This is a genomic window from Serratia sp. YC16, from assembly GCF_009707615.1.
In the GTDB taxonomy this organism is placed as follows: domain Bacteria; phylum Pseudomonadota; class Gammaproteobacteria; order Enterobacterales; family Enterobacteriaceae; genus Serratia; species Serratia surfactantfaciens.
Genome location: NZ_WLYN01000001.1, coordinates 1,021,021 through 1,078,192, shown reverse-complemented (window position 1 = coordinate 1,078,192; position 57,172 = coordinate 1,021,021). Strand labels below are relative to the sequence as shown.

Annotated in this window: 54 protein-coding genes (2 of these 54 running past the window's edge); 34 read left to right on the top strand and 20 right to left on the bottom strand. The window is 60.2% G+C overall.

The window, feature by feature from the left end:
- The 16 genes from GKN89_RS05065 to GKN89_RS04990 all read left to right on the top strand — a co-directional run.
- Positions 1–426, top strand: partial view of a hypothetical protein gene (locus GKN89_RS05065; RefSeq protein WP_154746460.1) — the end only. It extends 444 nt beyond the left edge of the window; the window shows 426 of its 870 coding nt (coding positions 445–870); its start codon lies beyond the left edge, outside the window; its stop codon occupies positions 424–426.
- Between the two features lie 34 nt (positions 427–460).
- Entirely contained in the window at positions 461–6,247 is a 5,787-nt protein-coding gene (locus GKN89_RS05060; RefSeq protein ID WP_154746459.1) for a non-ribosomal peptide synthetase, read from the top strand.
- A 1-nt stretch (position 6,248) separates the two neighbouring features.
- On the top strand, positions 6,249–7,076 hold the full coding sequence (locus GKN89_RS05055) for an HAD family hydrolase (protein WP_154746458.1): 828 nt from the start codon (positions 6,249–6,251) through the stop codon (positions 7,074–7,076).
- A 106-nt stretch (positions 7,077–7,182) separates the two neighbouring features.
- On the top strand, positions 7,183–7,416 hold the full coding sequence (locus GKN89_RS05050; protein WP_019453441.1) for a hypothetical protein: 234 nt from the start codon (positions 7,183–7,185) through the stop codon (positions 7,414–7,416).
- Between the two features lie 78 nt (positions 7,417–7,494).
- The gene (locus tag GKN89_RS05045) at positions 7,495–7,893 is read left to right on the top strand and encodes a hypothetical protein (RefSeq protein WP_074053784.1); all 399 of its coding nucleotides are present in this window, start codon (positions 7,495–7,497) and stop codon (positions 7,891–7,893) included.
- Between the two features lie 71 nt (positions 7,894–7,964).
- Positions 7,965–9,464, top strand: a complete 1,500-nt coding sequence (locus tag GKN89_RS05040; RefSeq protein WP_154746457.1) for a PhoPQ-activated protein PqaA family protein — start codon at positions 7,965–7,967, stop codon at positions 9,462–9,464.
- A 657-nt stretch (positions 9,465–10,121) separates the two neighbouring features.
- Entirely contained in the window at positions 10,122–10,661 is a 540-nt protein-coding gene (locus GKN89_RS05035; protein ID WP_071532816.1) for a fimbrial protein, read from the top strand.
- Positions 10,662–10,717: 56 nt separating this feature from the next.
- The gene (locus tag GKN89_RS05030; protein ID WP_025159869.1) at positions 10,718–11,401 is read left to right on the top strand and encodes a molecular chaperone; all 684 of its coding nucleotides are present in this window, start codon (positions 10,718–10,720) and stop codon (positions 11,399–11,401) included.
- Positions 11,402–11,456: 55 nt separating this feature from the next.
- Positions 11,457–14,039 (top strand): fimbria/pilus outer membrane usher protein, encoded by a 2,583-nt coding sequence (locus GKN89_RS05025; protein ID WP_154746456.1) that lies wholly within the window; start codon positions 11,457–11,459, stop codon positions 14,037–14,039.
- A gap of 43 nt (positions 14,040–14,082) precedes the next feature.
- Positions 14,083–15,024, top strand: a complete 942-nt coding sequence (locus GKN89_RS05020; RefSeq protein WP_025159868.1) for a fimbrial protein — start codon at positions 14,083–14,085, stop codon at positions 15,022–15,024.
- A gap of 135 nt (positions 15,025–15,159) precedes the next feature.
- Positions 15,160–15,519, top strand: coding sequence for a hypothetical protein (locus GKN89_RS05015; protein WP_019453448.1), 360 nt, complete (start codon positions 15,160–15,162; stop codon positions 15,517–15,519).
- A gap of 74 nt (positions 15,520–15,593) precedes the next feature.
- Complete coding sequence (locus tag GKN89_RS05010; RefSeq protein ID WP_019453449.1) at positions 15,594–16,889, top strand: HlyD family secretion protein; 1,296 nt, start codon at positions 15,594–15,596, stop codon at positions 16,887–16,889.
- Complete coding sequence (locus GKN89_RS05005; protein ID WP_019453450.1) at positions 16,876–19,008, top strand: peptidase domain-containing ABC transporter; 2,133 nt, start codon at positions 16,876–16,878, stop codon at positions 19,006–19,008. Before GKN89_RS05010 ends, GKN89_RS05005 begins: the two co-directional genes overlap by 14 nt.
- 95 nt (positions 19,009–19,103) lie before the next feature.
- Positions 19,104–19,304 carry a hypothetical protein gene (locus tag GKN89_RS05000; protein ID WP_019453451.1) on the top strand — a complete coding sequence of 67 codons (201 nt, stop codon included), beginning with the start codon at positions 19,104–19,106 and terminating at the stop codon, positions 19,302–19,304.
- Between the two features lie 77 nt (positions 19,305–19,381).
- Complete coding sequence (gspS, locus tag GKN89_RS04995) at positions 19,382–19,780, top strand: type II secretion system pilot lipoprotein GspS (protein ID WP_019453453.1); 399 nt, start codon at positions 19,382–19,384, stop codon at positions 19,778–19,780.
- A gap of 114 nt (positions 19,781–19,894) precedes the next feature.
- Positions 19,895–21,328 (top strand): EmmdR/YeeO family multidrug/toxin efflux MATE transporter, encoded by a 1,434-nt coding sequence (locus GKN89_RS04990; RefSeq protein ID WP_019453454.1) that lies wholly within the window; start codon positions 19,895–19,897, stop codon positions 21,326–21,328.
- A 56-nt stretch (positions 21,329–21,384) separates the two neighbouring features.
- On the opposite strand, the gene GKN89_RS04985 is transcribed toward GKN89_RS04990, so the two are convergent.
- Entirely contained in the window at positions 21,385–21,648 is a 264-nt protein-coding gene (locus GKN89_RS04985; protein ID WP_063918616.1) for a FaeA/PapI family transcriptional regulator, read from the bottom strand.
- Positions 21,649–22,423: 775 nt separating this feature from the next.
- Here GKN89_RS04985 and GKN89_RS04980 point away from each other — a divergent pair.
- The 10 genes from GKN89_RS04980 (at position 22,424) to GKN89_RS04935 (ending at position 30,796) form a co-directional block, all read left to right on the top strand.
- Complete coding sequence (locus GKN89_RS04980; RefSeq protein ID WP_019453456.1) at positions 22,424–22,948, top strand: fimbrial protein; 525 nt, start codon at positions 22,424–22,426, stop codon at positions 22,946–22,948.
- A gap of 84 nt (positions 22,949–23,032) precedes the next feature.
- Positions 23,033–23,578, top strand: coding sequence for a fimbrial protein (locus tag GKN89_RS04975; protein WP_154746455.1), 546 nt, complete (start codon positions 23,033–23,035; stop codon positions 23,576–23,578).
- 56 nt (positions 23,579–23,634) lie between these two features.
- On the top strand, positions 23,635–26,175 hold the full coding sequence (locus GKN89_RS04970) for an outer membrane usher protein (RefSeq protein ID WP_154746454.1): 2,541 nt from the start codon (positions 23,635–23,637) through the stop codon (positions 26,173–26,175).
- 33 nt (positions 26,176–26,208) lie between these two features.
- On the top strand, positions 26,209–26,967 hold the full coding sequence (locus tag GKN89_RS04965; RefSeq protein ID WP_019453459.1) for a fimbria/pilus periplasmic chaperone: 759 nt from the start codon (positions 26,209–26,211) through the stop codon (positions 26,965–26,967).
- Between the two features lie 49 nt (positions 26,968–27,016).
- On the top strand, positions 27,017–27,625 hold the full coding sequence (locus tag GKN89_RS04960; protein WP_050439758.1) for a fimbrial protein: 609 nt from the start codon (positions 27,017–27,019) through the stop codon (positions 27,623–27,625).
- Between the two features lie 9 nt (positions 27,626–27,634).
- Entirely contained in the window at positions 27,635–28,126 is a 492-nt protein-coding gene (locus tag GKN89_RS04955; protein WP_025159864.1) for a fimbrial protein, read from the top strand.
- A 15-nt stretch (positions 28,127–28,141) separates the two neighbouring features.
- On the top strand, positions 28,142–28,633 hold the full coding sequence (locus GKN89_RS04950; RefSeq protein WP_019453462.1) for a fimbrial protein: 492 nt from the start codon (positions 28,142–28,144) through the stop codon (positions 28,631–28,633).
- Complete coding sequence (locus GKN89_RS04945; protein WP_019453463.1) at positions 28,630–29,187, top strand: fimbrial protein; 558 nt, start codon at positions 28,630–28,632, stop codon at positions 29,185–29,187. The genes GKN89_RS04950 and GKN89_RS04945 overlap by 4 nt, the downstream gene beginning before the upstream one ends.
- A gap of 39 nt (positions 29,188–29,226) precedes the next feature.
- Positions 29,227–30,069 carry a hypothetical protein gene (locus tag GKN89_RS04940; RefSeq protein WP_063918613.1) on the top strand — a complete coding sequence of 281 codons (843 nt, stop codon included), beginning with the start codon at positions 29,227–29,229 and terminating at the stop codon, positions 30,067–30,069.
- 121 nt (positions 30,070–30,190) lie between these two features.
- Complete coding sequence (locus GKN89_RS04935; RefSeq protein WP_154746453.1) at positions 30,191–30,796, top strand: helix-turn-helix transcriptional regulator; 606 nt, start codon at positions 30,191–30,193, stop codon at positions 30,794–30,796.
- 14 nt (positions 30,797–30,810) lie between these two features.
- Here GKN89_RS04935 and GKN89_RS04930 read toward each other — a convergent pair whose 3' ends face one another.
- From GKN89_RS04930 to pqqU, 3 genes are all read right to left on the bottom strand, one after another.
- Positions 30,811–30,990 (bottom strand): hypothetical protein, encoded by a 180-nt coding sequence (locus GKN89_RS04930; protein ID WP_019453466.1) that lies wholly within the window; start codon positions 30,988–30,990, stop codon positions 30,811–30,813.
- A 410-nt stretch (positions 30,991–31,400) separates the two neighbouring features.
- A complete protein-coding gene (locus GKN89_RS04925) occupies positions 31,401–33,773 on the bottom strand; it encodes a glucose/quinate/shikimate family membrane-bound PQQ-dependent dehydrogenase (protein WP_019453468.1) in 2,373 nt (790 codons plus the stop codon).
- Positions 33,774–33,920: 147 nt separating this feature from the next.
- Positions 33,921–36,005, bottom strand: a complete 2,085-nt coding sequence (pqqU, locus tag GKN89_RS04920; protein WP_154746665.1) for a TonB-dependent receptor PqqU — start codon at positions 36,003–36,005, stop codon at positions 33,921–33,923.
- Positions 36,006–36,366: 361 nt separating this feature from the next.
- Between pqqU and GKN89_RS04915 the strand changes: the two genes are divergently transcribed.
- Positions 36,367–37,356, top strand: a complete 990-nt coding sequence (locus GKN89_RS04915) for an aldo/keto reductase (RefSeq protein WP_154746452.1) — start codon at positions 36,367–36,369, stop codon at positions 37,354–37,356.
- On the opposite strand, the gene GKN89_RS04910 is transcribed toward GKN89_RS04915, so the two are convergent.
- Positions 37,353–38,246 carry a LysR family transcriptional regulator gene (locus GKN89_RS04910; RefSeq protein ID WP_025159861.1) on the bottom strand — a complete coding sequence of 298 codons (894 nt, stop codon included), beginning with the start codon at positions 38,244–38,246 and terminating at the stop codon, positions 37,353–37,355. The genes GKN89_RS04915 and GKN89_RS04910 overlap by 4 nt on opposite strands.
- A 173-nt stretch (positions 38,247–38,419) precedes the next feature.
- Between GKN89_RS04910 and GKN89_RS04905 the strand changes: the two genes are divergently transcribed.
- The gene (locus GKN89_RS04905) at positions 38,420–38,815 is read left to right on the top strand and encodes a cupin domain-containing protein (protein ID WP_154746451.1); all 396 of its coding nucleotides are present in this window, start codon (positions 38,420–38,422) and stop codon (positions 38,813–38,815) included.
- Positions 38,816–38,821: 6 nt separating this feature from the next.
- Here the strand turns inward: GKN89_RS04905 and GKN89_RS04900 are convergent, their stop codons facing one another.
- The 3 genes from GKN89_RS04900 to gabD form a co-directional block, all read right to left on the bottom strand.
- A complete protein-coding gene (locus GKN89_RS04900) occupies positions 38,822–39,190 on the bottom strand; it encodes a glyoxalase superfamily protein (protein WP_370520173.1) in 369 nt (122 codons plus the stop codon).
- A gap of 22 nt (positions 39,191–39,212) precedes the next feature.
- Positions 39,213–39,626: a GyrI-like domain-containing protein gene (locus GKN89_RS04895; protein WP_154746449.1), complete on the bottom strand. Its 414-nt coding sequence runs from the start codon at positions 39,624–39,626 to the stop codon at positions 39,213–39,215.
- Positions 39,627–39,727: 101 nt separating this feature from the next.
- On the bottom strand, positions 39,728–41,203 hold the full coding sequence (gabD, locus tag GKN89_RS04890) for an NADP-dependent succinate-semialdehyde dehydrogenase (RefSeq protein ID WP_154746448.1): 1,476 nt from the start codon (positions 41,201–41,203) through the stop codon (positions 39,728–39,730).
- A 211-nt stretch (positions 41,204–41,414) separates the two neighbouring features.
- Here gabD and GKN89_RS04885 point away from each other — a divergent pair, with 211 nt between their 5' ends.
- From GKN89_RS04885 to GKN89_RS04860, 6 genes are all read left to right on the top strand, one after another.
- Positions 41,415–41,630, top strand: a complete 216-nt coding sequence (locus GKN89_RS04885) for a glycogen synthesis protein (RefSeq protein WP_049201387.1) — start codon at positions 41,415–41,417, stop codon at positions 41,628–41,630.
- 411 nt (positions 41,631–42,041) lie between these two features.
- Complete coding sequence (locus GKN89_RS04880) at positions 42,042–42,809, top strand: enoyl-CoA hydratase-related protein (RefSeq protein WP_154746447.1); 768 nt, start codon at positions 42,042–42,044, stop codon at positions 42,807–42,809.
- 239 nt (positions 42,810–43,048) lie between these two features.
- The gene (locus tag GKN89_RS04875) at positions 43,049–43,846 is read left to right on the top strand and encodes an alpha/beta hydrolase (RefSeq protein ID WP_154746446.1); all 798 of its coding nucleotides are present in this window, start codon (positions 43,049–43,051) and stop codon (positions 43,844–43,846) included.
- A 1-nt stretch (position 43,847) separates the two neighbouring features.
- Complete coding sequence (locus GKN89_RS04870) at positions 43,848–44,219, top strand: RidA family protein (protein WP_074053807.1); 372 nt, start codon at positions 43,848–43,850, stop codon at positions 44,217–44,219.
- Between the two features lie 58 nt (positions 44,220–44,277).
- Complete coding sequence (locus GKN89_RS04865) at positions 44,278–45,465, top strand: amino acid aminotransferase (protein WP_019453479.1); 1,188 nt, start codon at positions 44,278–44,280, stop codon at positions 45,463–45,465.
- A gap of 20 nt (positions 45,466–45,485) precedes the next feature.
- Positions 45,486–46,883 (top strand): amino acid permease, encoded by a 1,398-nt coding sequence (locus GKN89_RS04860; RefSeq protein ID WP_154746445.1) that lies wholly within the window; start codon positions 45,486–45,488, stop codon positions 46,881–46,883.
- Between the two features lie 38 nt (positions 46,884–46,921).
- Here the strand turns inward: GKN89_RS04860 and paaY are convergent, their stop codons facing one another.
- From paaY to paaB, 12 genes are all read right to left on the bottom strand, one after another.
- Positions 46,922–47,518: a phenylacetic acid degradation protein PaaY gene (gene paaY / locus GKN89_RS04855; RefSeq protein ID WP_019453481.1), complete on the bottom strand. Its 597-nt coding sequence runs from the start codon at positions 47,516–47,518 to the stop codon at positions 46,922–46,924.
- Positions 47,519–47,530: 12 nt separating this feature from the next.
- On the bottom strand, positions 47,531–48,469 hold the full coding sequence (gene paaX, locus GKN89_RS04850; protein ID WP_019453482.1) for a phenylacetic acid degradation operon negative regulatory protein PaaX: 939 nt from the start codon (positions 48,467–48,469) through the stop codon (positions 47,531–47,533).
- Positions 48,470–48,547: 78 nt separating this feature from the next.
- A complete protein-coding gene (paaK, locus tag GKN89_RS04845) occupies positions 48,548–49,855 on the bottom strand; it encodes a phenylacetate--CoA ligase PaaK (protein ID WP_063918604.1) in 1,308 nt (435 codons plus the stop codon).
- Positions 49,856–49,870: 15 nt separating this feature from the next.
- Positions 49,871–51,076 (bottom strand): 3-oxoadipyl-CoA thiolase, encoded by a 1,206-nt coding sequence (gene pcaF, locus GKN89_RS04840; protein WP_019453484.1) that lies wholly within the window; start codon positions 51,074–51,076, stop codon positions 49,871–49,873.
- Positions 51,073–51,513, bottom strand: a complete 441-nt coding sequence (paaI, locus tag GKN89_RS04835) for a hydroxyphenylacetyl-CoA thioesterase PaaI (RefSeq protein WP_154746444.1) — start codon at positions 51,511–51,513, stop codon at positions 51,073–51,075. Before paaI ends, pcaF begins: the two co-directional genes overlap by 4 nt.
- A complete protein-coding gene (locus GKN89_RS04830; protein ID WP_019453486.1) occupies positions 51,510–53,039 on the bottom strand; it encodes a 3-hydroxyacyl-CoA dehydrogenase in 1,530 nt (509 codons plus the stop codon). Before GKN89_RS04830 ends, paaI begins: the two co-directional genes overlap by 4 nt.
- A 2-nt stretch (positions 53,040–53,041) precedes the next feature.
- Entirely contained in the window at positions 53,042–53,833 is a 792-nt protein-coding gene (paaG, locus tag GKN89_RS04825) for a 2-(1,2-epoxy-1,2-dihydrophenyl)acetyl-CoA isomerase PaaG (protein ID WP_019453487.1), read from the bottom strand.
- A 3-nt stretch (positions 53,834–53,836) separates the two neighbouring features.
- Positions 53,837–54,610 carry a 2,3-dehydroadipyl-CoA hydratase PaaF gene (gene paaF, locus GKN89_RS04820; protein WP_019453488.1) on the bottom strand — a complete coding sequence of 258 codons (774 nt, stop codon included), beginning with the start codon at positions 54,608–54,610 and terminating at the stop codon, positions 53,837–53,839.
- An 8-nt stretch (positions 54,611–54,618) separates the two neighbouring features.
- Positions 54,619–55,677, bottom strand: a complete 1,059-nt coding sequence (gene paaE, locus GKN89_RS04815; RefSeq protein WP_019453489.1) for a 1,2-phenylacetyl-CoA epoxidase subunit PaaE — start codon at positions 55,675–55,677, stop codon at positions 54,619–54,621.
- 13 nt (positions 55,678–55,690) lie between these two features.
- Positions 55,691–56,188 (bottom strand): 1,2-phenylacetyl-CoA epoxidase subunit PaaD, encoded by a 498-nt coding sequence (paaD, locus tag GKN89_RS04810; protein ID WP_019453490.1) that lies wholly within the window; start codon positions 56,186–56,188, stop codon positions 55,691–55,693.
- A 9-nt stretch (positions 56,189–56,197) separates the two neighbouring features.
- On the bottom strand, positions 56,198–56,956 hold the full coding sequence (gene paaC / locus GKN89_RS04805; protein WP_063918601.1) for a 1,2-phenylacetyl-CoA epoxidase subunit PaaC: 759 nt from the start codon (positions 56,954–56,956) through the stop codon (positions 56,198–56,200).
- An 8-nt stretch (positions 56,957–56,964) separates the two neighbouring features.
- Positions 56,965–57,172, bottom strand: the 3' portion of a protein-coding gene (gene paaB, locus GKN89_RS04800) for a 1,2-phenylacetyl-CoA epoxidase subunit PaaB (protein ID WP_004935173.1). The gene runs 80 nt beyond the window's last position; only the last 208 of its 288 coding nucleotides appear in the window; its start codon lies beyond the right edge, outside the window; it ends in the stop codon at positions 56,965–56,967.

Sequence of the window (57,172 nt, the reverse complement as noted above, 5' to 3'; positions counted from 1 at the left end):
AAATTTATGGCCTTTCGTTTCGCTGAGGGTGGGTTCGCTCAACAGGCAAACTTTATCAATAATTTAGGGCGGGAAAAGGATCATCACGCATTTGAGTATATTGAAAAGCATCCCCTGTATCATAAAATTCATTATATAAATAAAGGGAGCCTTTACGCCGTGATCGGATGTTCTGGCGAGTGCGCCGAACTATTGGATATTTCCAATCCTTCCAGGGAGTGCTTTTCCTGGGCGATCGGGGTTTGTCGGCACCTGCATAGCCGTTGCAAAGTGATGGTGCCCATCGCTTTTTATAAGTCGGTTTGCGCTCAGGCGGCGGAGGTGATTTCAGAAAAGCGCATCAACATGTTGATCGGCTATTACTCACAAAAGATAAGCGAGCTGATGCCGAAAGACGTTTGGGTATGCCGCATGGATCGCCGTTAAGCAGGGCACGTGTATTTTAAATGGAGTGTTTGTCATGGAAGAGATTCCTGTATCACCCTATTCAAACGTTTTTATCGATGAATATGACCGCCATCCAGAGGGCTGCAACTACAACGTATTGGTGCTGCAGCGTATTGAGGGCGCGCTGGATCCCATCAGATTGCAAGCCGCGCTGAATGCGTTGGTGCAAGATCATGTATTGCTGAACAGCCATATTCATGAACAGGATGGCGAGCTGTATTGGCGTCGCAATGACGCAATCTATCCTCTGCAGCATTACACGGACCGCACGCTGTTGACGCAAGTGATTCGCCAGCCTTTCGATATTTATCGCGGGCCTCTTTATCGTTGGGCGCTCTTCGCCGAGGGAGAAGGGCGCTATACCCTGGCGTTGGTCGGCCACCATCTGGTGATTGACGGCGCGTCTTCCGACGAGTTTTTCTCATTGGTAAGCCAGTACTATCGCCAACAGCGGCTGGCGACGCGCATAGAAGCGGCCGAGATCGCCGTCATTAACCGGCAATTGCACCGGGAGGTGGAACAACTGGCCTCCGCAGGGGCGCTGGCGCACTGGCATGCCGAAGCGGCCAATTTGAGCACGCTTGAGGTGCCGTTTGAGCGAAGCGGCGCCGGGCGCGTGGATGAAGCGGGCGAGTTGCGTTTCCAATTTCCCAAAGCGCAATGGAAAGCGCTGAAACAGGCCTCGGGGATACGGCGAATTAATGACTTTCTGGCGCTGCTGGTGTTGTGGGGGATCTTGATGGCGCGCAGCGGCAATCAGGAAACTGTCTATATCAGCTATCCGGTGTCGATAAAGAAGGGGCAAAAATTTGCGCTCGGTGGGCATGTGAACACCAGCGTGCTCCCCGTTTCTTTACGCGATGGCGCGGGTTTTTCCGATGTTTATCGACGCGCTTTGGCATTTATTACCGCCGCGGCGCCGCAATCGCGCCATCGATTTAATCAGCTGCCCACGCAAGAGGTGGTGCGAGCGTTGGGTATTCGCTCATTGCCGATTTCCTTCGCCCAGACCAACTTGCGCGACGAGGCATTGTCGCTGGCCGATTGCGTCACCTCGCCGCTATTCGAAGCCAACCATGATATGGCCAGTGCGACGCTCTCTCTGGAGTACGAGGATCGGGCCGATGGCGACGCGTTGCAGTTTCGTTTGCGCTTTCGCCAGGGCCTGTTTGACGAGGAAGAGATGCGTGACTGCGCGGCGCATTTTATTCGCCTGATGCAACAGGCGATGAGCGCACCTGATGCCCCTTTAAGCCACATCGCCTGCTATCCCGCCGCCGAGCGGTTGCCGCAGAATGACGAAAGCCCCGTGCAACCGAGGGAAACCCTCAGTGCCCGCTTTGAAGCGATCGCGCAGCGGTATCCGGAAAATATCGCGCTGGAGTATGAGGGGCTGCGCGTCAGTTACCGTGAGTTGAACGGCCTGGCGAATAGCCTGGCGAGAGAAATCGTGCTTCGCTATACGTCGCTGACCGGGGCCGCGCCCCAGGCGGACACGCCGATCGCCCTGTACAGCGAGAAAAGCCTGGAAATGGTCGTGGCGCTGCTGGCGGTGCTGAAAACCGGCGCGGCCTACGTGCCGATCTCTTGCCATTATCCTCAGGCGCGCATTCGGCATATTCTTGAGGAAACCCGCTCGGCGTTGCTCATCGCCGGGCAAACTATGCAGACCTCGGCGCAGGCGTTGGCCGCGATGCTGCCGCATCCCCCGTCCGTGCTGACATTGGGCGACCTGAGCCGCCTGCCGCATGAACGGCATAACCTGCCGGTTATCACCGCCGCCGAACGGCTTGGCGCTGTCATTTATACCTCGGGTTCGACGGGAACGCCGAAAGGCGTGATGCTCGAACAACATGCGATGTGCCAATTGGCGACCGCGTCCGGCATCGCGATTACGCCCGAAGATGTGTTGTTGTTCCTGTCCAGCCCCGCGTTTGACGCGGCGACGTTCGAAGTGTGGGGCGCATTGCTCAACGGCGCCAAACTGGTGGTCATCCGTGATACGGAGGATATCGCCGGGGATGTGCCGCAGCTGGAGGCCTTGTTGCGTCGGCAACAGGTGTCGATTCTCTGGGCGACGCGCAGCCTGTTCGATCACCTTTATCTCAGCAATGCCGACCTGTTTTCCGGGCTGCGCTGTTTGCTGGTGGGCGGAGAGGCGCTGACCGCCACGCTGATGCAGCGCCTGGTGCGGCAAACCAACCGACCACAGCAGGTCATCAACGGCTACGGCCCAACCGAATGCACCACGTTCACCACCCTGTATGCCATCGCGGCGGACGAAACCCGCAGCAGTATTCCCATCGGCAGAGCGATACCGGGGCGCGAGCTTTATGTGCTGGATCGCTGGCTGCAGCCGTTGCCGCCGGGCTTGGCCGGCGAGCTGTATATCGGCGGTTCGGCGCTGGCGCGCGGCTATCTCAATCAGCCGCAACAAACCCAGACGAGTTTCATCGAACTGAATGGCCGGCGCTTGTATAAAACCGGCGATCGGGTGCGTTGGCTGCGCGACGGTAATCTGGAATATCTCGGCAGAAATGATTGCCAGGTGAAAATCCGCGGATTCAGGATTGAACTCAGCGAGATAGAAAGCGCGATCAATGCCCTGGAGGGCGTCGAGAAATGCGTCGTGGTGGATGTCGTCCATCGGGACAGCAAGCGTCTTGCCGCCTACTTGCTGATGACGCGGGGTGTGGCTCTGGATCCTGCCGAGTTCCGCTCACGGCTCGAGCGCGATTTGCCGGATTATATGGTGCCGTCCAGCTATGTCGAGATCGAGGAGATCCCACTGACGGTTAACGGCAAGTTGGATCGCTCGGCCTTGCCCACGCCGCAATTCGCGCAAAACGAGCGTTATGCCGCGCCGGAGAACCCGCTGGAGGCGCTGATTTGCTCGCTGTGGTCGAGCATTCTCGGCGTGGAGACCGTGGGGGTCGACGACGACTTCTTTCGGTTGGGGGGCGATTCGATCCAAAGCATTGTGTTCACCAGCGAATTGAGCAAGTCGGGTTACCACAGCAACTCGCGCGCGGTGTTCGAAACCAGAAATGCGCGGGCCCTGGCCAAGCGCATTCTGCGGCAGCAAGATGCGGTGACGACGCTAGACGAACAAGGCGAGCTGCAGGGCGAATTCGAACTGCAGCCGATTCAGCGTTGGTACAGTGAGCTGGCACCGAAGCGCGACGCCTTCTTCAACCAGACATTTTTGGTGCGGGTACCGTCGATGTCCGCCGAGCAGGTCGCCGATCTGGTGGCCGCGCTGGCGGAGCAGCATGACATGTTGCGCGCGCGTTTTAGCGTCGATGACAACGGCGTCATCGTGTCGCAGCGCTACCTTTCGGCGGCCGATGGCGGCCCTTCATGGGGCTACTATGACCTGGCGCTGTGTCGTCAAAGCCGCGCCGAGCTGCTGCGGCAATGGCAATCGGGGTTTGATCCGGCAGAAGGGCCGATGTGCCGTTTCGTTTATATCTTTGACAGCAGCGCGCCCGGCTATGCCCTGATGTTCTGCGCGTTTCATCATCTGATCGTCGATGTGGTGTCCTGGCGCATCATCGTCAGCGACATGCAGCGGTTGCACCTGGGGGAATCGCTGTCGGCAAAAGGCACCAGCTACCGCCAATGGGGAGAGCGGTTACGGCAATACGCGGCAACGCAGAAAGACCAATGCGCTTACTGGCTGGCGATGATCGCCGGGCAGCCCGATTATGCCCGGCTCGGCAGCGCGGCGCAGCCCCCCGAATTTTGCCGATTCGAGTGCGACGCGGCGTTGACAACGCTGCTGGTGGACACTTGCCATCAGGCCTACAACACCTCGATCCGCGAAGTGCTGTTAGCGGCTCTGGCGCCGGTGCTGCAGGCTTGGCACGGCAGCGCGGACAGTTACCTCACGCTGGAACACCATGGCCGCGATATCAATGACGATAGGGTCCGGCTTGAGGGCACCGTCGGCTGGTTCACCGCCCTGGCGCCGTTGCGCATCACCGCGCACGAGTGCCAAAAAACCACGTTGCGCGCCATCAAGGACACGTTGCGAAAGATGCCCGATCACGGCATCGGTTACTCGGCGCTGAAATACGCTTCAGCGTCGGGCGATGAGGCGCTGGCTTGCCTGCGGCGGCACCGCCTGCCGGCCATTTCATTCAATTATCTCGGGGTGTTCAACGAGCAGGCCGACGACGCGTTATGGGCATTGATCGACCAAACGGCGGATTTGGAAAATGGCGCGATGCCGGTGAGCGGCAACGTATTGGATCTGGTGCTTTATGTTCACGACGATCGGTTGAGCATCGTCATGTCGGGTTTGCTGCCGCATGAAACGCTGTCGCGGATCGGCTCGCACTATGTCGACAGCCTGTCGGCGCTGGTCGAGCACTGTTGCCACGAGGCGAGTAACGGCGTTTGCCTCGCCAGCCCTGGGGACTTCCCCCATGCCGACGTCAGCCTCGCCGAACTGGATCGCTGGCAGCAGAAGCATCGCCTCGCCGCCGTTTTCGAAGCCACGGTGACCCAGCGGGAGCTGATGTATTTCAACCGGCTCAACCGCGAGTATCAGATTGATCAGGCGGTTTATGAAATCTCGGGCCCGTTGCAGCCGGAGGTGCTGAATCAGGCGTGGGCGCTGGCGCTGCAGCGGTTTGAAATGCTGCGTGCCGGGTTTGGCGATCAAACCCGCCGCGGCCGGCCCAACGTCTTCATCTGCGAAACGTTGCAGGCGCCGATCGCGATGGACGATTGGTCGGATGCATCACCGTCCTCTCTGGAAGAAAGGATGGAGGCGCTGTTGACCCGGGAGAGGGAAACGTCGTTTGAACTGGATGCGCCGCCGTTGATTCGCTGGCGCCTCATCAGGCTGAACGCGGATGAGCATTATCTGGTGCAGACCTTTAACCATATTTTGTTTGACGGCTGGTCGCTGGGGGTGTTGTTCGGCCAGTGGTTCAACGATTACCTCGCCCTATTGGCGGGCAGGGTGCCGACGCTGGAGATTAACCGCTTCGAACCTTTTGCCGCCTATGTGCGAACGCACGGCAATGACCCCGAAGCGCGGGCCTTCTGGGCGGACTATCTGCAGGGTGCACCGGTCAATCAACGCTTGCCGTTGGCTGCCGCACCGGCTATCGCGCCGCAGGGGCGCCGGATGCGTCAGCATTGCGATGAATTCTCCAGCGCGCAGATGGCGCGCCTCACCGCATTTTGTCGGCGACAGGGGATCACCGTCAACCAGCTGACGCAGCTGGCCTGGATGCTGGCGCTGGCCGAAGCGTTGGCTTGCGATGACATCGCGATCGGCACGACCATGAGCGAGCGCCCTGCCGACATTGAGCAGGTGCAGACGCTGTTTGGCCTGTGCGTCGCGAGCCCGGTGCTGCGGCTGCAGGCAATCCGTCAACGGCCGATTTATGCACTGCTGGATGACATCGCGGATTCACAAACTTTCAGGCAGAAGTACGCCTTTTCCGAACTGAATCGTTACGACGAGAATTGGGTGCCTACCTCGCCGTTCGGCAGCCTGTTCGTGTTTGAAAACATGCCGAAACCGGCGTTGGATCCGCGGCTGCCGTTTCACTGTCGCGTGATGGACATCGTCAGCGGCAGCAATCACCAAACGGTGCTGTGTCTGTTCCCCGAGGCGGAACGGCTCGCCATTTCACTGTTTTATGATTCCCACGAGATCGCTCGGGAAACCATCGACGAATTAGGCCGACGTTTTCTGATTATCGCGCTCGCAATCGCCAATCTTCCGCCCGACAGCGACATCAGCGCTGAGGACGGGATTATCCAGGCTGAGGAGGCATGATATGTGGCTGGCCATCGACGGCAAAATTAAATACCGGGCGATCGTGAGCGATCTTGACGGCACTTTGCTCGATCCTTCGGGAAATTTATCCGATCTGACGGTGGAAACGCTCAATATTTTACACCGCCGGGGGCTGGAAATCGTCATCGCGACGGGGCGCTGCGATGCCGATGCGCGTGGGATCGTGGACGGGTTGGGGTTCTCGCCGGTGATTGTTTCCTGCAACGGCGCGATGGTCAACATCGAAGGGCAGACGGTGGCGGATAAAAACTATTTTTTGCCGGTGGAGCTGCAAGCGGGGTTGATTGACTTTTTATTCGCCAGCTCGTTCCACGTGACCCTGTTCACCCGGGAGGGGTGGATGATGGCCGAAGAGAACCCGCTTTTTTCTGACTATGTCAAAACGTCGGGCGTCGCCTGCCGCTATGTCGAGCCTGCGGCCATGAAGCGGCAGCAGATATTAAAAGTGCTGGTGCATGGCGATGCGGCGCAGATTGAGGCGCTGTTCGACGAGGTCAGTCTGGCGTTTGGAAAAACGCTGTCCATCTGTAAGTCCTCCACGGAAACGATAGACATCATGGATAAGCATGTTTCCAAGGCCAGAAGCGTGGCCGACTATTTGAATTCCAAACAGATAGCGATGCGCGATTGCCTGTCTTTCGGCGATGCCATGAACGATCTGGATATGCTGCGCTGGGCCGGGACGGGCGTGGTGATGGGCAATGCCATGAGCGAATTGAAACACGCTCTGCCGTTGAATCCGGTTGCGCTGCCCAACAGTCGCAATGGCGTCGCAGATTATCTCTGTCGTGAATTCGGTCTGTTCTGACGTTTTCACCGGGTGCGTTTTATTGGCGGAAAAAAGGAGGTGAACAGACAGTGAGGGTCTCATTTTCTTAAAACGGAACACTTTCGATTAATGCAAAGGAGCAAGTATGAAAGAACTGACTGAAGCAGAAGTCATGGCGGTTTCCGGTGCGGGCATCGCTTCCGACGCCGGCAAAATCCTGGGTACCGGTATTGGTGCCATCGTGGATGCCGGCACCGGTCTTTTCGGTATCCATGCGGATGCGGCAAACGCCGGTGCAAAACTCGGTGAAGGTATTGGCGCCGTCATCGATGCCGGGATTAGCGCGTTCTCGCAGTTGTTCGGCCGCAAATCCTCTTAAGCCTCTAATGAAAAGTGCCCGCAAGGGCACTTTTAAATCAACCGCGAGCGCGGCATAGAGAACGGGGCGGGAGGATGAATGGCGAATAAAATCATGCTGATTATGGTAATCAACCTTTTTGTGGCGGTGGCATTGGCGGTGTTTAACGTCATCTATATCCAAAAGAAGATGGATATCCGCTACCCCAGTGACGCCACTCCCTTTCAGGTCGCGGAGAAAGCGCAGGCCAGAATCGTCTCCATGAGACAGACCTCGGTATTCTTAAACAACAATCCCGTGGTGGCGTTTACGTTGGAAATCAATGCCAGGAGCAGGCAGTTCACCTTGACGGATCATCGCGAGGTGGTGCTCTACGTCGCCATGAGTCGTTATCAGGAAAACAGCATTTACAGCGTGCTGTTGGGAGAAAACGAGAAAGACGTGGCGTTCGAAAAGGACAGCTTCGGCTATCCGATATTATTTCATCGTGCTTCATGAGGCCGCTGATGCCTGTTTGCCGCTTCGCCAGCCTGGAGGGGCGAAGCAACGTCAACCATCGTGAGGGAAACATGTTAAAAATATCCGCTTACATGATCTTGGTTTGGCTGGCGCTGGCTGTCTGTCGGTATGCTGCGGCCAACGAGGAAGACATCTGCTTTGCGGGTGAGTCCCCATCGCTACAGACGGTCATACCTTGCTATAACCAGCAATTGGCCACGCTGCCTCTGTCATTTTCATTAAAAAGCGTGGATAGCGGTCATGACACGGAAATTCGTCATTATCGGCTGATGTCGCAATCCTGGTCGCCGCAAGACGCCATCCGGCCGACGCAATGGTGGCACGACGTGGACATTTATATTCCCAACGGCGCTCTCACCCGCAAAGCGCTGCTGGTGATGGACGATGACTGTGCGTGCAGCGCTGCCGGACCGAAAGCGACAGGCAATCAGAAAGCGGCGTTTTCCGCCGAGGCGTTGGCGGCGCAGAGCAAAACGGTGGTGGTGGTGGTCAATCGGCTGCCTTACCCGTACCTGGAATACCAAAATGAGGGGCGCCGCCGTTCAGGAGAGGAGAGCCGAGCCAGAGGGTGGCGATTGTTCCTGGACGATGCGGATGAATATTTGATGATGCCGCTGCATATCCCGATGACGGCGGCGCTATCGCAAGCCATGACGCTGGCGCAGCGCGAGTTGCACCAATGGGGGATCGACAAATTTATCGTCGCGGGCGTGGCTGACGGAGGAACCGCGGCCATGCTGGCGGCGCGTTCAGATCAACGCATCGATGCTGTGGTTGCCATTTTCCCTGATGGGATCGCGGCGCGGCAAGTGATGAAGCATACCTATCGCACGTATGGCGGGCGTTGGCCTTTGGCGTTCCATCCTTATTATCAACTTGGCATCGATCGGCGCATAGAGACCCCGGCGTTTGACAAGCTGATGCAAATTGAGGATCCCACCGCATACCCCTTGCCGGTTGGGCGCGAGCGGCCGCCGGTGCCGAAGTACCTCATCATCGCCGGCGGCGACGAGCGTTATCCGCCCGACAGCACGCGATTTTATTTGCATAAACTGCCGGGGGAAATCTCGCTGCGAGCCATCGCCGACGGCGATCGCGCGGTAAGCCGGCAGGCCGCCGAACGCGCTGTTCTGGCTCTGGTGAATCGTCGACAGCGTGATATTGCGTTACCGACGATCGAGGTACAGAGCAGCGCCTCAGAGGCTGCATTGCGCACGCTGCGCTTTTCCGAACCGCCGGTCAGGGTGTCGCGTTGGACGGCGCATAACCGCGCGGCCCGCGATTTTCGTTACTCGTGCGGGGTGCGTTTTACTTCGGCGCCGCTGGCGGCAGCGGGGGAGAACCGCGGCGAATTTCGGCTGGTCACCCCTGCGCAGGGATGGGCGGCCACCTTTATCGAAGCCGAGTTCAGCGATGGCTATATCGCGACATCGCCGGTATTTATCACGCCTGACGATCGCTATCCGATCGCCGCGCCGGCAGGCGATGGCCTGGCGTGTGAAACCTTACCGGGCAGAGGGCTCGGCGAGGATTATCGCCATGACGACTAATCACGCTAAAAAATAAGGTGGAGAGGGGCATATTATGCGTTGAGCCTGGAACGTGCGGATATGCCGCTTAATTAGCCCACATCAGAGGGGAACCGTTTTCTATTGCCGGTGCCTTCTGTTTGCATCATTATTGCGCTGATTTTATCGTCAGCGTTTTTCTATTTTATGAAGTGCCGGTAAATGCCCGTTCTCATGGCACCACATCTTCTTATCTTTGCTTTTCTGCTCCCGAAATTTGCTCTGTCGCCGAAGCGTGATCCCCCTTTGCAAGATATCAATTCCGCTGGCATCTGGCCTGCTTGGGATATTTTTACTTTTTATGACGGTACCTATTATTTCGCCTGTTGGCTGAGGTGGAAATGAGTGGATTAGCTTGTGCGATAGCGTGAAGGTCGGGCGAAAATAGTTCTCTGTTCGCTCAGGTGAATGAGTCGAGAAACATCGTTTTTTTGGTTTTTTTAAAATAAAAATAAGAATGATGCTAATTCGATTTGGGGTAATTATCTTTTCTCATTCTTACATTGATTTTATGTATTGCTAAAGAGGGAAAGCCAAGCATAATTAACTGTGAAAGGGGCGGAGCTCCTATTCTCCTTGTCACGGGGTAGCCGTGATGGGGATATTTTGCAGTTTATCCAATCAAAAGGAGAAGTACCCATGATGGAAAAAAAAGTGATTGTGTTGGCATTGGTTGCGGCGACTTTTTCGAGTGCTCTACCGGCCCTGGCGGCAGACGGGCAGGTTAATTTTACCGGGAATATTGTTGATGCCGCATGCAAGGTCACAAATGACTTGAGTAATCCATTAAATGTTGTTCTGGGCGACGTGGCTCGAACGGCATTTGCGGGTGGCAAGGGATCCACGTCCTCGGCGACTAAATTTACGCTGGAAGTGACGGATTGTCCTGATACGGTGAAAAGCGCTACCGTTAAGTTCGACGGTGCGGCCGACAATGGCGACAGCAACGTATTGCAGCTGACCCAGGAAACGGATGTCGCCACGGGCGTTGGCATCCAGCTGTCTGATATTTCTAACAATGTTCTTCCGCTTTACACCGCCTCAACGGCCTATCCACTGGCCTCCGGCAGCGGCGTGAAAAACAACCTTGATTTTACCGCGCGTTATATTTCTACGCTTGCGGATGTGACTGCCGGTAAAGCCAACGGTGTCGCCACCTTCACGCTGAATTACAACTGATAATATTTTCTTGCCCGCTGGTTTCCAGCGGGCCGTATTGCCTCGGAGATAATATTATGCGGTTTAGTCGCTGCAGTGCCCTGGCGGGCTTCGTTTTCTTATTGTTTTTTTCCACGGCTCAGGCCGGTGTGGTTGTCGGCGGAACGCGAGTGATTTTCAACGGCGAAAAAAAAGAGGCGTCAATCAGCGTCGATAACCCGGACAGCGAGCCTTATTTGATTCAGTCCTGGTTGGATAATCAACAGAGCGGCGTCGATAAGATTGCATTTATCATTACGCCGCCTTTATTCCGCCTGGATGGTCACCAGGAGAATATGTTGCGCATCGTGCGTGTTGGCGATGACTTGCCGAAGGATAAAGAGAGCCTGTATTGGATGAATATAAAATCCATTCCTTCGACAGAACATACGGCCAAATCTAACACGTTGCAGATCGCGGTGAAAACGCGCATCAAACTTATTTATCGCCCCGCGGCGTTGCTCAAACAGGTTCCCGAGGATGTGGCTCAACAGTTGACGTGGCAACGCGTCGGCAAGGAATTAAAACTGACCAATCCTACGCCTTATTATATGAACTTTCATTATGTTCGCATCGGTGGGCGTGAAATGAAAGAGGTGACCTATATCGCGCCGATGAGCAGCGAAATGTTTTCAGTGCCGGTTTCCGGCGCATCGTCGGTCAGCTGGAAATTAATTAATGACTATGGCGGCACCGGTAAGGAGCATCAGTCAGGTATTTAACCGCCTGGGGAAGGGCCACAGCAGGAAATAACAAATTCAATAATGGAGCTAATGAATGATAACGCACAAGCGTATGTTAGCGAAGCGGGATGCTTGGCTGAAACGCATAGTCTTATTCACGGCAACCACGGCGGTATGCGGCAATATGGCCAATCCTGCCTTTTCTCGTGACTACTTTAATCCGGCGTTGCTGGAAACGGGGCGTTCGGGCCAACAGCATATCGACCTGTCGGTTTTTGAAAACGGCAACCAGGTGCCCGGCAACTACCGGGTGGATATTTGGGTGAATGACATGCTGATGGAGACGCGTGAAGTTCGTTTTGTCATCAAGCCCGGCGGCGACGATAAAGCGGGTTTGCAGCCTTGCCTGACGAAGGAGGATCTGCAGCGGCTCGGCGTGAAAGTCGAGCGATTTCCCGCGTTGAACCGCGCTGAAGAGTGCGTGAATTTGGCCGCTATTCCGCAGGCCACGGCGCAATTTCAATTTAACCGCCAGCGGTTGATGCTGAGCATTCCCCAGGCGGCGTTGGAAAATCGGATACGCGGCTATGTGCCGCCCGAACTGTGGGACGAAGGGATGCCGGCGATGCTGCTCAACTATGGCTTCACCGGCAGCAACAGCAAGGGGCGCGATCGTTTTACCCAGAGCGCCAGCAGCTACTACCTCAACCTGCGGCCAGGCTTCAATCTGGGCGCCTGGCGGGTGCGAAATTATACCACCTGGAGCTACAACAGCGGCGGCGGAGGGCAGCCGTCTGAAGATCGCTGGGATACTGTCTATACCTACGCCCAGCGCAATATCATCAGGCTGAAGAGTTTGCTGACGCTCGGTGAAAGCAGCAGCCCGTCCGATGTGTTCGACAGCGTGTCGTTTCGCGGTGCGCAGTTGGCGTCCGATGACGATATGTTGCCGGAAAGCCTGCGCGGCTATGCGCCGGTGGTGCGCGGCATCGCACGCAGCAACGCGCAAGTGGTGATTCGCCAAAACGGCTATGTCATCTACCAGAGCTACGTCGCGCCGGGTGCGTTCGAGATTTCCGACATGTATCCGACCGGTGGCAGCGGCGATTTGGACGTGACTATCAAAGAGGCGGACGGCAGCGAACAGCATATGACCGTTCCCTTTGCCAGCTTGCCGGTATTGCAACGCGAAGGACGCCTGAAATACTCGCTGACGTCGGGCCAATACCGCACCTACGATCACAGCGTGGAGAAAAAGATCTTCACGCAGGCCAGCCTGATTTATGGCTTGCCGGCCGGCTTCACGCTCTATGGCGGTGGACAATTCGCCGGCCCGTACCAATCGCTGGCATTGGGAGCAGGTAAAAACCTGGGGGAGTTCGGCGCCCTGTCGGTGGACGTGACTCAGGCCTGGGCAAAACAGGAACACCAAGCGAAAAGCGATGGCCAGTCGTGGCGCGTGCGCTACAGCAAAAACATCGTTGAAACTGGCACCAACTTCGCCATTGCCGGCTATCGCTATTCGACCAGCGGATATTACGGGCTGCAGGAAGTGCTGGATACCTATCGCGGCGGCAACCGCTACGCCCCGATAGATCGCCGCAAGAACCGCGCCGAGATTACACTCAGCCAGAATTTATGGCAGGGGGCCGGTTCGCTGTCACTCAGCGCGGTCAGCGAAGATTACTGGAACTCCGAGCGCAGCATGCAGTCGCTGGGGGCGGGTTACAACAATAGCTGGAATGGCATCAGCTACGGCTTTAACTACAGCTACAACCGCAATTCTCAGGCTATTTACGGTGATTCAAACCGAGGGCAGCGGCGTATTTACGATCGCGACCAGCTGTTTGCCTTCAATATCAGCGTGCCATTGGAGAAATGGCTGAGCAATACCTACGCCACTTACAGCCTCAATACCAGCCAAAAGGGCAACACCAGCCATACGGCGGGGCTCAACGGCACGGCGCTGGCCGGCAATAACCTCAACTGGAGCGTGCAGGAAGGGTATGGCAATCAGGGCCAGGGCAACAGCGGCAATGCGAATCTTGACTGGCGCGCGACTTACGGCGAAGTCGTCGCGGGGTACGCCTACGATCGCAGCCAGCAGCGCGTCAACTATGGGGTGAAAGGCGGGGTGATCGCTCACGAAGACGGCGTCACCTTTGGCCAGCCTTTTGGCGAGACGGCGGCGCTGGTGACGGCGGCCGGCGCCAGCGATGTGGCGGTCGGCAACCAGGTCGGGGTGAAAACCGACTGGCGCGGCTACGCTATCGTTCCTTACGCCACGCCTTATCGCAACAACTCGATTCGTCTTGATGTGGAAAGTTTACCGGATGATGTCGATCTGGCGTTGACCAATCAGTCGGTCATTCCGACCCGCGGTGCGGTGAGCCGGGCGAACTTCAAGGCTAACGTCGGCAACAGGATCTTGATGAGAGTCACGGATCCGCATGGGGTTCCTCTCCCTCTGGGCGCCAGCGTACGCGATGCCGGGCATTCGGCGCAGCCGTTCCTGATTGGCGGCGATGGGTTGGTTTATCTGTCCGGCATGGCGGAGCAAGGCCGGCTCATCGTGCAGTGGGGGAGAAATGCCGAGCATCAATGCCGCATCAGTTATCAACTGCCGGCGGAGAAACCCGCAGCAGGGATCCAAACCCTCAATGGAGTTTGCCAATAAGTCTCGCTCGGTATCCATCATGACTTGTTAAGTGAGAGTGAAAATGAACGTTTTTCTCAGGATATTCCGTTACGGCGCCCTGCTGTGGCTGGCAACGCTAACGACGTTGGCCTATGCCGGCACCTGTAGCACAAATGCAAAAACCATCCGCATGGGGTTGCTGACCCTGGCCGTGGATCCGCGTATTGAAATCGGCGAGCAGTTGGCTGTTCGTACGGAAAACAGCATCAGCGGCACCACGTTTTCTTTTCTTTGTTCGGGCTCGGTCGCCTATCGCTCCATGTCGCCGCTGACGCCGAGTGCGCTGCCCGGCGTGTTTGAAACGGGCATTGACGGCGTAGGGGTGACGATTTCAGACCTGTGGCAGAGCAATAAGAACGTGCCTTTCAATACGGCGATTTCGCCCAATCTGCTGACGCCGTGGATCAACCGCAACGATGTCAGGCTGACGTTCATCAAAACCGGCCCGATAAAAACCGGCGGCGATATGGGGGGGAAGATTATCGCCAGATATTATCTGGACTCGACCTCGGTATTGGATTTGAGCATTTCCGGCATGAAGGTCATTCAGAAAAGTTGCCTGGTTGATTTGAATTATAAAAATCAGACGGTGAATTTAGGCAGCCCAAAACGCAGCGAGTTTAACGGGGTCGGCAGCAGCGCGGTTTCTTCGGAACGCAACTTCTTCGTGGTCTTGCAATGCCAGGAAGACAATATTCCGGTGCAGGTGACGTTTGAAGCGGCGGGAAGTTCTCCGGGCGTAGGCATGATCGATATTGCCGACGGCTCCGATGCGGCAAAGGGCGTTGCTGTAGAAGTCTTGGACGAGAACCGTAATCCGATCGCTTTTTCCCGGCCGATTAACTATCACACCGCTGCAGAAAAAGAGATCAGAATTCCCTTAATGGCGCGATATAAGCAAACGGGAGACATTAGCCCCGGACAGGCCGATGCGGTGATGACATTCACGATTACGCAGAATTAAGGGAGCCTCATCAAAATATAATGTCGTTTTTTCCCGCGACATTATTGGTGGCATCCGGCGCTGCAGGCCGATGCCAATGCAATGACAACACGCATGTATGGCGGTGTTTGTCCGTTTAAATATGGAGATTAACCTATGAAAGAACTGTCTGTTATCGAAATGAATGAAGTGTCAGGCGCCTACTCCTGGGATATGAGCAATGGACTGGCCGGCCTGATTGGCAGCGCCGTCGCGAATGCCGCGGAAGCCGTTTCGTCGGTCGCTTTGGGCGCCTCCGTCGGCAGCATGGCGGGCGCCGTTATCGGCGGTAAGCACGGCGGTGACGGCGGCGGCCTGCTGGGCGTCGGTTCCATTGGCCAGGGCGTCGGCATGGTGGCCGGCGGCATCCTGGGCGGGGTAGCCAGCGGCGTAGCCGCCGCCGTTATCGGCTGGGATACCACCCTGGAATACTCCAAAAAAGGCCTCGATGGGCTGATTAACGGCACCATCAGCTAAATCAATATCGTTGTCCAAGGCCGCAGCGTTTTCGCTGCGGCTGTCTCTCGGTCAGGCATGCGCAGGCTCTTCCTATGAGTGAAAATAAGAGCAGAAATATTTTCCGCCAGGAGGCGGTTAATTATCAACGTCAAAGATGGACCGGCAGAGCGCTGTTAATTTCCGGTGCGTCGAGCTATGTGATTGCCGTTACGTGCTTTATTTTTATTCTTATTTTAGCGGGCGCGCTCTATTTCTGTGAGTATACGCGCAGGGTCGATGTCGAGGGCGAGGTGATCAGCATTCCGCATTCGACCAACGTTTTCTCCTCTCAATATGGCTACGTGAATCGATCTTTTCATCAGGCCGGTGATGTGGTGGAAAAAGACGAACCGCTATACGTCATTGATGTTTCGCGCAGCACGGCCTCAGGCAATGTCAGCCATATCGCCGCCAGTGAAATCAATAAACAGATTGGCAATCTGGATTCGATTATCAGCAAGCTGAATAAAAACAAAGACGCCATGCTGGATAACCTGAGAAAACAGATCAATAGCTATGAGTTAGCGTATAAAGAAACGGAAAAACTTAATCTCAATGCCCGAGACGGCATGGAAAAAATGAGGGAGAGTTTAAAAAACTATGAGCATTACCTGACCAAAGGATTGATTACCAAGGATCAGTTGAACTATCAGCGTTCGCTCTTTCAGCAACAGCAGAGCTCCTATCAGGCGCTCAACAGCCAAAAGATTCAGCAGAATATCCAGCTGTCGCAGTTGCGCAGCGATCTGCTTATTCGCGCCGCCGATTACGACAATCAAATTTCGCAAAGCGAATCGCAACGCAGCGAGTTGCAACGTCAATTGGCGGAATCCAATGCCGGCGACCAGGTGATCATCAAAGCGCCTCTGAAAGGGAAAATCGAGTCGCTGAGCGTGACCGCCGGGCAGGTGGTCGAGAGCGGCAGCAGCCTGGCGCAGATCAAGCCGATTGAAAACATCAAATATTACCTGGTGTTGTGGCTGCCGAATAACAGTTTGCCCTACGTAAAAATCGGCGATGGCATCAACATTCGCTACGAAGCTTTTCCCTCGGACAAATTCGGTCAGTTCCCGGGGCGAATTGAGTCGATCTCCTCTGTTCCGGCTTCGCCGCAGGAGATGTCGGAATACAGCAGCGGCAATAAAAGGGAGAGGAACGCCTACTACAAAGTGTTGGCGTCCATTAGCGATACGCAATTCAGCGACAAAGGAAAATATCTGGAAATCAGCAGCGGGCTGCAGGCCAGAGTGATTGTCTTTCTGGATAAGAAACCGCTTTATCAATGGGCGGTAGCGCCTTTGTATGACATAAAAAACAGCGTAGTGGGGAGAGTCGATGAAGGATCATAATCTCTTTGAACGGATCAACGAGAAGTTAATCTTCTCTCTGCGCAAACGGGTGCCGAGCATCTTGCAGTCGGAGTCATCTGAATGCGGCCTGGCGTGCCTCGCCATGATTTCATCCTATTACGGGTTTAATGTGGATATGCTGAGCCTGCGGCAGCGATTCGGCATCTCCACCCAAGGCGCGACCCTGGGTACCATTTCACAAATCGCCTCGCAGATTCAGCTCAAGACGCGCGCGCTGTCATTGGACATCGATGAAGTCAACCAGTTGAAAACGCCCTGCGTATTGCATTGGAACATGAACCATTTCGTGGTGCTGGTGAAGGTTCGCCGCGCCAGCTTTGTGATCCACGATCCCGCCTTCGGGCGCAGAGTGATCGGCCTGCAAGAGATGTCGAATCATTTTACCGGCATTGCGCTGGAGCTGTGGCCCGACAGGGCGTTTCAGAAAGAGACGCTAAAGACCCGCTTGCGCCTGCTGGATTTGATGAAAAACATCGAGGGGCTGCCGGGGACGCTGCTCAAGATTTTTGCGTTATCTATCGTCATTGAGTCGGTCAACCTGCTGCTGCCCGTGGGGACCCAACTGGTGACCGACCATGTCATTCAGGCGCACGACTACAGTTTGCTGACGGTCATTTGTTTGGGGCTGATCTTCTTCACCCTGTTTCGCGCCGTGGTCAGTATTGCCAGAGCCTGGATTTCCATCGTACTGGGGACGCTGACCGACATTCAGTGGAAGACAACGCTGTTCGAGCATCTGTTAAAGCTGCCGCTGGATTTTTTCGAGAAACGGCACCTGGGGGATATTCAATCGCGATTTTCCTCGTTGGATGCGATCAGAACCACCTTTACCAATAATATCGTCAGCGGGATCATCGACGGCATCATGACGGTTGGCCTGTTCGTGATGATGATGGTCTACGGCGGATGGCTGGTCTGGGTTGTGTCAGGCTTCACCTTGGTCTATATCCTCATCAGGATGATGACTTACCGAACCTACCGCCAATTCTCGGAAGAACAAATCGTCAAGGCGGCCAAGGCCAATTCCCATTTCATGGAGACGCTGTACGGCGTCTCTACGGTCAAAGCGCTCGGCATCAAGGACACGCGCTCCAGCTATTGGCTCAATTTGAACGTCGATGCGGCCAATACCAATATCAAAATCACCCGATTCAATATGATGTTCGGCGGGATCAACACCTTCATCACCACGCTCGATCAGGTGGCGATACTTTGGCTCGGTGCCATGATGGTCATCGACAACTCGATGACGCTCGGCATGTTTATGGCGTTCAACGCCTACCGCGGCCAATTCTCGCAGCGGGCTTCCAACCTGATCGATCTGGCGATCGGGCTGCGCATGCTGTCGCTGCATAATGAGAGGATATCCGACATTGTGTTTACCGATGCGGAGCCGGAATCCGCGCCGCGGCAGATATTTCAACCGGGCAAGGGCGTTGCCGTCGAGGTTAAAAACCTCACCTATCAATATGACGCGCTGTCCCGGCCGATATTTAAAGACCTGGACATGTGCATTGCGGCCGGTGAAAGCGTGGCCGTGGTGGGGGTCTCCGGCGCCGGGAAGACCACGTTGCTGAAGGTGATGTGCGGCCTGCTCAGCCCGACCTCAGGCCAAATATTGGCCGACTCTATGGATATCCATAAAGTGGGGGTGAATAACTACCGTAATGCGATCGCCTGCGTGCTGCAGGACGACCGGCTGTTCTCCGGCTCCATCGCGGAAAACATCAGCGGTTTCGAGGTCAATGCCGATAAGGCGTTGATTGTCGCTTGTGCGGTGCACAGCAACATTCACGATGAAATCATGCAGATGCCGATGGGCTACGAAACCCTGATTGGCGAGTTGGGGAACGGCATCTCCGGCGGGCAAAAACAACGCTTGTTTATTGCGCGTGCGCTCTACCGGCGGCCGAGCGTGCTGTTTATGGATGAAGCGACCAGCCATCTGGACGTTGAGAATGAATTGGCGATCAACCGGGCGATATCTTCATTGAATATCACGCGCGTGATTGTCGCCCACAGAAAGTCGACGATCGACTCGGCAGATAGGGTAGTGGTGCTGGGGGCGGCGAGCGGTGACCCGGCGAGCAACGGCTGACCTACGCAGGGCAACGCAGGCTGTCCCCGCGGCCGAAATCGCGGTAAAATGCAGCAGTTGATCTTATCGCACGCCATCAGGCCGTTGTATCCGTTATGAAAATGCGTAAACCGCGCCGTCCGCCCGGGCGGTGGATCTATTACATCCTGCATGAAGACATGCTGTGGCCCTGCCCGGTCAAATGGGAGTGGGAGAGCGGCTATAACGCCTGGCTGCCGTTTTACTATTCCCCCACGCTGGAATTCGTTGCCGGCAACCCCGCCCGCGCCACCAAGGTCAGCAACGGTCGGCGCTGAGCGTGCCGCTCGCCTTGCCGCCCGGCATCTGCTCACCTAAGATCATCACATCATCTACCGCTTTTCCGGGGGCTTTCATGTCTACTCTGTTTCGCACTTCTCTTTGCGGCGCGGTGGCGTTGCTGCTGCTTGCGGGTTGCCAGCAGACGGCGCATAAGCCGGCGCCGCCGCTGCAGGCGCAGTTGGATCATATCGCTTCGATGCTCGCCGGCGGGCACTTTCTGCGTGTGGACTGCGGGCGCAGCGAGGTGCCGGACGACGTGAAACTGCAGCGCACCGCGATGCGTGCGGCGCAGCATCGCGGCTGGGATACGCATGCGGCCGGGTATCGGCAGTTACCGGCGCTCACTCAGGCGCGTTACCTGACCCTGCAACAGGATAATCAACTGCTGACGGAAAAATGCGCCGCGCTCAGCCGCAGCACGGCGCGCTTTATCGCGGCGGCGCAGGCCGATCAGGAAGACTACATGGAGTAGCGTTGCCGTCCCCCTTTCGGGCGCTCGTCATGGGCGCCCAAAAATTCTTTGCAGGATAACGATTTATCGCTCATCATTTGAAATGATGTTTCACTTTTACCCATCGAGCCCATCTTGAACCTGTATGCCGCCCTGCGTCAGCGCGTGGAAAATACGCCCTGGTATGCCAAACGGAAAAGTTACCGCGTACTGTTTTGGCGCGAGATCACGCCGCTGGCGGTGCCGATCTTTCTGGAAAACGCCTGTGTTTTGCTGATGGGGGTGCTGAGCACCTTTCTGGTGAGCTGGCTCGGTAAAGAGGCGATGGCCGGGGTGGGGCTGGCAGACAGCTTCAACATGGTGATCATCGCCTTTTTTGCCGCGGTGGATCTCGGCACTACCGTGGTGGTGGCCTTCAGCCTCGGCAAGCGCGATCGCCGGCGGGCGCGGGCCGCGGCGCGCCAGTCGCTGGTGCTGATGACCGCCGTGGCGCTGTTGCTGGCGGCGGGCATTCATCTGGCGGGCGAGCAGATCATCGATGTGATCGCCGGTGCGGCCTCGCCGGAAGTGAAAGCGTTGGCGCTCTCTTACCTGCAAACCACGGTGTGGAGCTACCCGGCGGCGGCGATTGCGCTGATCGGCAGCGGCGCGCTGCGCGGCGCGGGCAACACCAAGATCCCGCTGCTGATCAACGGCGGCATGAATATCCTCAATATCATCATCAGCAGCATCCTGATCTACGGCATGCTGGGTTGGCACGGTCTGGGCTTCGTCGGCGCCGGGCTGGGGCTGACGATTTCCCGCTACATCGGCGCGATCGCCATCCTCTATGTGCTGGCGATCGGTTTTAACCCGGCGCTGCACATCACGCTGAAAAGCTATTTCACACCGCTGAAAATGAGCATCCTGTGGGAAGTGCTGGGGATCGGCATTCCCGCCAGCGTCGAATCGGTGTTGTTCAACGGCGGCAAGCTGTTGACGCAGATGTTCGTCGCCGGCATGGGCACCAACGTGATCGCCGGTAACTTCATCGCCTTCTCCATCGCTTCACTGATAAACTTGCCGGGCAACGCCCTGGGATCGGCCTCGACCATCATCGTCGGCCGGCGGCTCGGCAAAGGCGAGATAGGTCAGGCGGAGCGGCAGCTGCGCCATATTTTCTGGCTTTCGACCCTCGGGCTGACCGCCATCGCTTGGGGCACGGCGCCGCTGGCCGGGGTGTTCGCCGCGTTTTACACCTCGCAGGATGACGTGAAAACGGTGGTGAAAACCCTGATCTGGCTAAACGCCGCCTTTATGCCGATCTGGGCCGCCTCCTGGGTATTGCCCGCCGGGCTGAAAGGCGCGCGCGATGCCCGCTTTGCCATGTGGGTGACGATGCTCGGCATGTGGGGCTGCCGCGTGGTGGCCGGCTATGTGCTGGGCATTGAGCTGGGCATGGGCGTGGTGGGCGTCTGGTTGGGGATGTTCCTCGATTGGGCGGTGCGCGGCGCCTTGTTCTACTGGCGCATGGTCAGCGGGCGCTGGCTGTGGAAATATCCGCGCGTGCGGCGCACGGACGCCGGCTAATCTTGCCTGCGCGCAGCCTGCCGGCCCCCTGAGCGGCCGGCAGGCGAAATCGTGTATCAGAGGGAAGGGTACCAGCGCAACGACTTGTTGACCGGCCCCGGCGTGACCAACACTTTACCTCTGCCGGCCAGGTTCAACAGCAAGTTGCGCGCCTGATAGATGGTGATGTCGTTGGACTCGGCCAGCTGACGAGTGGTGGGCCACTCACCGGGCGGCGGCGGGGCCATGCCGTTGGCCGAAGGGCAGAGACGGTGCAGCGTCGTTAATAAATGCTGCTGCAGGTTTTGTAATTCTTGTTGTTTTGACGTGCGTTTTATCATGTCAGCCTCCCTTAAACTTCAGCCGAGTTTTGATATAACGATAAGCGTCGCCCGGAAAATAATGCCCTGTCCCGGCAATACCCTTCCTGAACCGGTAGCGAACGCCTGCCTGAACCCGATATTTCCGCTGCTATAAACCTGCGACGTTCATGTATCGGGAGCGGTAATGGGGTGGCTAAATGTTCAGCCTGCTGTATGTAATGGCTGTGCTTCATTGTTTTTCTCCATGGTTTACTGCCCGGTGCTGGTTTTCACCAGACCGAATTGATAAGCCTCCCTTTCCATTTCCGAATCATTATAACGCAAATAGAAAAAAGGCGATCAATAATGTCGCATGATATATATTTTACGAGATAATCGACTGAGGTTATTAATTTTACGATCTGTTGTCTCGAAAAAATATATTTGCCCTGTGGTTTTTGGGCTTATATCTCGTATTTATTGCTTTTGGCGGGAATGGCTTTTCAAATTGCGACGGTTTTTGTAACAATATTTGGGCCGAAACAAACGAGTGAGTTGAATCTTAGTTGAATTTTCCGTGGAGCGGTAAATATTCACGGAAGTTCACGGGTTTGATTATTTTTCTTCCTCATCAGCATGGGTTTCGCTGAGTACCTAAAACGAGTGATGGTGAAATGAAAGTCGCGGTTTAATTATCGCGAGAATTTGTTTTGGCTGCGAATAATACCGTTTTAATTCTGGACTGTATAAATAACTGTTAAAGGAACGGGAGAGATCCTGCGCTTTTTACATAAATTAAAGGAATAAGTGAATTATGAAACTGAACAAAATCATGCTGACAGCAGTTCTGGCGTTTGGCGTTTCTTCTCTGGCGCATGCTGCCGATCAAGGGCATGGCAAAGTGACGTTTACCGGTTCCATTATTGATGCGCCTTGCTCCATTTCTCCCGAGACCGTGGACCAGACCGTGGATATGGGCCAGGTGTCCAACGTTGCGTTGAAAAATGGCGGCAAATCAGCGCCGCGCCAGTTCGATATTAAGCTGGAACAGTGCGACAACTCGACGCTAAAAACCGTCACCACCACCTTCGAAGGCAAAGCCTCTACCGCCAACAAGGACCTGCTGGGCATCGTCGGCACCGCCAGCGGCGCCAGCATCGCCATCACCGACACCGCCAGCAACCCGATCAAGCTGGGCACCGCAACGGCTCCACAGAACCTGGGTACCGGCACCAACACGCTGCGCTTCGCGGCTTACCTGCAGGGCGACGGCGCTTCCTCCGCCGTGGTTCCGGGCGACTTCACCGCCGTGGCCGATTTCAAGCTGGCTTACCAGTAAGCCTGCGCCATTGGCGTGACTTTTTGCATGCGGGAGCCCCCGCATGCATTTTCCCTGGATGGAAGGCAAGTGTCAGGAGGTTTAATGCGCCGGTTTATTCACCCTTTAGTGTCTCCTTGCATATTGATGGCCACGCTGATGAGCCCGGCCGTGTCGGCGGCGTCCGGCTCTCAAGGTTGGGGGCGCGTAAATATGCAAGGAGCCATTATTGATACCGCTTGTGCGATTGCCGCCGGCAGCCGCGAGCAGACTATCGATATGGCTGTGATGCCGACGGGAAATATTATGCGCGACGGCTTAGGGAATACGCACCCATTCACCATCGAATTAATCAACTGCACGCTTGAGCGTCCAAAGCCGAATTTACCGGACTGGCGACAGTTTCAGGTGGTTTTCGACGGCGACGCCGACGGCGACTTATTCGGCGTGCACGGTGAGGCGAAAGGCATCGCGCTGCAAATATCCGATGGCCTGGGGAATATCGCCGCGCCTGGCCGGCCATTGCCGCTGGGCGATATAACGCCGGGCAACATGTCGCTCAATTACTCCATTAAATTGGTTGCCAATAACCAGCCGATGCGTGCGGGAAGCTATTTTTCCGCCGTGCGGTTCAAGCTGGATTATTACTGAGCGCTGTTATTGCGGCAAGCCGCAACGCCAGAATTATACGATATAAGGTTAGGGATATGATGTTGTCGCCTGCTGGGAAGCTATTTCGTTTTCAGGTGCTGGGATTATGTATCACGCTGGCGCTGGGAAGTTCATCAACGCGGGTCTATGCCGAAGATGGCGTTCAGTTTAATGCCGACATTTTGGACGTGAACGATCGCAAAAATATCGACCTAAGCCAATTTTCCCGCAGCGGATACATTATGCCGGGAAGTTACGGCATGGTGGTTCATCTCAATAAAAGCGAGTTGCCCGAGCAGAAAATCGCTTTTTATCCGCCGGACAACGATCCTGCCGGCAGCCGTGCCTGCGTCGCTAAAGCGTTGGTCGATCAGCTTGGGCTGAAATCGGCGGCGATGCAATCGCTCACCTGGTGGCATCAGGGCGAGTGTCTGGATGAGTCCAGCCTGAAAGGCATGGTGTCGCGGGGCGATCTGGCGACGGGGACGCTGTACCTGAGCGTGCCGCAGGCTTACCTGGAATACAGCTCGGATGACTGGGATCCGCCGTCGCGCTGGGATGAGGGCATTCCAGGGCTGCTGTTCGATTACAACGTCAACGCACAAAGCCGACAGCAGCAGCAGGGCGGCACGCGTGGTTACAGCGTCAGCGGCAACGGCACCGCCGGCGCCAACCTGGGCGCGTGGCGTCTGCGCGCCGACTGGCAGGGGCAGGTCAATCATCAGACCGGCAGCGGGCAATCCACGGAAAAACGCCTGGATTGGAGCCGCTATTACGCCTATCGGGCCGTTTCCGCGTTGCGCTCGCGCCTGACGCTCGGCGAGGACTATCTGGATTCGGGCATTTTCGACAGCTTTCGTTTCTCGGGGGTGAGCCTGGTGTCGGACGACAACATGCTGCCTCCCAACCTGCGCGGCTATGCGCCTGAGGTGGTTGGGGTCGCCAAGACCAACGCCAAGGTGACCATCAGCCAGCAGGGGCGGGTGATCTATGAAACCCAGGTGGCGGCGGGGCCGTTTCGCATTCAGGACATCAACGACGCCGTCACCGGCGAGCTGGACGTGCGGGTGGAGGAACAGGACGGCGGCGTGCAAGCGTTCAAGGTCAATACCGCCAGCATTCCTTACCTGACGCGCCCCGGATCGTGGCGCTTCAAACTGGCCGCCGGCAAACCGTCGGACTGGCAACACCATTCACGCGGGCCGCTGTTCGGCACCGGCGAGTTTTCCTGGGGCGTCAGCAACGGTTGGTCGCTGTATGGCGGTGCGTTGCTGGGCGGCGACTATAACGCGCTGTCATTGGGGGTCGGCCGCGATCTGATGATGTTCGGCGCGCTGTCGTTCGACGCCACCCAGTCGCGGGCGCGGTTGCCGCAGCGAGACGAGACGCTCAGCGGCGGCTCTTACCGGGTGAGCTATTCGAAAACGTTCGACGAGCTGGACAGTCAGGTCACCTTCGCCGGCTATCGCTTCTCGGAAGAGGACTTCATGAGCATGAGCGAGTATCTCGACGCGCGCTATTACGGCAGCCGGGTCGGCAACAACAAGGAGATGTACACCATCACCTTCAACAAGCAGTTCCGCGACTGGGGGCTGAGCAGCTACCTCAACTACAGCCACCAGACCTATTGGGATCGCCCGTCCAACGACCGTTACAACCTGACGCTGTCGAGCTACTTCGATCTCGGCGAGATAAAAAACCTGAACCTGTCGCTGTCGGCCTATCGCAACCGTTACAACGACACCAACGACGACGGCGTGTACCTGTCGCTGTCGATGCCGTGGGGCAACGGCGCCACGCTCAGCTACAACAGCACGGTGAACCGTAACGACACCACGAACCGGGTGGGTTACTACCAGCGAGTCGATGAACACAACAATTACCAACTGAGCGCCGGCAGCGCCCGTCATGGTGCCAACCTGAGCGGCTACTACAACCACGAGGGTGATGCGGCGCGCCTGAGCGCCAACGCCAGCTATCAGGAAGGGCGCTACAGCGCCGTGGGGGTGTCCGCGCAGGGCGGCGCGACGCTGACGCCGGAGGGCGGCGCATTGCACCGCGTCGGCATGATCGGCGGCACGCGCCTGCTGCTGGACACCAACGGCGTGGGCGGGGTGCCGGTGCGCGGCTACGGCAGCACCGTTCGCACCAACCGCTTCGGCAAGGCGGTGGTGGCGGACGTCAACAGCTACTACCGCAACAAGGCCAGCATCGATCTGGACAAACTGGGCGACAACGCCGAAGCCACCCGCTCGGTGGTGCAGGCCACCCTGACCGAAGGCGCGATCGGCTACCGTCAGTTTGACGTTATCGCCGGCGAGAAAGCGATGGCGATCGTCAAACTGGCGGACGGCAGCACGCCGCCGTTCGGCGCCACGGTGCTGAACGCCCGCAAACAAGAGACCGGCATCGTCAATGACGGCGGCAGCGTGTACCTGAGCGGCGTCAGAGCCGGTGAGAGCATGACGCTGCACTGGAGCGGCGCGGCGCAGTGCCAGGTGCAGCTGCCGGCAACGCTGCCGGCCGACATGCTGACGCGCACGCTGCTGCTGCCGTGTCGGCCGATCGCCGCGGCGCAATCGGCCCCGGTTGAATAAACCCATCACCCTGAATCTGGAGTTATCGACAACATGCAAATTTTTTCTCTGAAAACCGCAGCGGCGTTCGCGCTGTTGGGCGCCACGGTGTCGCAGCACGCGCAGGCGGCGATCGCGCTCGACCGTACCCGGGTGATCTTCGACGGCGGCCAGAACTCGGTCAGCCTCAATCTCAGCAATCAGAATAAGCAGCTGCCGTACCTGGCGCAGGGGTGGCTGGAGGACGAGCAGGGCAACAAAATCCAAAGCCCGCTGGTGGTCTTGCCGCCGGTGCAGCGCATCGAGCCGGGTAAGCCGAGCCAGATCAAGATTCAGGCGTTGCCGGCGGCCAGACAGCTGCCGCAGGACAGGGAGACGCTGTACTACTTCAACCTGCGCGAGATACCGCCGAAGAGCAACAAGCCCAATACGCTGCAGATCGCGCTGCAGACGCGCATCAAGCTGTTTTATCGCCCGGCGGCGATCGTGCCGAGCCGCACCGACATGGCGACGCCATGGCAGGAGCAGCTGACGCTGACGCGGCAAGGGGAGAGTTACCAGGTCAATAACCCGACGCCGTACTACATCACCATCGTCGATGCGGGCAGCAAAAAGGGCGGTGAGGGCGTGAAAGGGTTTGAGCCCTTCATGATCGCGCCGAAGAGCCAGGCGCGCCTGACCGTAGGCGCTGCGGGGCTGGGCGGCAGCCCGGTGCTGACCTATATCAACGATTACGGCGGCCGGCCGCAGCTGAGCTTCAGCTGCAGCGGCGCGAGCTGCAAGGTGGTGCCGGAAAAACGGGCGGCGTCATGACCCACCGTGAGCGGGCGGTGTCGACGGGAGAGCCATTCAGGGGAAAAGGATGAAACGAGAACGGAGAAAGGTCGGCGAGCGCGCGTTGATGCTGGCGCTCAGCCTTGGCGTGGTCGCGATGCCTTCGGCGCAGGCCGACGTGGTGGACAACTGGCAGGTGGAGGGCGCCCATGGCGTGCTGCAGGTGTACGGCGCGCTGACGGAGAGCGCCTGTCGACTGGAGATGACCAGCGCGCGGCAGGAGATCTGGCTGGGTGAGACCGGCACCGCGCGCATGCGCCAGGCCGGCGATCGCGGGCGGCCGGTGGCGTTCGAGCTGCGTTTGATGGATTGCCTGCGCACCCCGGGCGGCCAGCGTGATGCGCGCACCGGCGCGCTGGTTTGGGCGCCGAATCAGCCGGCGGTGACGGTCAGCTTCGCCTCGGTGGCGGACAGCGACAACCCGCAGCTGGTGAAGGCGCAGGGCGTTTCCGGGATGGGGCTGCGCCTGCGTGATGGCCGTGGCCGCGACGTTCGGCTGGGGAGCCGCGGCGAGCCGCTGCTGTTGACGCCGGGGCAAGACGCGCTGAGCTACAGCGTGGCACCGGAGCGGACTGCGGCGCCGTTGATGGCCGGCGCTTATCGGGCGACGGTGGACTTTAGGCTGAACTATGACTGAGGCGAGGACATGGTGCTGAGGATAACACGGGGCCGGGCGCTGATTGGGTTGGCGGGGCTGCTGGCGCTGGGCCTTCCGCCGGCTCAGGCGACCACGGTGAACGTGCGGGTCACCGTGCTTTCTCCACCCTGCATCATCAATGGCGGGCGGCCGATCGAAGTGGATTTTGGCGACGAAGTGATGACCACCCGCATCGATGGCGTCAACTATCGGCGGGCGGTGAGTTACACGCTGACGTGCAGCGGGCAGAGCAGCAACGGGCTCAAGCTGCAGGTACAGGGGACGGCGAGCGGTTTCGACGGCCAGCTGCTGCGCACCAGTAAAGACGGGTTGGGCATTGCGTTGATGAGCGGTGGCCGCCGTTGGCCGATCAACCAGTGGTTGAACTTTACCTACCCGACCGCGCCGACGCTTGAAGCGGTGCCGGTGAAGTCGGCCACAGCCAAACTGGCGGCGGGCGAGTTCACCGCGGGCGCCACCATGAAGGTGGATTACCAGTAACGCGGGAGCGAGAGCATGAAACTACGTTTTACGGCGAGCGTGCTGCTGTGCGCCGGGATGGCGTGCCATTTCGCCTGGGCGGAGAAAACGGTCGATATGCAGTTTCGCGGCACGCTGATCGAACCGCCGCCCTGCACCATTAACGATGACGGGATCATCGACGTGAACTTCGGCGATCGCGTCGGCATTAACAAGGTTGATGGCGTGAACTATCGGCAAAATATCGGTTACCGCATTCGCTGCGAACCGGGGATCGGCAAATGGGACATGCTGTTGAGCCTGACCGGCACCGCCGCGACGTTTGACGAAGCGGCGGTGCAAACCGACCGGCGCTATCTGGGCATCCGCATTTACCAGAACGCACAGCCGTTCAAAGTGGGCAGCGCGCTGCCTGTCGATCCGGCCAAGCCGCCGGTGCTGGAGGCGGTACCGGTCGGCAAATCGGGTGAAACCCTGACGGAAGGCGCGTTCGAGGCCACGGCGACGCTGCGGGCCGAGTATCAATGAAGGAGGAGGCGAGCGTGAAAACAACGCAAGGCGGCCGGGGCGTTATCGGCCTGGTGCTGTTGGCGCTGGGCGTGAACGGGGCCGCGCAGGCCGCAGACAATCTACGCATGCGCGGTGCGCTGGTGGCGGAACCCTGCGTTATTCAGCCGGGCGACGAAGACATCGAGCTGGATTTCGGCACGCTGGTCGACAAGTACCTGTACCTGAACCAGCGCACGCAGGGGCAACCTTTCGAGCTGCGGTTGGCGCAGTGCGATCTCAGCCTGGGCAAGACGGTGTCGATCACCTTCAAAGGAACGGAGAATGCGCAGCTGCCGGGGCTGCTGGCGCTGGCGGCGAGCAGCCAGGCGCGCGGGATCGCCATCGGTATGGAGACGCTGCAGGGGCAGCCTTTGCCGCTCAACAGCGCCGGCGGCAAGTACCCGTTGCAGGACGGCGGCACGGTGATTGGCATACAGGCCTATGTGCGCGGCGAACCGGAAGCGTTGGCAAAGCGAACCCTCGGCCGCGGCGCTTTCAGCGCCATTGCGACTTTCAGTCTGGACTACCAATGAGCGCCGGGTTCCGGCAAAACAGAATAAGGATATGACGCGATGCAGCGTGTTCACTTCAGCGCGATGTACTTACTGCTCGGCCTGCTGCCGGGGCTGTGCTCGGCGCAAATTTACTCCTACGTGACCAAAAGCAGCGGTTCCCCCAGTGACGCCCAATATGAGTATGTGCTTGAGAGCTGGGATACGGATGATCCGTCGCCAAACCCTTGCTATCAGAAAAGCCAGTGTGCGATCGGGATCAACCACCGCCACACCAGCGCCAACACCGGCGGCAGCACCAATGTGACGCCATCGGCTTCGGTTGTCGGTTCCTCCGCACATCCGCAGATCACCAAACTGAAGACGATGGGGGAACTCAGCAGCTATTACCAGCGCTATTACCCGTTGCCGATTAGCGGCAACACCTCACATGTGGGCGATCCCATCACTCAGGAGTGCGTGGGGCTGTTTTATACCACCAGTTCCGGTTCCGCCGTTGTGGGGTCCAGCGCACGGCTGATGCCGAGCAGCGTCTGCGGCATCGCGCCGCCGCCGGTCGGGGTGTGCGGCATCGATGAGCAACAGCTCGATCTGAACCACGGCGTATTGCCGGATACCGAATTGGCGGGCAACACGGCGCGCGGCAGCCTGCGCGTGGTTTGCTCGCAGAAGATGAACATCGTCATGTATATCCGCGTCGGCAGCAATGGCCGCCTGGATCTGGGGAGCTCCGGCGTCTACAGCACGCTGCGCATCAACGGCGCCCTGGGCAACCTGGGGTATCAGTTCACTGCGGATACGCGCGGAGTCACGGTGCCGATCACCTCCACGCTCGGCGTGACGGGCACCATCAAGGCCGGCAATTACTCGGGGCAATCGGTCGCCATTTTAGCGCTGCCGTAGCCGCATTATCCCGCCGCGCGCCGCCACGATACGGCGCTGTGTCATGGCGGTGCCCGTCATCCGGGAGGATGACTCACGCCCGGCGGCGGCCGGGAAAGATTATTTCAAAGGGAGCGTGCCGATGGAAAGCACCATCACTCTGGCGTTTATCGATAATGACCGTTTCTTTATTGACGGTTTGCAGCAACTGCTGCTGCCGTATTTCGCGCGTCGCGGCATACGGGTGCAACTGCTCGACGCCGCCCTGGCGCACCGGGCGGATATGGTGTTTCAGTCCGTGGCGCGGGACTGGCAGGCGCGTTTCTGCCTGCGGTCAGCGAGCGGCGGCCGGCCGATGAACTTTGCGTTGCGTGTGCCGGACGATACCCGTTGGCGCGAGAACCCGCGCTGCGCCAGCGAAACGGGCGTCATTTTCCGCAACGACTCGCCGGGCAGCGTATTACGCCAGTTGGAACGGGCACTGACGGCGCGGGCGCATGGCGATGTCGCACACCGTTGCTATTGGTGTGAACGTCAGCGCATTACTCGCCGTGAACGGGATGTGATGCGCTATCTGGCCAGTGAATTACCGCAGGCCACCATCGCGCGCAACCTGCGTCTGAGCGTGAAAACCGTCAGCAACCACAAGCAGGCGGCGATGAGGAAGCTGGGGTTCAAACGCAACGCGGATCTCTACCGCTGGCTGCGCTTGGGCGGATTGAACACCGTAGAGCGGCCGCAAGGGTAAGCGGCCGGGGGGCGTCAATACAGCAGCGTCATCGCGCTGAAGAACAGCAGGGTCAACGCGATGATGATGACGTTTTGCGTGGCTTTGCGCACCAGCCTGCTGGCGCTCAGCCGGCTGTCGATGACGTAGAGCAGCGGCACCATCAGCAGCACGTAGGCAAACATCAGCATGGCGGTAAAGGGCTGCAGGTTCATTCATGTTCCTCCTGTGCGTCATCATGGCCGATCAAATGTACCAGCACGGCTTGCGTCTGGTGAGGCAAACCGACAAAAGACGGGGCGGAGGGAAAGGCCGGCACGAACGCTACGCCGGCGCGCCGCGTTTTCACCGCCGCTTGCAGGATTTTCTTTCGATGTTTCCGAGTATGGTCGACCATGCGCCTCCGAATAAGGCCGCCTGAAGGCGGCCGACTGCCGTATTGCCCATTAAGCTGGAGAAGGATTGCGGGCCACTGCCTGGCCACAAAGCCATAATATTGCGAATGATAATTATTATCAATAATGAAGATGAAAAAAATAGGGGTATTGCGGGCGGGCGTTTCGGCGGGGCATAAAAAGAAAAAGCACGCCTTGCGGCGTGCTTTGCGGAGTATTAACCCAGACGGTTACTTCTGATCGGGCAGAGCGTACGCGATCACATAGTCGCCCAGCTTGGTGCCGAAGGAACCGTGGCCGCCGGCGAAGATCAGCACGTACTGCTTGCCGTTGACCTCATAGGTCATCGGCGTCGCCTGGCCGCCGGCCGGCAAACGCGCTTCCCACAGTTTTTCACCGTTGGTCACGCTGAAGGCGCGCAGGTAGTTGTCTGCGGTGGCGCCGATGAAGAACACGTTACCGGCGGTGGTCACCGGGCCGCCCAGCATCGGCATGCCCATTTTGAACGGCAGCGGCAGCGGTGAGCTGTCGCGCACGGTGCCGATGCGTTTTTTCCACACGATGTCGTTGGTTTTCAGATCAACGGCGGAAATGTAACCCCAGGCCGGCTGTTTGCACGGCAGGCCGAACGGTGACAGGAACGGGTTCAGGGTGACGCCGAACGGCACGCCATACTGCGGCTGGATACCGGTTTCGGTGCCGCTGCCGCCTTTGTCGCCTTCCGGCGGCTCAATCGGGTTGCCTGGGCCGCGTGGGATCAGTTTGGAAACGAACGGCAGCGCGATCGGGTTGGCGATGGCGATTTCGCGATCGGTATCGACGGCCAGGCCGCCCCATTCGAACATGCCCAGGTTCCCCGGGAACACCAGCGTGCCCTGCTCGGAAGGCGGGGTGAAGGTGCCTTCATAACGCAGGCTGTGGAACATCACGCGGCAGACCAGTTGGTCATAGATGGTCGCGCCCCACATGTCCGCGCCGGTCAGTTTCTTCTCAGGACGGAAGGTCAGCTCGGAGAACGGCTGGGTCGGCGACAGGCGATCGCCCTTGGCCGGGCCCTGCGGTACCGGTTTCTCCGGCGCCGGCACTACCAGCTCGCCGTTGGTGCGGTTCAGCACGAAGATGTTGCCGGTTTTGGTCGGCACATAGATGACCGGCACTTTTTTGCCGCTCTTGTCGGTAATGTCCGCCAGGGTCGGCTGCGCCGGCACGTCCATATCCCACAGATCGTGGTGGACCGTCTGATAGAACCAGACCAGCTTACCGGTAGAGGCGTTCAGCGCCAACAGGCCGCTGGCGTAGCGCTCCATTTCCGGGGTGCGATCGCCGCCCCAGATGTCCGGCGTGGCGACGCCCATCGGCAGATAAACGATATCCAGCTTGGCGTCATAAGCGGCCGGTGCCCAGGAGTTCGGCGAGTTCGGCACGAAGTGATGCTCGTCCGCCGGGATGGCGTTCGGATCTTTCGCGCCCGGATCGAAGGCCCACAGCAGCTTGCCGCTGTTGACGTCGAAGCCACGGATCACGCCGGAAGGCTCGCGGTTGGAGTAGTTGTCGGTCACGGCGCCGGCGACGACGATCACGTTATCGGTGATCACCGGCGGCGAAGTCGGCTCGTAGTGGCCCGGCGTCGCATACGGCATGTTGCTCTGCAGATTCAGCTCGCCGTTGTTGGCGAAGTCTGGGCACGGTTTACCGGTTTCGGCATCCAGCGCGAATAGACGGCCGTCGTTGACCGGCAGAATGATGCGGCGCGCGCACATTGCCGGTGCGGCGTCGCCGGCGGCGCCCGCAGCCGCAGCGGTTTCGTGGTAAGACACGCCGCGGCAGGTGATGTGCTGGAAGGTCGGGTTATATTTCAGCTGCGGATCAAATTTCCACTTCTCTTTACCGGTGGCGGCATCCAGCGCGAACAGCTTCTGGTGCGGGGTACACATGTAAAGGGTATCGCGGATCTTGATCGGTGTGACTTCGTTGGTGATCTCGCCCGGATCGTTGGCGGTCTTCAGATCGCCGGTCTGGAAACGCCAGGCCTCTTGCAGCTGGCCGACGTTTTTGTCGTTGATCTGGCTCAGCGGCGAATAACGAGTGCCTTCCTGGGTGCGGCCATAGGCCGGCCAGTCTGCGCCGGTGGTGTCTTTCGGCTGTACCTGCGCGGCGTCGAGCGTACCGTTGATCTCTTGCGGATCGTTGAACACGGCATAGGCCAGCGCGATGACGGTGATGACCAGCGCCGCGCTCAGCGCGCCGTAGGCGAACTTGCCGTTAGCGACCAGCTTGCGGTAGATAAACGGCAGCACCAGCCACAGGCCGAAGAAGAAGGTAACGTCGAGCCGCGGCGTCAGCGCCCAGAAGTCCGGGCCGACTTCCCACAGGGCCCAAAGGGTGGTGCCCAACAGGAACACCGCGTACAGCAGCAGCGCGGTGGCGCGGCGGCGGAACAGCAGCCATGAGGTCGCCAGCAGCACCAGCCCGGCGATGATGTAATACAGCGAACCGCCCAACTTGGCGAGCCAGATGCCGCCGCCGAGCAGATAGAGCCCGCTCAGCGCGGCAAACAGCGCCGTTATGACGATAAGCGGCGATAGTGACGCTTTATTTTGCATAGCAATACCCTTACCAAAAATGAAAGTCCCCGATTTAGAGATTAAGCCAAATCGCAAAAAACACGCGGTTTCTCCCTACTATTTCAGCGAGAAGCCGCTAGGGTGACGTAAAACCCATCCCGTTTTTTAACCTTAAGGTGCTTTGCCTTATTCAAAGCGATAAGACAAGGTGGCGCCGCCACCCCAGTTGCGCCCCGGCGCCGGTTCGAAATAGCGCCCTTGGCTTTCGTTGACGATCACCGAACCGACGTAGCGGCGATCGAAAACATTGTCCACCCGGCTGAACACGTCCAGCGCCCAGCGGTTCCAGGTAAAGCGATAGCCGGCGTTCACGCCGGCCGTGGTGTAAGCGGGGGCCTGCGCGTTGTTGGCGTCATTGGCCTGAATATCGCTCATGTAGCGCAGCTCCGCCCCGGCGTGCCAGCCTTCCGGCGGCGCATAGGCCAGTGAGGCGTAGCCCATGTTGCGGGCGATGCCCGGTAGGCGGTTGCCGGCGGGGGTACAGCCGGATTTGCCGCACATCTCGCTGCGGTAGGTGGCGTCCAGCAGCGTCCAGGCCATATGCAGGCGCCAGTCCAGCGCGAACTCCTGATCCAGCGCCAGCTCCAGGCCGCGCCGCCGGGTCTTGCCGGCGTTGGCGTAGCTGGTGCGCCCGCCGCTGCTTCCCGCCACCACCAGCTCGTTGTCGGTATCGGTCTGGAACAGGGCGGCGCTCACCAGGCCGTTGCCGAGACGCAGTTTGCTACCCAGTTCAACGGTGTCGCTGGTGGATGGCTGCAGGCCGATATTGAGGCCTGGCAGGCCGTCGGGGCGGTAGGAGAGTTCGTTGATGGTCGGGGTTTCGAAGCCGCGGCCGGCGGAGAGATAGACGTTCCACGCCGGGCTGATTTTGTAGTTGAGCGAGCCCATCGGCAGCCACTGGTGGTAGCGTTTGCTGCCGCTGTCATCGCCGTTGCCCGGCGTGATGTAGTAGTCGGTCGAATCGAAGCTGACCGTGCTGTAGCGCAGGCCGGCGTCCAGCGTCCAGTGCGGCGTCAGTTGCCAGGAGGTTTGCAGGTAAGGATCCAGGTTCCAGATGCGGTTCTTCTCATTGCGCCGCTGGTCGCCTTTCTCGCCGTAGTCCACTGTGCCGTCTCGCAAAATAATAAAGTTTTTGAACCCTTGGCGGCGTTCGGTCATGGTTTCATAATCCAGACCGCCGATCAGTGTTACCGGTAACGAAGCGAGAGTATCCTCATGCTTCCAGCGAGTGTCAATGCCCTGATATTTCCTTTCCAGCACGATCACCCCGCCGGCGTGGGCAGGATCGAATTGTTGTTCCTTACGAAACGATTGGTACTGCGTGGTGTGGCGCTCGCCGTGGTAGGCGGTCAGCGTCAGTTCGTCGCGCTCGCTCATCTGGCGCTGATAGCGCAGGCCGGCCTGGGTCTGATCGAGCGACTTGCGGGTGTTGTATTGATCCGCGCGCGGCGCTTGGCGCGGGTTTTCCTTCCATTCCGCTTCGGTCAGGCCGCCCGGATCGCCGGCGTCAATCGAGACGCTGTTGAACATCAGCGTCAGGGTGCTGACGTCGTCCAGCCGCACGCCGAGCTTGCCGTTGCCGAGGTTTTTGCGCGCGGCGCTGTGATCGCGATAGCCCTGAGTAGTGAAGCGGGTTCCCGATATAGCGTAGTTGACGTCGCCGGCCTGGGTGCCGTCGCCGGTGGCGCCGGTCGCTTTCACCCCGTAGCGCCAGGTGTTGTCGCTGCCGAAATAGCCGCCGGCCTCCAGCGTCGGCGGCTGGGTGCCGGTAATCGTATCAACATTGATCACCCCGCCCGAGGCGTTGCCGTACAGCGCGGAATAGGGGCCGCGCAGCACCTCGATGCGTTCGACGGAATTGATGTCGATATTGGAGGTTTGCCCCTGGCCGTCGGGCATGGTGGCGGGAATGCCGTCGACGTACATGCGCACCCCGCGCACGCCGAACATCGAACGGCTGCCGAACCCGCGTATCGACAGCTGCAGATCCTGCGCATAGTTTTGCCGGTTTTGAAGCTGCAGGCCCGGCACGCTGCCGAGGTTTTCCGACAGGTTAATCTGCGGGGCGGCGTTGCGCAGGTCTTGCCCGTCGATCACGCTGACGGACACCGGCGATCCCAGCTCGGTGAGGCCGGTAGGTTGCGCCATCACCACCAGGGTGTCGCTCTTTTCTTCAGTTTTTTCCGCCGCTGACGCCTGGCCGATGAACATGGGTTGCAGCAATAGCATCGCCGCCGGGGTCAGCACGGCGCTTTTCTTATTGGTCATGGGATAAATCTGCCACTGGTATTAAAAGGGAATCGCTGATCGATTCAGGGTTAGCCATCTGTCACTCCATCTACATGACGCTAAACGAAAAGGGTAGTGCATCCTGACATCAGTATAGAATATCTGCGGAAGGAACGTTCCCGGAAAATGTTCAATCCCCTGAGACGGTTAGCGGATTAATGAAACTGGCTCATAAGCTCAAGCGTATTTTGCCCCATAGTCATGGCGGCATGGGTCTTTTACAGTCATCTCATCCGAGCGGCTCTGTGTCAGGGGGCCGGTATCCATCCGCAGGAGAGTGAAGATGCAAACACGTAAGTTGGGGCGCGAAGGGCTGGAAGTATCGGCGTTGGGTCTGGGCTGCATGGGGCTCAGTTTTGGCTACGGCCCGGCTACCGACAAGCGGCAGGCGATCGATCTGATCCGTGCCGCGGTTGACGAGGGCGTGACGTTCTTCGATACCGCCGAGATTTATGGTCCGTTCACGAACGAGGAATTGTTGGGCGAAGCGCTGGCGCCGGTGCGCGATCGGGTCGTCATCGCTACCAAGTTCGGTTTCGATCTGCCGCAACCAGCGGGGCAACAGGTGTTGAACAGCCGCCCGGAGCATATTCGCTGGGCGGTGGAAGGTTCGCTGCAGCGCCTGCGGGTAGAGACTATCGATCTGCTGTATCAACACCGCGTCGATCCCGAGGTGCCTATCGAAGAGGTGGCGGGCACGGTGCAGCAACTGATTCGCGAAGGGAAAGTGAAGTACTTCGGCCTGTCGGAAGCCGGCGCGCAAACCATTCGGCGCGCCCACGCGGTGCAGCCGGTCACGGCGCTGCAAAGCGAATATTCGCTGTGGTGGCGCGAGCCGGAGCGTGAAATCCTGCCGACGCTGGCGGAACTGGGTATCGGTCTGGTGCCGTTCAGCCCGCTTGGCAAGGGCTTTCTCACCGGCGCCATCACCGAGGACACCACCTTTGACAGCGGCGATTTTCGCAACGTGGTGCCGCGCTTCAGCGCCGAGGCGCGCCGGGCCAATCAGGCGCTGGTGGGCGTGCTGGGGCAGATAGCGCAGCGCAAGGGCGTGACGCCGGCGCAGATCGCCCTGGCCTGGCTGCTGGCGCAGCAGCCGTGGATCGTGCCAATCCCGGGAACCACTAAGCGTCACCGACTGGAAGAAAACCTTGCGGCGGCGTCGGTGGTGTTGGCGGCGGACGAACTGGGCGAGATTGAGCGTGCGCTCTCCGCTATCGACGTGATCGGCGATCGCTACCCGGCGCATCTGCAAAAGAACGTCGGGCGTTAAGCCCCGCGCCGCAGCGCCTCAATCAGCAGCGCAAAGGCGGTGGTGTGTTGCCTGCGGCTTGGGTAATAGAGGTAATAGCCGGGAAACGGCGGGCACCACTCGTCCAGCGCCATCTGCAAGCGCCCGTCGGCCAGCGCCTCGGCGACGCTGTCTTCCGGCACGAAGGCGATGCCGAGACCGAGCTGTGCGGCGTCGATTCGCTGGCGCAGGCTGTTGAAGGTCAATTGCCCCTCCACCCGTACTTTGATCTCCCGGCCATCGCGGGCGAACTCCCAGGCGTACAACCCGCCGAGGGTGGGCAGGCGCATATTGATGCAACGGTGGTTTTGCAATGCCTGCGGCGTGGTGGGGAGGCCGTGACGGGCGAAATAGGCGGGTGAGGCGACGGCCACCATGCGCATGTCCGGGCCGATGCGCACCGCGATCATGTCCTTCGCCACCTGTTCCCCCAGCCGGATGCCGGCGTCGAAACGCCCGGCGACGATGTCGGTCAGGCTATTGTCGACGGTGATTTCCACGTTGATGTCCGGGTAATCGACGAGAAAAGTGCGCAGCACCGGCCACAGCACCGCATCCACCGCGTGTTCGCCGGCGGTGAGGCGGATGTTGCCGGCGGGGCGATCGCGCATTTCACCCAGCGCGTTCAGCTCGCTTTCTATCTCCGCAAAGCGCGGGCCGATGCTGTTGAGCAGCCGCTCACCGGCCTCGGTGGGGGCCACGCTGCGGGTGGTGCGCGTAAGCAAGCGCAGCGCCAGGCGTTCTTCCAGCCCGCGGATGGCGTGGCTGAGCGCCGATTGGGAAACCCCGAGCTGCGCCGCCGCTTTGGTGAAGCTGCGTTCTCTGGCCACCATCAGGAAAGCGATCAGGTCGTTAAAGTTTTCTTTCAACATATCGGCACCGGAGAGCAAGGTTAGGGCGCGGCCGCGCGTAGATTTATGAATTGAGCTCATAGCTCCTTGCGCATTTTAGCCGCTAGTCGCTGGAAAAGCATGGCGCTATCTTGGCATCACTGACCCATGACTATCAGCGCCGGCTGTGAGAGCCGGCGCGGAGGACACTACAGATGAAAATACAACGCAGCGGTTCGATCCCTTCGCAGCGCGGCCCGGCGGATTACTTTACCGGGCAGGTGCGCATCGACGCGCCGTTCACCGGCGAGGCGCCGGCCAGAGTGGGCGGCGCAACCGTCACCTTCGAACCCGGCGCCCGCACGGCCTGGCATACTCACCCGCTCGGTCAGACGCTGATCGTCACTCAGGGGCGCGGTTGGATCCAGATGTGGGGCGAGAAGACGCAGGAAATGCACCCCGGCGATATCGTCTGGATCCCGGCGGATGTCAAACACTGGCACGGCGCGACGCCGGACTGCGCCATGACCCATATCGCCATCGCCGAAGCGGTGGACGGCAGCCCGGTGACCTGGCTGGAGCCGGTCAGCGAGGCGGAGTACCGGCAATAACGGCGCTCAGGACCTGCGGTTCTGTTCGCAGAACCGCAGGCGGTTGCCGAACGGATCGGTGAGGTTCAGTTCCTTGCCCCAATCGACAATCTCCAGGCCCGGCCGTGCATAGCGGTAGTTTTTGGCCGTGAGTTCGCGATGCAGCGCTTCGATGTCCTGCATCGGAATGAAAATGGCGGCGCCGGGCGTGCTGTCGCCGTAGTGTTCGCTCAGGTGCAGCGTCAGCCCGGCGCGGGCAATCTGCATGTACAGCGGCAGGTCTTCGCTGAAACGGTGCTCCCACTCCAGCGTGAAATCGAGAAAATCCAGGTAAAACTCTTTGGCCTTGTCGACCGAAAAGATGCGCAGGATCGGAATGGCGGGCGAGAAGGCGATCATCGTTGACCTCATTGCCGCGTTAGCGGCAGCCGATGTGGATATCGACCGCGTCGGGGCCGGTATAGGCTTCGAAGTCGGTCAGGAAGCGGCGTTCGATCTCAGGGTGTTGTGCGAAGTAGGCCCAGATGTGCTGCCAGCCTTCGATGACCGCCGCCGGCATCGCGCCACGGGCGGAGAAGACCAGATAGCGGCCGGGTTGGATGTGCAAACCGCTCTGTGCCTCACTGCCGGCGGTGACGTCAAACGGCCCGCTGGCGTCGGAAGCGTAATTGGAATAGACCCCGTATACCGGCAGGGCGGGTGAGGTAGCGAAAAAATCCGACCACAGCGCGGGAATCTTTGCCGTTTCGGCTTGGGTTTCGTTCTGGTTGGTGGTTCTGACTGTTTGGCCGGCGACGTAAAAGCCGGGCAAGTGCACCGAGGTAGGCTGCATAGGGGAAATTCCTTTTAACCGCTTGAAAGAGATGCCTAAAGGTAGCAAAGGCTTGCCGGATTCGCCAGGTATGGCCCCCGCAGGTGCGGGGGCCGATCGCATCAGGCGCCCAGGCCGCCGAGGCACAGGTATTTGATCTCGAGATAGTCTTCGATGCCGTATTTGGACCCTTCGCGGCCCAAGCCGGAGTGCTTCATGCCGCCGAACGGCGCTACCTCGGTGGAGATCAACCCTTCGTTGATGCCGACGATACCGTACTCCAGCGCTTCGGCCACGCGCATCACCCGGCCGATGTCGCGGCTGTAGAAGTAAGCGGCCAGGCCGAACGGCGTGTCGTTGGCCATTTCGACGGCTTCGGCTTCCTGGCTGAAGCGGATCAGGGGCGCCACCGGGCCGAAGGTTTCCTCACGGAAGATTTTTGCCGTGCGCGGCACGTCGGTCAGGATGGTCGGGGTGAAGAAATTGCCGCCCAACGCGTCAGGCTTGCCGCCCAGCAGCACCGAGGCGCCGTGCTCGACGGCGTCGGCGATATGCTCGCGCACTTTCTCCACCGCGTCCTGGTTGATCAACGGGCCGATGGTGACGCCATCATCCAGGCCGTTGCCGACTTTCAGCTTGGCGACGGCGGCTTTCAGCCTGGCGGCGAAGGCGTCGTACACGCCATCCTGCACCAAAAACCGGTTGGTGCAGACGCAGGTCTGGCCGGAGTTGCGGTATTTGGAGGCGACTGCGCCGGCCACAGCGGCGTCCAGATCCGCGTCGTCGAATACGATAAACGGCGCGTTGCCGCCCAACTCCATGCTGGTTTTCTTGATGGTGGGCGCACACTGGGCCAGCAGCTGCGCGCCGACTTCGGTGCTGCCGGTGAAGGAGAGTTTGCGCACGTCCGGGTTGGCGGTGAGCTCGCCGCCAATGCCCTTGCTGGGGCCTGTTATCACGTTGCATACCCCGGCGGGCAGCCCGGCGCGCTCCGCCAGTACGGCGATCGCCAGCGCCGAGAACGGGGTCTGGCTGGCGGGACGGATCACCCCGGTGCAGCCTGCCGCCCAGCCGGGGCCGGCTTTACGGGTGATCATCGCCGCCGGGAAGTTCCACGGAGTGATGGCGGCGAACACGCCGATCGGCTCTTTCTGCACGATAATGCGGCGGCCCGACTGGGGCTGCGGAATGGTGTCGCCATAGACCCGCTTCCCTTCCTCGGCGAACCATTCGATAAAGGAGGCGGCATAGGCGATTTCACCGCGGCTTTCGGCCAGGGGTTTACCCTGTTCCGCCGTCATGATGCGCGCCAGATCTTCCTGATTCTCCATCATCAGTTCAAACAGCCGCCGCAGCTTGCCGGCGCGCTCTTTGGCGGTCAGGGCGCGCCAGGCGGGCAGCGCTTTTTTTGCGGCGGCGACGGCGCGCGCGGTTTCTTCGGCGCCGAAGGCCGGCACGTGGCCGACCAGCTCGCCGTTGGCGGGGTTATGAATGGCGATGGCGCGGCCCTCATGGGCCGGCAACCATTGGCCGTCGATGTAATTGGCCTCGCGGAACAGCGTGGGATCCTTGAGGGTCGCGCAGATACTGGTGCTCATTGGTCTCTTCCTATGCTGAGTTCAACAGAATGGTCTATCCCATACGGCTACCCTTTACCCTAGCAAACTTTGCCGCCGCCGTTTGCCGACGCGGCGACAAGATGACCGTTTTCTTTATGCGCACCTTCTGTACAAAAAACATCCGCCGCCGGGTCGATACTGAAAGGGCAGGCATATGACCCTTTTCGATGTGATTAAAAGGAGTGTGCGAATGATGAAATCAGTGGACAGGCATCTCGCGGCCTACGGCAGCGAAATGGATTTTTTGGCGTCGAGCATCGCCCTGATGGAGTGGCAAGGGCGGCAGATTGACGCCGGGCAGGTGGCCGGCAACATGTCGGAGCAGCAAAGCCGCCTGTTCTTTGCGCGGTTGAGTTATTTTCGTCAGCTTTATCAGGCCGCAGCGGCGGCCGAACACAGCCTGTAATTTGCCGATGTTTCCCGACATCGCAGGCGCCGCCGTTCGCTTAAGCTGAGGCGAACGGCAATTTTGCCTGACGTATTTTCTACCTTTTGACAGCGCTCTGCCTGGGTATGTGAGCGCTTATCAATGTCATCGCCAATCTCCCCGCCGAGGACGTCGTTTTGAGGGTATCCGGCGGCGCGTCATGCTTTACCATTCTGAATGCCGTTCTCCGTACGCCAAAATAAACAGCATGTGAGTTCTTCAATGCCAGCCCTACTTATGGCGTTGTCTTTTGACTCTCTCTGCATCGATATTGCAACCTATACTCATACAGGCATTCGACATGCTGTGATTTGGCTGGGGCAATATCTTTATGTGTTTTAGCCGCAGCAAACGGATGAATGAGCCGCGTTTGAAAATAAAGGGGGGGACATGACAGCTGACATCGCCATCAACAAGAACGAAGGTATTCTCACGATCGCGTTAACACGGCCGGATAAAAAGAATGCGCTAACGACGGCGATGTATGCGGCTTTGGCCGATGCTTTGGCTATTGCGGAAGCGGAGTCGGACATTCGGGTCATTCTGCTCCAGGCGGCGGGCGACATGTTTACTGCCGGCAATGACATCAATGAATTTGCTTCGCAGGTCATGCAAGGCAGCGGGGGGCAAGAGGTCGTGCGCTTTTTAAAGAGCCTGGCCAGTATCACCAAACCTCTCGTCGCCGCGGTGCAGGGGAAGGCGGTCGGTGTTGGCACCACCATGCTTCTGCACTGTGATTATGTGCTGGTTGCCGATAATGCGGAGTTGAGCACGCCGTTCGTGAATTTAGCCTTGGTGCCGGAGGCCGCCTCGAGCTATTTGTTACCTTCGCGGATAGGCCATGTCAGAGCCTTTGAGATGTTCGCTCTCGGTGAGCCCGTCGCCGCGCAGGACGCGGTTGCCTGGGGAATGGCGAACAAATGCGTTCCGCTCGCCGCTCTCGACGAGGAGGCGCGTCAGGTGGCGCGGAGGCTGGCGGCCAAACCGGTGGCTTCGCTGCAGGCAACGAAAAAACTCATGCGTGATGCCGAGCGTCTCATTGCCCAGACCGACCTGGAGTTGAGCGTTTTCATGGCGCGGCTGCAAAGCGCGGAGGCCAGAGAGGCATTTGCCGCCTTTGTGCAAAAGCGCCGGCCAGACTTCACCAATCTGGTCTGAACCCCGATGCCTGGCTCGGTGCGGCCAGCAACCTCTCAGCGATCGCCCTCGGCATTCGTGCTATTTTCATGGCAAAAATAAACGCGGCCGGCGGCGAAAAAGTTTCATGGGTTAAACTTTTTCGCCGCAAACGAGGTTTTATTTTACCGGGCGCGCATTGCTGCTACGCCCATCTTGACAATAATTTTGCTGCTGCTAATAGTTACTTTATATTTTAAATAATAAACGAAGTTTAATATATGAGACAACTTGCGGGGAGCTATGATAACGGCGCTACGGTGGATGATGAAGCGGCTATTTTGGCTTCGTTTCAAACCCGCAGCGCGGCCGTTTATAATCAGACGCGGCATGAAAAGAATATTGCTTACGGTGAAAGCGAACGCGAAACATTGGATTGGTTCTATTCTGCAAAGCAACATCAGGGGACGTTAATTTTTATTCACGGCGGCTATTGGCAATTTTGCGATAAGGCGGATTTCGCCTTTATCGCCGCCGGGCCGTTGGCGTTGGGATTCGACGTGGTGCTGGTGGAATATACGCTGGCGCCGGCGGTTAATCTTGACGCTATTTGTCGGCAGATCGGCACCGCATTGGATGCCATTCAGCGTCGCCTGCCGCCGCACGACGCCCATCCGGTGCACCTGTGCGGCCATTCCGCCGGCGGGCATCTGGCGGCGTTTTGGCAGCAGCATGCGATGGTGGATGCGGTCTTTCCCATCAGCGGCCTGTTCGAGCTGGCGCCGCTGCGAGAAAGCTATGTCAACCGGGCGCTGCAGCTAACCGCGCGGCAGATTGAAACGCTCAGCCCAGCGCGCCACCTGCCGGCGCGAACCAAACCGCTCACGCTGTATTACGGCGCGGCTGAGCTGCCGGAACTGATCGGCCAGTCGCGCCACTATCACGCGGCGCTGCATCAACATGGGCTGCCGGCGGAACTGGTCGCGGTGCCCGGCGCCAACCATTTCACCATTCTGGATGCGTTGTTCGCCGCCGACGGCGCGCTGCTTCGCCAACTTGATCATCATGGGAAACACTGACATGCGCGAGATCGTAGAGACCGGGCTGCCGGAAATCGGCCAGCCTTTTTCCTGGGCTACACGGGGCGGCGGCATGCTGTTTACCGCTCATGGCCCGGTGCGGGCGGACGGCAGCATCGAGACCGGCGCGCCGGAGCAACAGATTGCGTTGACCTTCGACAATCTGGCGCAAACGCTGAAGGCGGCGGGCAGCAACAGCGATAAGGTCTTGCAGGTGATCGTTTATCTTACCGACGTCAACGACGTTAAATGTCTCGATAATATTTACCGAGAATACTTTAATTATCCTTACCCTAACCGATCCACGGTGATTGTCGAAAAACTGGTGGTGCCGGGAATGAAAATAGAAATTACCGTCAGCGCTATCGCCTGATTTAATTTCCGCTTAAATCCGTTCTTATATTAATTCAATAATGAATTAAGGATGCGTCATGTTTAAACAGATTGCGCCTTCCGCAGCCGATCCTATTATGTCGCTGATGGAAGCCTATTTGCAGGACCCCAATCCGAACAAAGTGAATTTAGGCATTGGGCTGTATTACGACCAGCAGGGGAATATTCCGCTGATGCAGGCGGTTGCGGCCGCCGAGCAACGCCTGCTGGCGCTGCGTCGCCCGCATGGCTACCCGCCGATCGAAGGCTCGCCGCAGTTCGCTAGCCAGGTGCAGACGCTGCTGTTCGGTGAGCGAACTGTGGCCGATATCGCCACGGTGCAGACCGTCGGCGGCTCCGGGGCGCTGAAGCTGGCGGCGGATTTTCTGCGCCACTTTTTGTCGCGCAGCGAGATCTGGGTGTCCGATCCCACCTGGGCCAACCACTGGGCGATTTTTGAAGGCGCCGGGTTGCAGGTGAAAACCTATCCCTACTTTGACGAGGCGGTGGGCGGCCTGCGTTTCGCCGCCATGCTCGACGCGCTGAGCAACCTGGCGCCTGGCAGCGTGGTCTTGCTGCATCCTTGTTGTCATAACCCGACCGGCACCGATCTGACGCCGGAGCAGTGGCGCGCTACGCTCGCCGTACTGCAGCGGCGCAACCTGCTGCCGCTGTTCGATATCGCCTATCAGGGCTTCGGCGACGGGCTGGACGAGGATTGTCTGGCAGTACGCGAAGCGCTGAAAATCGACTTGCCGTTTTTGGTCTGCAACTCGTTCTCCAAAAACGTGGCGCTGTACGGCCAGCGCCTGGGCGCGCTGTCGGTGCGCTGCGCCGATGCGGAAAACGCCGCCAACGTCAAAGGCGCGTTAAAAACGTTGATCCGCCGCAGCTACTCCTGCCCGCCGACACACGGCAGCCAGATCGTGGAAATCCTGCTCGGTGATGCCGAACTCGGTGCGCTTTGGCGCAACGAGCTGGCGGAAATGCGCTCGCGCATCAAGCAGATGCGTGAGCAGCTGGCCGCCGGGCTGGCACGGGGCGGCTCTTCGCTGGATCACCGGCGCATTCGCGATCAGCGCGGCATGTTCAGCTATACCGGCCTGAACGAAACGCAGCTGCAAACCTTGCGGCAACGCTACGCCATCTATCTGGTTGCGCCCGGCCGCATGTGCCTGCCGGGGCTCAACCCCGGCAATATCGATTACGTGACCGCCGCCATTCTCGACGTCACTCGTACCGTCTAACTCTGCCCGGGAACACCGCCATGCCACAGATGAATGATTTTGAGCATATCGCCCGTCGCCAGGGCGGGTTGAACAAGCATCTTACCGCCGGGCAGATGTCGATGCTGGCGATAGGCGGCGCCATCGGCACCGGGCTGTTTCTCGGCAGCGCCTATGCCATTCAGATGGCGGGGCCGTCGGTCTTGCTGAGCTACCTGATCGGCGGCGTCATTGCGTTGCTGCTGATGGGGAGCCTGGCGGAAATGACCTCCGAACACCCGACGCCCGGTTCGTTCGGCGACTACGCCGAATTTTATCTCGGCCCGCTGTTCGGTTTTCTGGTGCGCTACTCCTACTGGTCCTGCGTGGTGCTGGCGGTGGGCACCGAAGTCACCGCCATCGGCATGTACATGCAGTTCTGGTTCCCGGCGACGCCGACCTGGCCGTGGGTGCTGCTGTTCTCGGCGGCGGTGATCGCGGTCAACGTGATCGGCGTGAAGTCGTTCGGCCAGGTGGAATATGCGCTGTCCACCGTCAAAGTGACGGCGATCGTGGCCTTCATTCTGATCGGCATCGGCATCCTGGCTTTCTCGGGCAACCCGGCCTACGGCCTGCGCAACCTGACCACCGGCGGTTTTATGCCGTTTGGCGTCAAGGGCATGTGGTTTGCGGTGATCGTTTCCATCTTCAGCTACCTGAGCATTGAGATGATCGCGGTGGCCGCCGGTGAGGCGAAAAATCCGGTGATTGCGGTGAAGGCGGCGTTCAAGGGCACCATCGTGCGGCTGTTCATCTTCTACATGCTGTCGATCGCCCTGATGCTGGCCATCGTGCCCTGGCGCCAGTCCGGCACCGGCGAAAGCCCGTTCCTGATGGCGATGAACGTGATCCATCTGCCTGCCGCCGCCGGCATCTTCAACTTTATCGTGCTGGTGGCGGCGCTGTCGGCGATGAACAGCCAGCTGTACATCACCACCCGCATGATGTTCTCGCTGTCGCGCGCCGGGCAGGCGCCGGCGGCGCTGGGGCGCGTCAGCCGGCGCGGCATTCCGGTCAATGCGCTGGCGATGTCGTGCATCGGCATCGTGGTGTCCATCGTCCTGAGCCTGGTGGCGCCGGAAACGTCGTTCGCCGCCATGATGTCCATTTCGGTGTATGGCGCCTGTTTTACCTGGCTGATGATCTTCGTCACCCATCTGTTCTTCCGCCGCCGGCACCGGCAGACCCATCTGAAGTTCCGCATGTGGGGATTCCCCTATACCACCTTACTGGGTGGCGGGCTGATGGCGGCGCTGATGATCTCGACGGCGTTTACCGAATTCTTCCGCATGACGCTGTGGTTCGGCATTCCGTTCACCTTGCTGCTGGTGGTGGCCTACCGCTTCCAGAGCCGCCGCGCGGCTGCGCCGTCGCCGTTCAAGGCGCCGGAGGTGGAGTAATGCGGGGCAGGGGCTGAGGCGCACCTCAGCCCTGGGGATTAAAGCTGGCTTTTCGGGATGAGGTGATCGCCGAAGCTCAGGCGCTGGCGGCCCGGCTCGATTGCGGTCAACGGCGCCACTTCGTGCAGCGAGGATTTGCAGCGCTGCACCAGATCCTGATACTCGCGAGTGCCGGCGATCTTCCAGGCCAGCTCCTGTTCGGTCAGATCGCGCAGCACGCGCGCCGGGCTGCCGACCACCAGCTTGTTGGCTTCGATCGTCGCCGCGGCTTTGACGAACGCCATCGCGCCGACGATGGTGTTTTCGCCGATCTCCGCGCCGTCCATCACTACCGCGTTCATGCCCACCATCGCGTTGCGGCGAATGCGGCAGCCGTGCAGGATGGCGCCGTGGCCGATATGGCCGTCTTCTTCCACCACCGTGTCCTGCTGCGGGAAACCGTGCATCACGCAGTTGTCCTGAATGTTGGCGCCGTCGCAGATCACCAGGCGGCCAAAATCGCCGCGCAGGCTGGCGTTCGGGCCGATATACACGTGTTTGCCGACGATCACGTCGCCGATCAGCACCGCCGTCGGGTGCACGTAACTGCTGGGGTCAACGACCGGCGTCAGGCCGTCAATCTGATACACAGGCATAGCGTGAGTTCCTTAACATGTAGGGTCGCGCGGCAGGCCGCCGAAGCGCCGATAGTAACCGGCGGCCGGCGCGGGCAAGGCGCCGATGGTGGTCTCCGCCAGCGAGCTGACGTACTCCGTCGCAGCGCGATCGACCTGCTGATAGAGATTGATGCACAGATTGCGAGCGATCTGGCCTTCCCACTGCGCGGGCAGCAGCGCGTCCGGCAGCAGCGGATCTTTCAACACCACGCGACGGAAGAAGTGAATCAATAATAGCTTAATCTGGAAACAGCGCAGCGGCGTCAGAGCCGCCGGGTCGACTTCGCGCAGCAGCGCCATCAGCGGCCGGAAGGAGACGATAAACTCGTGATAGCCGGCGGCCACCTCGCTCAGCGACCAGCAGTCGGCCACCAGTTTCTGCAGGGTTTGTTCGGAGCGGTTGTAGGGGTAATCGGCGCGGAAGTAGATCACCTGCTCGCTGGCGTTCAGTTCGCCGAGCAGCGCCGTCACGTCGGTCTGCGCATGGGTGGGGGCGGCCATCAGGTTGCTGGCGATCTGCCCGAACCCGAGCCAGCCGAGCTCTTTTTTCAGCCGCGCGCGCGCGTTTTTATCGGCGCTTTCCAGCAGCAACAGCTCCCACTTGCCGTCCCAGGCGGGCTGCTCGCGCAGATAAATTTTCGATTCGGCGTGGCGGAACTGACGCATTCCCTGATCGGTCACACGGTAGAAGCTGCGGCGGCCTATTTTCTCCACCGCCAGCCAACCCTCTTTCTGCAGGCGGAACACCGAGGTGCGCACGAAGCGATCGCCGAAACCGAAGGCCTCCAGCAGCGCGCTCAGGCTGCCGAGCCACACTTCGCCGCCGCGGTGGCTTAGCGCGTCGCCGTACAGCGAAATGATCAGCGAAGTGCCGCTGATCGGCTGCGCGTCGACGGCATGGCGAATGAACTCATCCAGTTTATGTTCCATATTTTTCCATGGGTTAGCTTTCGATGAGCCATAACATTACCATAATTTAGGGCGGCGTCATCCGTGACGCCGTGCGCCTCAACGTGGCCGCAGATCGACCACGCGCTGCGCCTTGCCTTCCGAGCGCGGAATATCGCCGCAGTTGGCGATGCTGACGTCGGTGCTGACGCCCACGATCGATTTGATGTGGTGGCGCAGCTGGTGGCAGATGTCGCAACGTTGCTGGTGGCTGAGGCTGAGCGCCGATTCTTTCAGCTCGACGCGCACCGCCAGCGTGTCCAGGTGCCCGCTGCGGCTGACCTGCAGCTGATAGTGCGGCGACAGCTGCTCGAACTGCATGATCTGCTCTTCCACCTGCGACGGGAAGACGTTGACGCCGCGGATGATCAGCATGTCGTCGGAACGGCCGGTGATCTTGCCCATGCGGCGCATCTGGCGCGCGTCCCCCGGCAGCAGACGGGTGAGATCGCGGGTGCGGTAGCGGATCACCGGCAGCGCCTCTTTGGTCAGGGTGGTAAACACCAGTTCGCCGTGCTCGCCGTCCGGCAGGGCGACGCCGGTCTCCGGGCAGATGATCTCCGGCAGGAAGTGGTCTTCCCAGATGGTGGGGCCGCCGCCGCTCTCCAGGCATTCCATCGCTACGCCCGGCCCCATCACTTCCGACAGGCCATAGATATCCAGTGCCTTGATGCCCATGCGGGTTTCGATTTCGTGCCGCAGAGCTTCGGTCCAGGGTTCGGCGCCGAACACGCCGAGCCGCAGCGAACAGCCGCGCGCATCGCCGCCCATCTTGCGCTCCAGCTCGTCGATCAGCGTCAGGCAATAGGACGGCGTCACCATGATGATGTCGGGTTTGAAGTCGAGGATCAGCTGCGCCTGGCGTTCAGTCTGGCCGCCGGACATCGGGATCACCGTGGCGCCGAGCCGCTCCGCGCCGTAGTGTGCGCCCAGGCCGCCGGTGAACAGGCCGTAACCGTAGGCGACGTGCACCTTGTCTTTGGCGGTGGCGCCGCCGGCGCGCAGACAGCGGGCGACGATATCGGCCCAGTTATCGATGTCGCGCTGGGTGTAACCGACCACCGTCGGGCGGCCGGTGGTGCCCGAGGAGGCGTGGATGCGCACCACCTGTTCCATCGGCACTGCGAAGGTGTCGAACGGGTAGTTGTCGCGCAGATCCTGCTTGGTGGTGTAAGGGAAACGCGCCAGATCGCTCAGCTGTTTAAGATCGTCAGGGTGCACGCCTGCCTGGTCGAACTTGCGTTTGTACATCGGCACATTGTCGTAGGCGTGGTGCAGAGTCCATTTCAAGCGCGCCAACTGCAACGCTTCAATCTCATCGCGCGAGGCGAATTCGATGCTATCGAGGGGCTGTGGATTTATTGTCATGGTTAGCCTCAGGGGTCAGACACGCTCAATGATCATGGCGATGCCCTGGCCGACGCCGATGCACATGGTGCAAAGCGCGTAGCGGCCGGCACGCCGTTCCAGTTCAAACAGGGCGGCCAGCGCCAGGCGCGCGCCGCTCATGCCCAGCGGGTGTCCCAGAGCGATCGCGCCGCCGTTGGGGTTGACCTGCGGCGCATCGTCCGGTAGGCCAAGCTGGCGCATCACCGCCAGCGCCTGGGCGGCGAACGCTTCGTTCAGTTCGATAACGTCCATCTGCGCCAGGCTCAGCCCGGCGATCTCCAGCACCTTGCGGGTGGCGGGTAGCGGGCCGATGCCCATCAGCCGCGGCTCCACGCCGCAGGTGGCGGTGGCAACGATGCGCGCGCGCGGCGTCAGGCCCTGGCGTGCCGCCATCGCTTCGGAGGCGACGAGCAGTGCCGCTGCGCCGTCGTTCAGCCCCGAGGCGTTGCCGGCGGTGACGCTGCCGGGCTGACGGAACGGGGTTTTCAACGCCTGCAGCTGCTCGAGCGTGGTGTCGGTGCGCGGATGCTCATCCTGGCTGAACAGCGTCACCGCGCCTTTTTTGCCGGTGAGGCTGACCGGAGCAATCTCCTGCGCCAGGTAGCCCAGCGCCTGCGCCCGGGCGGCGCGCTGCTGGCTGCGCAGCGCAAAGGCGTCCTGATCGGCGCGGCTGATGTTGAACTGCGCCGCGACGTTTTCGGCGGTCTCCGGCATCGAATCGGTGCCGAACTCGGCCTGCATGCGCGGGTTGACGAAGCGCCAGCCGAGAGTGGTGTCGTACAGCTGCGCCTGGCGGCTGAAGGCGCTGTCGGCCTTGCCCATCACCAGCGGCGCGCGGGTCATCGATTCTGCGCCGCCGGCCAGCATCAGCCCGGCGTCGCCGGCTTTGATGCTGCGCGCCGCCATCGCCAGCGCATCCAGACCCGAGCCGCACAGGCGGTTCACCGTGGTGCCGGACACGCCGACCGGCAGCCCGGCCAGCAGCAGCGCCATGCGCGCCAGGTTGCGGTTGTCCTCCCCGGCCTGGTTGGCGCAGCCGAGGATCACATCGTCCAGCTGCGTCCAATCCACCTGCGGATAGCGTTCCAGCAGCACGCGCAGCGGCAGGGCGGCGAGATCGTCGGCGCGCACCTGTGCCAGCGCGCCGCCATAGCGGCCGATCGGGGTGCGCACGCCGTCGCAGATAAATGCCTGATTCATGCCTGCTCTCCTAAAATGCTGTGGCCGAGGCGGTGCGCGCGGCCGCGGAACCAGGCGACGGTTTTGCCCAGTTGGTTAACGATCTCGACGTCATACAGCCCGGTGACTTTGCCCTGATGGCGCACCTCCGCACTGGCGGTGAGGCGATCGCCGGCCAGCGCCGGGCGGACGAAGTCGATGCTGCAGCCGGAGGCGACCGCCGCCAACCCCTGGCTATTGCAGGCGTAGGCGAAAGCGGTGTCCGCCAGGCTGAACAGCTGGCCGCCGTGACAGGTCTGGTGACCATTGAGCATCTGCGGGCCGACGGTCATGCTGACCTGCGCGTACCCGGCGTCGACGGCGTCGATATGCATACCCATCGCCTGAGCGCAGGTATCTTGCTGAAACATTTGCTCGGCGCAGCGCTGAGCCAGCGCGCGCGGCGTATTGGCGTTCATTGTTCGGCTCCTGGGAAAGAGGCGGGAGAAGCATAACGGCGCAGCAGCGGCATAGGGCGATAGCGCGCCTCGCCGTAATAGCGTTGCAGGTTTTCCAGCGTCGCCAGGATGTGGCGCCAGCCAAGCGCGGCGCCCCAGGCCAACGGTCCGCGCGGGTAGTTGACGCCGCGCAGCATCGCCAGATCGATATCTTCGGCGCTGGCAACGCCTTTGTTCACCACGTCGAGCGCTTCGTTGGCCAGCATGGCCAGGGTGCGCATCGTCAGCAGGCCGGGGTAATCCGGCAACGGAATGACCTGCTTGCCGAGGGACTGCAGCAGGCGAATCGCTTTGGCATTGTGTTGCGCACCGTTTTGCTCCGCGCAGCTGATGGCGATGGCGGAGGCGTGCGCATAGTCGGCACAGAGATCGAACAGCACCACGGGCGTTCCACGTTCGTCGGCCAGCTGGCCGGCGGTTTTACCATTGGTTAACATCAGTGTAACGTCGTCGATCGTGACGTGCGGGCTGGTCTGGCCAGGTTGTATGATCGCTCCCGCATTTTCGCTTAACAGCTGCGCCAGATCGGCCAGCGGCGACCAGTCGCCGTGCAAGGTGACGCGCTGTGGCTGCGCGGCCTGCGCCGGCGGCGCAAAGGCGATCTCGGCGGCGGGGCGCGATGTGTCGTAGCGGTAGAAGCCGCGGCCGGATTTGCGGCCGAGGTGCCCCGCGGCCACCAACTCCTGCTGCACCAGCGAAGGGGTGAAGCGCGGATCCTGGTAGAAGGCCTGATACACCGATTCGGTCACGGCGAAATTGACGTCCTGGCCGATCAGATCGGTCAATTGCAGCGGGCCCATGGCGAAACCGCCGGCGTCGCGCAATACCGCGTCCAGCGTGGCGGCGTCGGCCACCCGTTCCTCCAGCGCGCGCAGGGTTTCGGCATAGAACGGCCGCGCCACGCGGTTGACGATGAATCCCGGCGTTGAGCGGCACAGAACGCTCTGCTTACCCCAACGCTGCGCCACGGCCTGCAGCGCGGCGAGGGTTTCGGCACCGGTCTCCAGACCGCTGACGATCTCCACCAGCTTCATCAGCGGCGCGGGGTTGAAAAAGTGCAGCCCGGCCATACGCGCCGGGTGTTGCAATGCCCCGGCGATGGCGGTGATCGACAGCGAGGAGGTATTGCTGGCGAACAGCGTCGCGGGCGAGCAGACCGCTTCCAGATCGCGGAACAGGCTCTGCTTAATCGCCAGGTTTTCCGCCACCGCTTCAATCACCAGCGCGCAGTCGGCCAGTTGCTCGAGCGAGTCGGCGCGTTCGAGGCGCGCCAGCAGCGCTTCGGTGGTCGCGGCATCGGCCTTGCCGCCGTCCACCCGCTGCCGCAGGCGGCGAGCGAGTTCGTCGATCGCTCGCTGGGCGGCGGCGGGCGCGATATCGAACAGCCGCACCGGGTGGCCGGCGGCAGCGGCCACCTGCGCAATGCCGATGCCCATGGTGCCGGCGCCGATCACCGCCACCCGGCCGTTAACAAGGGACGCGTTCATGGCTATTTCCCGCTGAAGTTCGGCGTGCGTTTGGCGAAGAACGCGCTGACGCCTTCGCGGTAGTCGTCGCTGCGGCCGCCCAATCGCTGCAGATCGCGCTCCAGATCGAGCTGCTGATCGAGGCTGTTGGTGGCCGAGCTATAGATGGCTTTCTTGATAAGGCCCAGACCGTAGGTTGGCTGAGTGGCCAGATGGCGCGCCAGCGTTTGCGTGCGATCGGCCAATTCCTCCGCCGGCACCACCTGCCAGATCATGCCCCACTCCAGCGCCTGTTGGGCGCTGATTTTGTCGCCCAGCAGCGCCATGCCCATCGCGCGGGCGTGGCCGGCCAGCCGCGGCAGGAACCAGCTGCCGCCGGAGTCCGGCACCAGCCCCAGGCGGCAGAAAGACTGAATAAAGCTGGCGTTGTCGGCGGCGATGACGATGTCGCACGCCAAAGCCAGCGCGGCACCGGCGCCGGCCGCCACGCCGTTGACCGCACACACCACCGGCTTGGGCAGGGCGGTCAGACGGCGGATCAGGGGGTTGTAGAAACGTTCGACCGACAGGCCGAGATCCGGCGCCTGTTGATCGGCGCTGACGTTGCGATCGTTGAGATCCTGCCCGGCGCAGAAACCGCGCCCGGCGCCGGCGATCAGCAGGCAGCGCACGTTGTCGTCGCGCTCGGCTTGCGTCAGCGCCTCGCTCAGCTGGCGATGCATCTCGTCGTTAAAGCTGTTGAGCCGATCCGGACGGTTGAGGGTCAGCGTCAACACGCCGGCGTCGAGATGGCTGAGAATCAATGCGTTATCCATAAATCAGCGCCCCTGATAGTTTGGCGTACGTTTTTCGAAAAAGGCGGCGATGCCTTCGCGGCGATCGTCGGTGGCGGCCAGGGTGACGAACTGCTGACGTTCCATCGCCAGCCCCTGGCTAAGACCGGTCTCCTCGGCCTGTTTCAGGGCCTGTTTGGCGGCGCGCAGCGCCAGCGGCGCCTGACGGCTGATGCGCTCGGCAATCTGCTGTGTGCGTTCCAGCGTCAGAGCATCGACGCACACTTCGCTGATAAGGCCGGCCTGCAGCGCGGTGCGGGCGTCGATGGCTTCGCCGGTCAGTACCATCTGGCTGGCGCGCGATTTGCCGACGCAGCGGATCAGGCGTTGGGTACCTCCGGCGCCCGGCATCAGACCAAGGGTGATCTCCGGCAGGCCGAAGCGGGCGCTTTCACCGCCGATGACGATGTCGCAGGCCAGCGCCAGTTCGCAACCGGCACCCAATGCATAACCGTTTACCGCCGCCAGCAGCGGCTTGCCGAACTGCGCCAGCCGCTGCCACAGCTGCGGACGGCTGTCCGCTAGGGCTGCCGGCACATCCTGCTGCTGCAGTTCGCGCAGATCGGCACCGGCGGCGAAGAAACGCGCCGCGCCGGCGATCACCACGGCGCCCACGCCGCGGTCGGCATCGGCCTGCTCCAGCAGAGACACCAGCTGCTCCAGGCAGGGGGTGCTCAGGGCGTTGCGCGCCTCCGGGCGGTGCAGCGTCAGCGTGACCACCCGGTGTTGTTGTTGGCGTAAAATGAAAGGGGTGTCCATCGCGGCTCCTAGACGTCGAAGTCCAACACCACGCCGTCGCCTTTCGGCCACGACTGGCAGCTCAATACATAGCCCGCGGCCAACTGGTCCGGCTCCAGGCTGTAGTTGACGCCCATCTCCACCTGGCCGGCCTTCAGCCGGCATTTGCAGGTGGCGCACACGCCGCCTTTGCAGGCGTAGGGCAGGTCGGCGCCCTGGCGCAGCGCCGCGTCGAGAATGCTGTCGTCCTGTTCGCCGACCTCAATATCCAACCGGCGGCCGTCGAGCAGGATCGCCACCCGGGTGGCGTTGCGATCGCCGCTGCTGCGCGGGCGGGCGACCAGGCCGCTGGTGTTGAAGCGCTCGCTGTGGATGTGATTGGCCGGTACCCCGGCCTGTTCGAGTACGGTTTGCGCGTCGTCCATCATCGATTCCGGCCCGCAAATGAAGGCGTGGTCATAGTCGCGGAAATCCAGCAGCGCGCCGCCGATCGCCGCCAGGCGTTCGCGGTCGATGCGGCCGCTGAGCAGCGGGCTGTCGAGGCTCTCCTGGCTGAACAGGTACAGCTGCTGAAAACGCTGTGGGTAGCGGTTTTTCAAATCCGACAGCGCTTCTTTGAACATCATGGTTCTGCTGTTGCGGTTGCCGTAGATCAGGGTGAAACTGCTGCCCGGTTCGAGCTGCAGCGTCGCCTTGATGATCGACAGCATCGGCGTGATGCCGGAACCGGCGGCGATCGCCAGGTAGTTGCCGCTGCGCTCCGCCTGCGGTTGATAGCCGAAGCGCCCCTGCGGCACCATCACCTCCAGCGCATCGCCGACCTTCAGCATGCGGTTGACGAAGCCGGAGAAACGGCCCTGATCGATCGCTTTCACGCCGATCTGCAGCAGGCCTTCCTGCGGTGAACTGCAGATGGAGTAGCAACGCCGCAGCTCTTCGCCGTTGACCAACGCCTTGAGCGTCAGGTGCTGGCCGGGGGTATAGCGGTATTGGTTTTGCAGTTCTTCGGGCACGCGCAGCGTGATGGCTACGGCGTCCGGCGTTTCGCGCTCGATGGCGGCGACGTTCAGGCGATGAAAGACCGTCATGGTGTCAGCGCTCCTATATGCATTTGAAGTAGTCGAACGGTTCCCGGCAGTCGCAGCAGCGATACAGCGCTTTACAGGCGGTGGAGCCGAACTCGCTGATCTTCTCGCTGTGGGTGCTGCCGCAGCGCGGGCAGGCTACCGGGCCGTGGGCGTGCGGACGATCGCAGGTGTGGCCCTGCGGCGGCGCCACGCCGTATTGCCGCAGCCGTTCGCGGGCGTCGGCGTTCATCCAGTCGGTGGTCCAGGCCGGGCTGAGGCGGATCTCAACCTGCACCGGGCTGAAACCGGCTTCCGCCAGCCGCTGCTCGATGGCGTTGAGCAGAAATTCGGTGGCCGGGCAGCCGGAGTAGGTTGGGGTGAAGGTCACGCGCCAGCCGGTGCCGTCGCGCGCCACGTCGCGCACCATGCCCAAATCGGTGATCGACAGCACCGGCAGTTCGGGATCGCTGATCTGCTGCAGGCAGTGCCAAATCTGCGGAATTTCGGCGGGTTGCAAACGAGTGACGTTCATCGCGGCCTCCTACCACTGACCGTTTGGATAGGCGCGCTGCAGGAACTGCATCTCCGCCAGCAGCGGGCCGAGGTGTTCGCTGTGTCGCCCTTGTTTGCCGCCGTGACGGAACGCCTGCTCGGCAGGCGGCGTCAATGTCGCCTGGCGCAGCGTCTCTTCCACCTGCGCCTGCCAGGGGGCCTGCAGTTCGCGCGGATCGACGGCGACGCCTTGCTCCGCCAACGCCAGTTCCAGCTCGTCGGCGTGGAACAGCTCGGCGGTGAAGCGCCACAGGTTATCCAGCGACTGTTGGATCTTGTCGTGGCTGACGTCGTTGCCGTCGCCCAGGCGGATCATCCAGCCGTGGCTGAAGCGCAGATGATAGTCGGCTTCCTTCAACGACTTGGCGGCGATGGCGGCGATCTGCGCATCGCGGCTGCGGCTCAGCCCTTGGTGCAGCTGCACGTGGTAGGCGTCGAGCAGGAACTGGCGCACCAGCGTGTCGTTGAAACCGCCGTTCGGCTGTTCCGCCAACAGCAGGTTGTGAAACTGGCGCTCGTCACGGCCGAAGGCCAGGCTGTCTTCGCTGCAGGGCGGCCCGGCCAGTTCGGCGGCGTAGCCCAGGAAGTTGCGCGCCTGGCCGAGCAGGTCGAGCCCGATGTTGGCCAACGCCAGATCGATCTCCAGCTCGGGCGCGTGGCCGCACCAGGCGCACAGGCGCTGGGCGAGGATCAGAGGCGTGTCGCCCTGGCGAAGCAAATAGCTGATGCGCGGATCGTTAACCGTCATGGTCGCCTCTACATGTTCTTGATGCCGTCGGGAATGGTGTAAAACGTCGGATGACGGTAGATCTTGTCTTCGGACGGATCGAAGAACGCGCCGCGATCTTCCGGCTGCGAGGCGATCAGATGGCGCGACTGCACCACCCAAATCGAGCAGCCTTCATTGCGGCGGGTGTAGGCGTCGCGGGCGTTTTCCAGCGCCATTTGGTCGTCGGCGGCGTGC

Coding starts and splice junctions, on each gene's coding strand:
- GKN89_RS04980 (WP_019453456.1), top strand. CDS start 22,424: ATGAAACTGAACAAAATCATGCTGACAGCAGTTCTGGCGTTTGGCGTT.
- GKN89_RS04875 (WP_154746446.1), top strand. CDS start 43,049: ATGAGACAACTTGCGGGGAGCTATGATAACGGCGCTACGGTGGATGAT.
- GKN89_RS05030 (WP_025159869.1), top strand. CDS start 10,718: ATGCGGTTTAGTCGCTGCAGTGCCCTGGCGGGCTTCGTTTTCTTATTG.
- paaI (WP_154746444.1), bottom strand. CDS start 51,513: ATGAACGCCAATACGCCGCGCGCGCTGGCTCAGCGCTGCGCCGAGCAA.
- GKN89_RS05055 (WP_154746458.1), top strand. CDS start 6,249: ATGTGGCTGGCCATCGACGGCAAAATTAAATACCGGGCGATCGTGAGC.
- GKN89_RS04885 (WP_049201387.1), top strand. CDS start 41,415: ATGATGAAATCAGTGGACAGGCATCTCGCGGCCTACGGCAGCGAAATG.
- GKN89_RS05020 (WP_025159868.1), top strand. CDS start 14,083: ATGAACGTTTTTCTCAGGATATTCCGTTACGGCGCCCTGCTGTGGCTG.
- GKN89_RS04895 (WP_154746449.1), bottom strand. CDS start 39,626: ATGCAGCCTACCTCGGTGCACTTGCCCGGCTTTTACGTCGCCGGCCAA.
- paaC (WP_063918601.1), bottom strand. CDS start 56,956: ATGACGGTTAACGATCCGCGCATCAGCTATTTGCTTCGCCAGGGCGAC.
- GKN89_RS04870 (WP_074053807.1), top strand. CDS start 43,848: ATGCGCGAGATCGTAGAGACCGGGCTGCCGGAAATCGGCCAGCCTTTT.
- GKN89_RS05040 (WP_154746457.1), top strand. CDS start 7,965: ATGTTAAAAATATCCGCTTACATGATCTTGGTTTGGCTGGCGCTGGCT.
- GKN89_RS04915 (WP_154746452.1), top strand. CDS start 36,367: ATGCAAACACGTAAGTTGGGGCGCGAAGGGCTGGAAGTATCGGCGTTG.
- GKN89_RS04945 (WP_019453463.1), top strand. CDS start 28,630: ATGAAGGAGGAGGCGAGCGTGAAAACAACGCAAGGCGGCCGGGGCGTT.
- GKN89_RS04965 (WP_019453459.1), top strand. CDS start 26,209: ATGCAAATTTTTTCTCTGAAAACCGCAGCGGCGTTCGCGCTGTTGGGC.
- GKN89_RS05025 (WP_154746456.1), top strand. CDS start 11,457: ATGATAACGCACAAGCGTATGTTAGCGAAGCGGGATGCTTGGCTGAAA.
- GKN89_RS05050 (WP_019453441.1), top strand. CDS start 7,183: ATGAAAGAACTGACTGAAGCAGAAGTCATGGCGGTTTCCGGTGCGGGC.
- GKN89_RS04905 (WP_154746451.1), top strand. CDS start 38,420: ATGAAAATACAACGCAGCGGTTCGATCCCTTCGCAGCGCGGCCCGGCG.
- GKN89_RS04830 (WP_019453486.1), bottom strand. CDS start 53,039: ATGAACGCGTCCCTTGTTAACGGCCGGGTGGCGGTGATCGGCGCCGGC.
- pqqU (WP_154746665.1), bottom strand. CDS start 36,005: ATGTTCATCGGCCAGGCGTCAGCGGCGGAAAAAACTGAAGAAAAGAGC.
- gspS (WP_019453453.1), top strand. CDS start 19,382: ATGTCTACTCTGTTTCGCACTTCTCTTTGCGGCGCGGTGGCGTTGCTG.
- GKN89_RS04925 (WP_019453468.1), bottom strand. CDS start 33,773: ATGCAAAATAAAGCGTCACTATCGCCGCTTATCGTCATAACGGCGCTG.
- GKN89_RS05060 (WP_154746459.1), top strand. CDS start 461: ATGGAAGAGATTCCTGTATCACCCTATTCAAACGTTTTTATCGATGAA.
- paaG (WP_019453487.1), bottom strand. CDS start 53,833: ATGGATAACGCATTGATTCTCAGCCATCTCGACGCCGGCGTGTTGACG.
- GKN89_RS04975 (WP_154746455.1), top strand. CDS start 23,033: ATGCGCCGGTTTATTCACCCTTTAGTGTCTCCTTGCATATTGATGGCC.
- GKN89_RS04910 (WP_025159861.1), bottom strand. CDS start 38,246: ATGTTGAAAGAAAACTTTAACGACCTGATCGCTTTCCTGATGGTGGCC.
- GKN89_RS04880 (WP_154746447.1), top strand. CDS start 42,042: ATGACAGCTGACATCGCCATCAACAAGAACGAAGGTATTCTCACGATC.
- paaE (WP_019453489.1), bottom strand. CDS start 55,677: ATGACGGTCTTTCATCGCCTGAACGTCGCCGCCATCGAGCGCGAAACG.
- GKN89_RS05010 (WP_019453449.1), top strand. CDS start 15,594: ATGAGTGAAAATAAGAGCAGAAATATTTTCCGCCAGGAGGCGGTTAAT.
- GKN89_RS04970 (WP_154746454.1), top strand. CDS start 23,635: ATGATGTTGTCGCCTGCTGGGAAGCTATTTCGTTTTCAGGTGCTGGGA.
- paaY (WP_019453481.1), bottom strand. CDS start 47,518: ATGCCTGTGTATCAGATTGACGGCCTGACGCCGGTCGTTGACCCCAGC.
- GKN89_RS04950 (WP_019453462.1), top strand. CDS start 28,142: ATGAAACTACGTTTTACGGCGAGCGTGCTGCTGTGCGCCGGGATGGCG.
- paaK (WP_063918604.1), bottom strand. CDS start 49,855: ATGACAATAAATCCACAGCCCCTCGATAGCATCGAATTCGCCTCGCGC.
- GKN89_RS04865 (WP_019453479.1), top strand. CDS start 44,278: ATGTTTAAACAGATTGCGCCTTCCGCAGCCGATCCTATTATGTCGCTG.
- gabD (WP_154746448.1), bottom strand. CDS start 41,203: ATGAGCACCAGTATCTGCGCGACCCTCAAGGATCCCACGCTGTTCCGC.
- paaX (WP_019453482.1), bottom strand. CDS start 48,469: ATGGAACATAAACTGGATGAGTTCATTCGCCATGCCGTCGACGCGCAG.
- paaD (WP_019453490.1), bottom strand. CDS start 56,188: ATGAACGTCACTCGTTTGCAACCCGCCGAAATTCCGCAGATTTGGCAC.
- GKN89_RS05015 (WP_019453448.1), top strand. CDS start 15,160: ATGAAAGAACTGTCTGTTATCGAAATGAATGAAGTGTCAGGCGCCTAC.
- GKN89_RS05005 (WP_019453450.1), top strand. CDS start 16,876: ATGAAGGATCATAATCTCTTTGAACGGATCAACGAGAAGTTAATCTTC.
- GKN89_RS05045 (WP_074053784.1), top strand. CDS start 7,495: ATGGCGAATAAAATCATGCTGATTATGGTAATCAACCTTTTTGTGGCG.
- GKN89_RS05035 (WP_071532816.1), top strand. CDS start 10,122: ATGATGGAAAAAAAAGTGATTGTGTTGGCATTGGTTGCGGCGACTTTT.
- GKN89_RS04960 (WP_050439758.1), top strand. CDS start 27,017: ATGAAACGAGAACGGAGAAAGGTCGGCGAGCGCGCGTTGATGCTGGCG.
- GKN89_RS04930 (WP_019453466.1), bottom strand. CDS start 30,990: ATGAACCTGCAGCCCTTTACCGCCATGCTGATGTTTGCCTACGTGCTG.
- paaF (WP_019453488.1), bottom strand. CDS start 54,610: ATGGACACCCCTTTCATTTTACGCCAACAACAACACCGGGTGGTCACG.
- pcaF (WP_019453484.1), bottom strand. CDS start 51,076: ATGAATCAGGCATTTATCTGCGACGGCGTGCGCACCCCGATCGGCCGC.
- GKN89_RS04955 (WP_025159864.1), top strand. CDS start 27,635: ATGGTGCTGAGGATAACACGGGGCCGGGCGCTGATTGGGTTGGCGGGG.
- GKN89_RS04985 (WP_063918616.1), bottom strand. CDS start 21,648: ATGATAAAACGCACGTCAAAACAACAAGAATTACAAAACCTGCAGCAG.
- GKN89_RS05000 (WP_019453451.1), top strand. CDS start 19,104: ATGAAAATGCGTAAACCGCGCCGTCCGCCCGGGCGGTGGATCTATTAC.
- GKN89_RS04860 (WP_154746445.1), top strand. CDS start 45,486: ATGCCACAGATGAATGATTTTGAGCATATCGCCCGTCGCCAGGGCGGG.
- GKN89_RS04935 (WP_154746453.1), top strand. CDS start 30,191: ATGGAAAGCACCATCACTCTGGCGTTTATCGATAATGACCGTTTCTTT.
- GKN89_RS04940 (WP_063918613.1), top strand. CDS start 29,227: ATGCAGCGTGTTCACTTCAGCGCGATGTACTTACTGCTCGGCCTGCTG.